Below are 44,059 nucleotides of genomic sequence, written 5' to 3' on the forward strand. Positions count from 1 at the left end.
TGCCCGTTTCAGTTTGATGAATGGAAAACTGGATGATGCACTTGCTGCTGCCAATGCGGTTAGCCCAACGGTGCTTTCAGTGTTCAAATACGATGCAGTGAATCAAAATCCGGTGTACCGCTCCGGTTTTGTGAGCAACAACGTCGTAGCGGGGGTAGCCAACTTTGGCCTCACGGGCGCTCTGGCGCCAGAAGCAGCCGATGCGCGGATTCCATTTTACCTGGGTGGTGCCACTTTGAGCAAAGCGACTGGGTTTTTCAAAAGTGATTTGGATGTAATTCCAGTGTACCTGCCTAGTGAAATGACTTTGATCAAAGCAGAGATTTTGGCGCGCCAAAACAAAATCGCTGAAGCCATTGTCGAGTTGAATAAAATCCGTACCAAGGCCACCGATCCGCTCAGCGTAACTGCGAAACTAGCAGCCTACAGTGGATCGGAAACACAGGCCGCAGTATTGGAGGAAATTTACAAGCAGCGCAGTATCGAGCTGTATTTGTCGGGTTTAAAGCTGGAGGATTCCCGTCGTTTCGGTCGCCCCGGCCCCACTGACCCTAACTTTGAGCGCAACCGCAATTTTTTCCCCTACCCCAACGTGGAACGGGACAACAATCAGGCGAATACGCCTGCGGATCCGGCGGTGTAAGAGTGAAAAGTGAAGAGTGAAGAGTGAAAAGCAGGCTACCGCAGCGACTTTGACTTGGGCTCTTGAACAAGTCGCTGCGGTAGCTCACTTTTCACTTTTCACTTTTCACTTTTTAAGTTTCACCCCCATCACCGGCTTTCCCGAAGCGCCATTCGGCGCATTGATGCTCAGCCAATCGGCTACTGTGGGCGCAATATCATGGACATAAGTAGGTTGATTCGTTGTGCCGGGCTCAATTTTCCAGCCGTAGAAAAGCAATGGAACGTGGGTATCGTATTCGTAGGCTACGCCGTGGGTTACACCTTTGGGGTAGTCTGAATTGAGAAAGCCCGGCTCCAGACTGAACATGACATCCCCCGAACGTTTGGAATGATAGTTGTTTTGCAGTAAGTCTCTTCTGAAACCACTACAAGTGCTGATGTTGGCATTGAGTGGCACAAAGGCGCAGGCAATCTCTGGCCGAGTCAGCAGAAATTCAACCGTAGCCCGCTCTACATCCGGCTTGTATAATTTATACTCTTGAATGAGTTTATGGTCAAAAAACAACTCCTGTTCATTGTAGATCGGCACCAGTTTTTTTGCACCAAAAAGTTTGGCCAAGTGCTGGTTTAGTGAGTCCTGAATGGCTGGGCCCATTACGGCCCATTTTTGGTAGCGGCGGTCACTCATGTAACTGCGGTTGAAAGGGGCACCGTGATCGGCACTCAAAAAAACCAGGTATTGGTCTTTCCCTACTTCTTGATCCAAGAAGTTCAGCAAGCCAGCTAATTCCAAATCCAAACGCAAATAAGTATCCTCCGCTTCGATGGAGCTGGTCCCAAAAAGGTGGCCCACATAGTCGGTAGAGGAATAACTAATCGCCAAAAGATCGGTGATGGCGTCTTTGCCCAGTTGCTCATTCAACAAAGCAGCCTTAGCCATTTCGGTGGTGAGTGTACTGCCCCAGGGCGAGTACGGCAAGTTGCGGATTTCCTCGGGTTTGTGGGGAAAGACCGGCTTATCTTCATTGCTGTATTTGCCTTCGTAAGGGCTATCGTCGACATCACTTTCGGTATATTGAGCCAGAGGTAGCAGGGGAGTCCAGGTTTTTTTGGCTAATTCCTGTGCCATTTTACGCTCGTTGAACTGCTGCACCCAGTTGGGTAACGTGTTGGTGTAAAAATTGCTGGTCACAAAGTTTCCGGTTTTAACATCCATCCAATACGTGCCATTGGAGAAAAATCCGGCAGGAAAAATTGAAGACCGATCCTTGAGAGCTACCCCAATTACTTTCGCCCGATGATTGGTGGCCAGTTTCAGCTCATCGCCCAGCGTAGTGACCAGCAGATTGCGGGGCGACATTTGCAGGGCAGCGTTGTCGGGTGCACCTACTGCCGCTACCGTTTTGTCTTCAGCGCAATACACCATTCGCTCCTGGTATTTGTCGTACCACATATTCCCCACAATGCCATGCACGGAGGGGGTGGTTCCGCTGTAAATGGTGGCATGCCCAGGGCCTGTTTCGGTAAAGGCGTAGGCATAATGATTGTTCCGACAGTTAAAACCCTGGGTAATCAGACGTTTGAAGCCTCCGCTGGAATATTTGTCCCAATAGCGGTAGAGGTAATCGTAACGCATTTGGTCAACTACAAGGCCAACCACCAATTTTGGACGCTCGGCAGGCGTTTGCGCAACTACAAAATTGGCAAGGAAGAGTAGAGCAAAAAGAGCAAGGTAGCTTCTCATTTGACAGGTTTTTGAACAAAAAAAAGGGCTTCGAGTGTTTTCGCGGGAAAATTAGGGGATTTTTTGGGGAAAGCGCTGCTAGTCACAATCATTTTGCTATTTGTTAACCTTCACCTCACTTTCAAAAGGCTTGGATGAAAAATATTACGACAAATGTCGTAGAAAAATTTGCATCTAATTGAAAAGGCATTTATATTTACGACAAATGTCGTAGACCATGTCCAATGAAACCAATAACCAGCCCTCGGAAGGCGAACTGGAGATACTGCAAATCCTCTGGAAAATTGAGCCAGCTACGGTGCGGCAGGTGCATGAGTTGTTGAGTGCAAACAAAGGGGTTGGGTACACTACCACCCTGACCCAAATACAACGCATGTTGAAAAAAGGCCTTCTCAGCCGAATAGACCAGGAGGGCGGCCATTTCTACCGCTGTACCCTTCCGCAGCAACAAGCCCGGCAAAACCTGGTGGATAAACTGGCCCTACAACTGTTTGAAGGTTCGGGTACCCAATTGGCCATCCAGGCCCTGGGTTCCGGTAAAGTCAGCCAGGCTGAACTGGCGGAATTGGAAAAGCTCCTCAAAAACATTAAAGACCAGCAATCCCATGAATGATGCACTCATCCTCAGTTTGGGCTGGACCCTCTTACATTCCCTTTGGCAAATCGGGTTGCTCGGCCTTTGCACGCTTGGCCTGGAGCGACTCTTGCGTACCTATTCCGCACAATTGCGGCACCAGGTAATATTGTTTATGCTCGGTGGCATGGTGCTGGCCAGTGCTTACACCCTATTCCTGGAATGGCGGTATTTCGCAGAAGTGCAGCACCTTGCCCCGAACTTGACAACTGATTTTATCTCAAATGCTGCCAACCCTGTTTATACTCATTCGATTGATAGCGGCCAAACCCCAGTTCCTTTGCTTCAACGTTGCAAATGGTGGATCGAAAGCCACTTGTATTGGCTGGTGAGCATTTGGGTGCTGGGGACGGCCTTTTTCAGCCTGCGTTTTGCCTGGAATTACCTGGCTTTGACGGTGCTGCGGCGGAAGAGTAGTAGCATAGTTGATCCCCAGGTTTTGCATTTGGTTCAAAAAGTAAAAACGAGCCTGGGTTTGCGCCAAAAAATCCGGTTTTACAGCAGTCCCACCTTGAGTTCACCGCTTACTTTTGGGCATTTTTTCCCGGTGGTCATTCTGCCTGTTGCCCTGCTTTGCCAAACGCCTCCGGCATTGTTGGAAGCTTTGATCCGTCACGAGTTGATCCACATTCGCCGGGCCGATTTTTTGGTCAACCTGTTGCTGGCTCTTTTGCAAATCTTCTTTTTTTATCACCCCTTGATTTGGGCGCTCAGCCGCCGCATCCAGGAGTTGCGCGAGGAGGCTTGTGACGAAGCGGTCCTGCTTTCTGGTTGCCACAAACTCGTGTACGCAGAGGCGCTCCTGTACTTGCAACGATTACATCACCATCAAAATATCCCCTTGGTTATGCAAGCTCAAAATCATGCTTCTCATTTTGCAACGCGGGTACGCCAGATTTTGGCCGGCCCCACTGCCAACAAGCCTCAGATTTTTACACAACACTGGAGTAGCGCTGTGTTGTTGATGCCCTTGTTGCTCCTTGCCTTGGGGCTCTTCGCCCCGGTTGCGCAAGCGGAAAAGAAAATACCTGCACCCAAAGTTAAACCTACGTTTGTATTGCCAGAAAAACCCGAAACCGAAGCGACAAAGGCGACGACCAAACCATTGGTGAAAGATCCAGAAACAATTTCCCCCTCAATAGTTGTAGAAAATCCTCCTCCAAGCATAACAACCAGCACTATTGACAGTCTCCCCCAAAGCAACAATGATGCCGTGCTTAGTGTAGCCGCCGACCGAATGAATGTGTTGTACATGGGTGTGGATAACCCCATTAGTGTGGCCATTTCGGGTGTTTCTGCTGATCAGGTAAAAGTTAGTAGCCGGGATGTTCAGTTGATAGAAACAGGAAAAGGGAAATTCATCGCCAAAGCGGCTAGACCAGGAAAGGCATCAATTCTGGTGGAAGCGCCGAATTATCGGCAAGAGGTAGAGTTTCGGGTGAAGCCGATTCCGGATCCCGTGGCTGTTTTGGAAAAAATTGGGATGATGGGTGGAGAAATCAGTATTTCAAATATGAAATCATTAACAGCATTGGATACCAAGCTGAGTGGTGTTGACTTCGATGTGAACTGTGGTATTTTAGGCTTTAATTTTATCTTTATCCGTAAAAGAAGTAACCCTATCCAAGTTTCAAATCCTGGCACACTATTTAATGCCCAGATGCTTGAGTTACTAAATTCTATTGAAGTTGGCGATATGATGATCTTTGACAACATCCGCGCCAAATGCCCTGGAGATGCAGAAGGCCGCAAAATCAATAACATCTCGCTCAAAATCATTGCCGATCCTGAGAAAAAAGAATAGCCGCTATAAGCAGATGGTTACAGCAGCTCGAACTAAGCTCAGCTGCTGTAACCAATCTCCACTTTCCGCATTATCCTGGAAAAAATCATGCTAATGCTCCACCCATTCCAACTTCTCCGCAACTCCATGCTTTGCCTGGGCTTCATTTTTCTGCTTTTACCAACCATGAATTCCAGCAAACTACGATTACCTGTCGCTACGGTAGAAGCAGACATCACTTTTTCCGCCCTTCAAAACTTAAAAGCACTGGACCAATCTGCACCGGGGTTCAAATACCAGGCAGGCTGCCAAGTCAGAGGTTTTAATTTGTTTCTGCTGCGCAAAAAACAGGATACGCTGGGCTCCAACAATCCTGGTGCACCAATAAACACGAGTACTCAACAGCTGATCAGTATGGCCAAAATAGGCGACCGCCTGATTTTTGACAACATCCGCCTGGATTGTGAAGGAGGTGGTGCTCAAGGAGTCAAATGGGGGTCTTTGGGCTTGACGGTGGTACCGGATTAGCCTTAGCCTTTCAGCACCTTCAACACCCACCTTTCCTGCTCCCAGCGGCATTCCAGCATATAAATCCCGGCGGGCAGGTTTGGCAAATCGCTGTACTCATTTTCCGTGCTCAAATCTCCCTGTTTTTGCCATACGCTGATGCCTTGCAGGTTGCGCAAGGTCAAGGTAACTTCCGATAGCGGTTGTGTCAAACGCAAGTGCAAGGATTCAGCAACTGGATTGGGGTAGATATGAATAGCGGGCGATCCACTTGTGATAGAAAAGGTCGGCGTGGGAGTAGCTTTCAAAAACCAACTCTGCGCTGTTGCATCTTTTTGAAAATAGTCAAACATCAACTTCCCAATTTTGTCTTCGCCCAGGCTGCTCAGGTGCAGGCCGTCCTCGCCCACATCGGTTCGGCAATCCAGTTTAAAGCCATCGCTGCGGGGCAAACTGGCATTGCTCCAGTGGTACGAACCCCAGGTGACGTGGGGGATGTTCGCTGCAGTCCCAGTGGTAATGTAGCCTGGCTTTTGTTGATCGGCATTCTCAATCAACCATTTGATCGCCCAACCGGAGTAGTAATCCCTTGGAAAAAGTAGCCCCTTCCCTACTCCACCCGGCACCGGAGTCGCGTAGCCCGAAAAAGTCCGCGCTGAAAAATAGACGAGTTTCAAGTTCGGGAATTTGTCGTGCAACACTTCCAGTAGCAGGCGGTAATCTTCCATCAGTTGCAAGGGAGCGCGAGGAAAGAGGGTGTCGCCCGTTTGGGTGTTGTCGGTTTCCACCCAGGCGAGTTGCACCTGCTTGTCGCTCAGGCCGCTGCTTTTAAGGGTATTTGTGGCGCTTTGCCAATAATTGTCAGTAGCATCGTTCATTTTTTGTACCCCTTGTCCACCAATGCAGGTATTGACGAGCACCAAATTGGGATTGATACCCGCAAAAGCCGTTGCTTTTTGTTTGAAGCGTTCAAATTCGGTACGGGGGTTGGAGGCACCTACTCCAATCATGACGATTTTTCCCTTGGCATCACTTTGCCCTTGGACATTCAAGGGTTTTACTTGGGCAATTTGCTGCTGGATCGTGCGGAGCTGGGCAGCAGGGCGTTCGTTGCGGCCATTGGCGTACAAGCCACCAAGGTAACCTCGGTAGTTTTGGCCTTGTAAATCGATGAGAGGCGTGTGGCTGGAAGGCTGGATGGAGCAGTCTTTTTGAGCCTGGAGGCTGAGGGAGAATAGGGCGATCAAGAGTGTAAGGATTTGGCGCATAGGTTTTTGTTTTGAGGGTTAATGGTATGGGTATAAGCCAGTTTTTGGGATTTTGTACCCATGATTCGATCTCCTCATTTCTGAGGATTTTTCCCCCCTCCCGTTTTGCGGTGATGTTTGGCGCAATGGATTGATCGAACTTTGATGCATCAAACAATCGAGTTCGTTCATCCATCAATACCATCACCATGAAAAAGCAAATTGCTGCGCGCTACCTCTGGATATGTACCCTCCTTCTTGGATTGGGGGCTTTAAGTTGTGAAATTATGCCCGATCCTGACCAGGACATCAGCGATTTGCTGGAACAAACACTAGCGGAAGACAATGCCGATCCTTCCATCATTCATAGTTGTGTGGAAAAAAACCTGGAAGGTGAAGACCACCTGCGTACTGCGGCGCTCCGCAATAAACTGTGGAACGTAGGGCAAGTGATCCGGGTAAAATTTATGGATAGCCTGAGCAGTCCCCTCCGCTTGCGCATCGAAAAAGCAGCGCGGGAGTGGGAATTGTACGCCAATGTACGCCTGCAATTTGTACGTAGGGGCAAAGCGGAAATCCGCATCGGGCTAAGTCCACGCGAAGGTTCCTGGTCGTACATGGGACGGGATGCCTTGTACCTGGATTCTTTGTCCAAAACGATGAATTTTGGCTGGTTTACCGATCGGACGCCTGATTATGAAATCCGGCGCACCACCCTCCACGAATTTGGACATGCCCTGGGTTTGATCCATGAGCACCAAAACCCGCTACAAAACATCCAGTGGGACCTGGAAAAGGTGTATACTTATTATGCCCAATCCCAGGGTTGGAATCGGCAGGATGTGGATCAAAACCTCTTCCGCAAATACAGCAGCACCCAGACCCAGTTCTGTCGTTACGATCCACTTTCGATCATGCATTATTCCGTACCCAAACAATTGACCTTGAATGGATTTGAGGTGCGCTGGAATTACCTGCTTTCAGTGGAAGACAAAAATTTCATCGGGCGAATGTATCCTTTTAAAGGGCCTCGACTGACTAGCTGTCCTTGATAAATGACGAGTTATTCGAATGACGAATGACGATAAGGGCCACTTCGGCTTCGCTCAGTGACCAGTGATCGTCATTCGTCATTCGAAAAATTCGACATTCGTTAAGGTTTTCTGAAGGAAACATTAAAATTATGTTTAAGTGGCATTCGGAAGTGCTAAAATGAATTCCCTCAAACGTTGTAGGGTCATATTCAATTTCAAAACCAAAAAACACTAAATAACAATGAGAACTTTGCAAGCAATAGTAGCTGTCCTGACGCTGGTGACTTTTTCAACTTACAACGCCCAAGCCCAAAAAAACAAAACCGTGATCAACCCTAAAGTAGGTGTAAACCTCTCCGCAGTGGATGGCAAATTAAATGATCTACAGGCAGCTGCCAAAGTAGGCTGGAACGCCGGGGTAGATTTTCGGGTTGGCGGCAAAAAATTATTCCTCAGTCCTGGTTTACATTTCAACAACTACACTGCTCGATTGGTCAACGACATCGATACCGATACCCAAGTTAAATTTAAGGAGGAAACGACCATCCAGGCCCTGAAAGCGCCCGTAAACATCGGCTTTGACATCACGGGCAAACAACAATTGCTCAACCTTTACTTGAAAGGTGGGGTAACGCCAACGATGATCCTAGCGGTGAGTGAAAAAGCAGGTATCCCCTTCAGCAAAGATGACCTCAAAACCTTTACCTGGGGTGCCAACGTGGGTTTGGGCATGGACGTCAGCATCCTGACTGTGGATTTGAACTACGAAATTGGCATGTCAGATTATTTTGCAAATACGACTGGTCGGAATAATGTGCTCACTTTGAGTGCGGGGATCCGGTTTTAAGAGTTGAAAGGTTGAAAAGTTGAAGTGTTGAAGAGAGGCTACCGCAGCGACTCAGACACGACCTTGTCAAAAACGCTGCGGTAGCCTTCTCTTCAACACTTCAACCTTTCAACTTCTACGATATATTTATCATGGCAATAATCAGTGTGCGAAAATGGGACCACCTGGCGGAGTGCGCCAGGTGGCTTTTTTGTTTTTAGTAAAACCGGTCTTCGTGCCAGTTCTGGGGGTTGTTGATGATGTAACGGGCGATGTTGTTGTAGGCCGTTTCGTGGCGGATGATGTGTTCCCAGTAATTGCGTTGCCAGAGTTTGCGATTGAATCGTTCCCATCCAAATTGTTTAACCCCACAAATATATTCATTGGTAGTCATCGTTTTGAACCAATCCATGGTGTCACCAATTGTGGCATTGAATTTTTGGTTTTGCATGCCGTATTCGGGGTGGGGATGTTCGTGTTCGTCCGGGACGGGGCGCCCACGTTCGTCCGGGACGGGGCGCCCACGTTCGTCCGGGGTGGGGCGCCCACGTTCGTCCGGGGTGGGGCGCCCACGTAGGGGCGCCCCTACGTGGGTGCCCTCGCGGGAATGCGCAACATCCAAATTTTCAATGATGCAATGAAAATGATTTGGCATCACCACCATTTCATGGCATTTTTTATCCGGGTATTTAATTGCCAATTCAGAATACCATTTTTCAATCATTATACCAGCATCATTCAAGAACATTTGCCCTTCATGAATTTCCCCAAATAGATGTTTTTTGTCTTGTACACAAATGGTAATAAAATACGCACCCGGCTGTGCGTAATCATACCCCTTTAGTCGAATCGATCGACGATCATGTTTTTTTGGATTAAAATGATATGCCATACCGCGAATGGTGAAAGGTGAAAAAATCGCGGTTGTGTAAAAACAATAGGTAAGGCATCCGGTAGGGGCGACCCTCCGTGGTCGCCCAAAATCAGGAACAAAAATAAAAAAAAATAGGATGCAGGCACAAAGCACCTGCATCCATTTTTTCAAAGCCGAAGGCTTTATATCAAAACCCAATTAATAGCAAGGGTTCTGCTTCAAGTTTTTGTTGGCGTCGATCTGCTGACGTGGGATTGGCCACAACTGCTTACAAGGTTGAGACGCTGGTTTCCACTGACGTGCTGCATCGTACTTGCCAAAACGGATCAAGTCCGAACGGCGCCATGCTTCGAAGAACATTTCGCGGCCACGCTCAGCCAAAAGGTTGTCGGCAGTCAATGAAGCAAATGCTGGTTGGCCTGCACGAGCACGAATTTGGTTAACCAAAGCCAATGCAGTTGCATCACCTGCGCTTTTGCGCCATAGGGCTTCAGCTTTCACCAGCAGGATATCCGCATAGCGGAAAATCTGAAAGTCAGTGCTCAAGCTCGTAGTAGAACCCTGTGGGAACTCAAACTTACCTACCCGTACACCCGCTTGACGCTGGCAGTTGGGGAAGTGAGCGTTGATCTCAGGGGTAAAAAATACGTTTGGTCCATCTGCGTCATCAGCAGAACCATCAGTACCAGGTGTTACACCATCCGCTTTGAACTGTTGGCCAGCCAAGAAGTTACCACGGATTTTTTGGTTGCCGGATACCCCTTTACGCTTATCGGCATCATCGTAAGAGTTATAGAACTCCGCCAATGAGCAGTAACCATTCCAAGGCTGCTCACGCAAGCTGAAGGTTTCCTGGCTCACGTAGTGCAAAGTCATTTGTGGCAGGTTGAATCCCTGTGCATTTACTTGATCGTAAGGAATCACAAAGATGCTTTCTTTGGAACCAGCGTTGTTGCTGTTGAAGTTGCTGAAATAATCGGCTTCTAGAGAGTAAGATCCAGAGTTGATGATTTCGTCAGCAGCAGCAAGTGCTTTGTCCCACTCGGGGCTACCTTTGTACACCTGAGCATTCAGGTACAACTTCGCCTGAATGGCTTTACCAGTGTAGTAGTTGATGCGAGCATATGTAGAAGTATTTACCGCTTTGCTCAAACTAGGTACACTTTCGTTTAATTCCTTTTCGATGAAGGCATACACCTCTGCACGAGTAGCATTGGTAGGTGCAAAACCTGCCTCCACGTCAAATCTGTCTACGATTGGAACGTTACCATAACTATCAACCAACCACAGGTACCACAGGGCACGCAAGGTTCTCAACTCAGATAGAAATGGAGTAGCCAAAGCTGGATCCACTGCACCTTTATTGATCAGGTCATTGAATTGGAAGATCAAACGGTTACAAGTGTTTACCCCACCAAACAAGAAGTTCCAAGCATTTCTGATTGGCTCATCCTGGGCATTGAACTCCGCCCGGTGTGCATTCAACCAAATACCTCCATCAAACCAGTCACCACCACGCTGAGGAATCATGATTTCGTCGGAAGATACTTCCTGCAAAGACATGTAGCTACCGTGGTTTTGAAACCCGTAAAGGTTGGTATAAGCTGCGCCCAACGCTGCGATAAATTCTTCATCGTTTTTGAAGAACTCGTCCGCTTTCACCTGATCATACAGCTTCTCTTCAAGATCTGAGCAGGATTGGTTGAACGCTATCACGAAAAGGCCCGCTAATAAAGCCTTAAACCAATATTTTTTCATGATTGCAATTGATTTTAATTGAATTGATGTGAGCGATTGTTGATCGCTCTTTAACACTGAATTAGAAACCTACTTTAACACCAAACGTCATAGTTCTCACCATGTAGTAGGTATTACGACGGTCGATACCAGGAGACAGGATGGCGTTGGCACCACCTTGCTCGCTGTCGGCCAAGCGCAATTCTGGATCAGAACCGCTATACTTGGTCAACACAAAGAGGTTTTGACCAGCCACGTATGCACGAATCTTATTGATGCTGCTGCCAGGCTTGAGGTTGAAATTATAACCCACTTCAGCATTGTCCAACTTCAAAAAAGATCCACTCTCTACTTGATAGCTAGAGAACTTTGCACCATCGGTCAAAGCGGTATTGTAAAAATCATCCGTCTTAACGCGATTCCAAGTCAAGGTGTTCAAGGTTTCGTAAAAAATCCGGTAGGAGTTGATCAAGTCATGGCCAAATACCCCGCGGAAGAACACATTCAGGTCAAATCTGCCCATGGTCAAACTGTTGCTCCAGCCCAATTCCATGTTTGGCATACCGTTACCGATTTTGGTTTCATCGTCACGCGTAATGGTGCCATCCCCGTTCAAATCTTTGAATCTCCAGGTACCATCGTCATTTACACCATCGTAAATTGGGCCCCAGAAGTCACCGATGTTCCCACCTTCCGCAGCACGAATCATTGGTGTGCCGTTCAAACCCGGAGAACCTACGTTGGCCAAGAACAATTCTTTACCAAAGGAGAAATCACCTTTAGACAAAGAGACCAGTTTATTGGACAAGTAGAAAGTTGGCGTCAAACCTAAGTTGTACGTGAAATTTTGCTTTTTGATCACATTGTAGTTCAGTGCAATTTCCAAACCAGTGTTCTGCATTTCACCCAGGTTTACCCAGGTAGTTGGGAAAAGGTTGGGTGGAACTGGAACTGCAACTTCAGCCAAAAGGTCACTAGTGACGCGGTTGAAGAAGTCGATCGAACCATTCAAACGGTAGTTCATGAACGAGAAGTCCATACCGATGTTGAGCTCAGCTTGACGCTCCCACTTTAAATCTGGGTTGGCATTCGATACCGGACCATAACTGGGTACAAACGAACCGTTGTAGAAGAAACGACCCGCAGGGCCAAAACGCTGCAAAGACAAGAAGCTGGAACCTGGCAAGTTACCCGCAATACCCCAGCTCACACGCAATTTCAAGGCATCCGCGAAGTCAAGCCCCATCGCTTTTACGAGGTCAGCACTCAAACCAAAAGAAGGGAAAATCGCAAATTTGTTGCCTTCTCCAAAACGAGAGCTACCTTCGCGACGTACGGTCGCAGTGAAGTTGTAGGTATCATTGTAACCCAGGCTCAAACGTGAAAATGTTGCTACGTTTTCGTAACCGCTGCGGTAAGAACCTGCAGAACTTTCACCAAGTGAGTAGGACAAAGCGTTGCCCAGGTTGTTGTAGGTGAATACGTCCGTCAAATAGTTGAACGCACTAGACCCAGAACCTTGGAAATCGTTACTGGTGTAGTCATAACCAGCCAAAATACGGAAATCAAGTTTGCCAAATTCTTTGGCATAGGTAGCTGTAAAAGTAGCTTGCTGAGTAGATTGTTGGCCATAATTGCGAGAAGCCACCCCTTTGCGGTCAGCACCCTGACCAAACAAAGATTGACGGCTGATGTACTGACCGGTAAACTGGTTGTCGCGTTGGCGAGAATAAAAACCAGAGATGGTCAAATTTTTAGTCAAGTCATAATCAGCCTGGAAACTGCCCAGAAAATTGTTCAGTTCACCTTCATTGGTGTTCTGCTCAAGGATCGCTACCGGGTTGAAGTAGTCAAACAACAATTCCTGGTAATAGCCACCATAACGGGCATTAGACGCATCGTCAGATCTGATGGGTGCGGTTGGGTTAAACAACAAAGCATAGCGTGCAGCGTCGTTGAAGCCAAAGTTAGCCTTGGTATTGGTGATCGATAGCGTGCCATTCAGGCGCAGACGGTCGTTCAGCGCTCTTTGCGTGAAAGAGAAACGACCATTCAATGATTCCCGACCCGTGGTAATGAGCACACCATCGTTGTCGCGATAGTTGAAAGATACGCGGTAGTTGCCATCCCGTGTACCGCCGCCCATGGACAAGTTGTGGGTTTGACCTATTGCATTTTGAGAAATCGCATCCACCCAGTCAGTGCTGGCACCACGGTCAGCGTAAGTACTTTTTACACTGGCAGGAATGTTTAAAGATGGAATTTCGCGCCATTCATCGGCAGTCATAACGGGCAGTGAACGCATTCTGCTTCCAGAACTCACAAAACCGCTGTAGTCTACCGAGAATTTACCAGCTTGACCTTTTTTGGTCGTCACCAGCAGTACACCTGCTGCACCACGTGCACCATAGATCGCTGCTGCAGAGGCATCTTTCAACACAGTAATGTTTTCGATGTCGTTGGGGTCAACGTTGTCCAAAGACCCACCGATGATCCCATCGATTACGATCAATGGAGAGCTGTTGGCACCCAGGGTAGACAAACCCCGTAAACGAATGGTAAAGCCTTCGTTGGGGTTACCACCCGGACGTGCAATCGACAGACCCGCAACCTTACCTTGCAGCAATTGTGCCGCGCTGGTTACGTTACCGCCGTTGAAATCTTTAGCTTTTACACTCACGATTGCACTGGTTACTTCACGAGCTTTCGCTGTACCATAACCGGTTACCACCACTTCGTCCAGCAATTGGCCAGCAGCAAGGGTAATGTCCAAGGTACTTGCACTACCAAGGGCAACTCTTTGGGTAGTATAACCTGTGTAAGAGATTTCCAGTTCGGTTGCACCTGCTGGAACCTCCAAGGTATAAGACCCATCGAAATCGGTAACTGTACCTGTGCTGGTACCTACTACGAGGATGTTGGCACCGATGAGCGCTTCGCCGTTGCTTTTGTCGGTAATTTTACCGGAAAGCGAACGCTGGGCGAAAGCGAAGTTGCACAAAAGAACTGCAACTGCCGCGAGAAGCCACCTCGAGCAATAGCCGACTTTAAGTTTCATACATTATTAGTGTTTTGTTAAAAAAATTGTGCTTACATCAAAAATTGCTTTCCTTTCAAAAAGCGTGTGTATAGGAAACCCACTTCACAGTAGGGATTCTTTCACTGCAAATGATTTTGAACCATTATCTCTTTTCGTATTTTAACTGCGCTTATTTGCTGGGATAGGTTTTCCCCAAACTTGGTGTGTGCATTACACTAATTGAACGGGCGTAAAAGTCTAAAATAAGTATGAAATAACCAAGAATAGGTAAAAAGATTTTCGGGATATTTTGTTTTACCAAATTATATTGTGAATCGAAAAGAGCGTTCCAAGGTTCCAAAGTTCCAGGGTTCCAAGGTTGGTTCCAAAGTGCTAAGGTTGGGAGCCAGCCGTGGAACTTGGAAATCTGGAACTTTGGAACCTCGGAACATGGAACCTCTTTTAAAACCTGACTGTATGAAACCTATTGCCATTGTTGTTTTTGCTCTGCTGTACTTTGGATGTTTCGTCAATGTTAAAGCCCAAGGAAACGACTTGACTTTTCTCAATGGTGAAACCCATGTAGACATTCCTTTTGACTATGAAAACAATTTCATCATCATCAAACTGATGTTTAACGACATCTTCCCGCTTAAATTTATTTTTGATACGGGTGCGGAAAATACAATTTTAACCAAGCGCGAGATCACGGATTTGTTTCAAATCGATTATCAAAAACGTTTTACCATTTACGGCTCCGATTTGAGCCAAACCCTCTACGCCTACCTAGTCAGGGGCATCTCTTTTCGCATTGGCGACATGCGGGCCAGCCAACGCTCTATCTTAGTGCTGGAAGAGGACTATTTCCGGTTCGACGAATTTTCGGGGATTGACATTCACGGCATTTTAGGCGCTGATTTTTTTCGACGCTTTATTGTCAAAATCAATTATTACAAACAAATCATCACCCTTTACGACCCGGCTGTTTTTCAGTTGCCCAAAGGGCATTTCACAGAATTCCCACTGGAAATGCACCGTAGCAAACCTTATTTACTCGCTCCAGTCAGGTTGGGCAATGACACCACAGTCCAAACCAAATTATTGATGGACACGGGGGCCAGCATTGCCTTGTTGCTCTATACGGATACCCACGACGGGCTTAAAATACCCGAAAAAGTGATCCGCAGCGTTTTAGGGCGAGGCCTGGGTGGCGTCATCTACGGTTACTTGGGTCGGGTCAAAAGTTTGAAATTTTCTGAGCATATGTTCAATGAGGTACTCACCAATTTTCAGGAAATCCCTGTGGTTGAAGACAGTACTTACATGAACAAGCGCAATGGCATCATTGGAAACCAATTGCTGGATCGTTTCACGCTCATTATCGATTACATCCACAATCGTGTGTTTGTACAGCCTAACCCCTACTTCAAGAAAAAATTTGAATTTGACCGCAGTGGGCTGTTTATTACTGCCTCCGGTGCGGCGCTTTCCAAATTTATTGTTTTCGACATCGTGCCTCTTAGTCCGGCAGACAAGGCTGGTATCGTTTCCGGTGATGAAATCAAATCCGTCAATGGTGTGCCTACCTCTTTTTTCAAACTCCAGGATTTGATGTATAAATTCAGGGGAAAAGTGGGAAAAAAGATCAACATGATCATCCTGCGCAACGGAGAGCGGATTAAAAAGGAGATGAAATTGGAAGACCTTATTTAGTTTAGCTTTTTATTTTGCAATGTCATACAAAGCTTTATCTTTGCACCCAATTTCTTAAAAAGCAATAAAATTCATTCATCATGTTTGCAATCGTAACGATAGCTGGTCAACAATTCAAAGTTGAGGAAGGGCAGGAGCTCTTCGTCCACCAGCTCGACGCAAATGCAGGCGACGGAGTTTCTTTCGATCAGGTTCAATTGATTGAAAACAACGGCGCTGTGCAAATTGGCAAGCCTTTCGTTGGCAGTGCCTCGGTCAGTGCAACGGTAATCGGCCACCAGAAAGGTGATAAAGTGGTCGTGTTCAAAAAGAAAAGACGCAAAGGCTACCGTGTTAAAAACGGTCACCGCCAGTCTTTCACCAAAATCAAAATTGACAGCATCGCTGGTTAAACCAAACTAAAAGAAATTAGTCATGGCACATAAAAAAGGCGTCGGTAGTTCCGACAACGGCCGGGACAGTAAGAGTAAGCGCCTCGGCGTAAAATTGTTCGGCGGCCAGTATGCTAAGGCAGGAAACATCCTCGTTCGTCAGCGTGGCACCAAATTCCACCCCGGCGAAAATGTATACATGGGCAAAGATTTTACCCTGCATGCACAAATTACGGGCACAGTGGCATTTTCCAGGTCTAAGCAAGACCGTACCTACGTTAGCATCCTTCCTCTGGAAACAGCAATCGCAGCTCCTGCTAAAGTAGTAGCTGCTCCTGTAACTGTAGTGGAGGTCCCTGTTGAACCAGTTGTTGAAGAAACAGTTGCAGAAGTAGCTGAAAAGCCAGCAAAATCTGCAAAATCTGCTTCCATTACCCTGCCTAGCGGCAAAAAGGTGAAGCAGGATGATCTGAAACTGGTTGAAGGCATCGGTCCAAAAATCGAAGAGTTGATGCACGCTGCAGGAATTACTACCTGGGCGGAATTGGCAGCTGCTCCCATCGAAAAACTGGAAGAAATTCTGGATGAGGCTGGTCCTCGTTTCCGCATTCATGATCCAGCTACCTGGGGCAAACAAGCCGCAATGGCTGATGCTGGCCAGTGGGCGGAACTGGAAACCTATCAGGACGAACTGAAAGGTGGCCGGGAAGAGTAGTCTTAATCTTCCCCAGAAGCTGGTTGAGTGGATGCTGCGAAAGCGAAAAGGAGGCAATTTCAAGCCAAATGAGGCATGAAAAGCGGAGTTTAGCAGCGCTAAATGAGTATTTTCAGAACGATATTTGACTTGAAATTGCCCCTTTGTAGCTCACAGCATCCACTCAATCAGCTTCTAATACAAGTTTAGTTTTCATAGCTTTATATTTTGGGCCCTGCTTCTTCTTTCTAGGAGCAGGGCTTTTTCTGCGTCGGAGACACAGAATCCCACGGCTAAAGCCATGGGTTGAGTATCTGGGTGGCCTCCCATGGATAAATCCATGGGTTGGCGGAATATCAATGAAAGGCACGTATGGGCAGCCCTATGTGGCTGCCCGTACACACTCACACCCTTTTGTCCATTTCGAGTTGAAGGGATTGAACGAAGCGCAGGCCAGCGGCGGGATTGGTGGCCAGCGGAACATTGTGCACATCACACAAGCGCATCAGCATACTTACATCCACTTCGTGGGGATGTTTGCCCAGGGGATCGCGAAAGAAGATGATCATGTCAACTTTTCCTTCTACCATGCGGCTGGCAATTTGGGCGTCGCCACCGAGAGGGCCGCTGAGCATCCGTTCAATTTCCAAGCCAGCTTTTTCTAAATAGGATCCGGTGGTACCCGTAGCGATGAGGTGAATATCGTGTTCCTTAAAAAAATCGATGTGGTCGCGAACAAAACCTACCATATCTACTTTTTTGCTATCGTGTGCGATCAGTGCAATGGTCATTTTTTACTATTTTTGGGGCTAAAATAGATTAAGTAATCCGCGGCATAAACTTTTTGCCCTCTTAAATTGTAAGAAATACCAGAAAACTTGTCTGGTATGTTTGGTTTGCACAAACAATGACACTTATACGCCACGATGGCATAATATACACTACAAAGGGTGTATAACTACATTATTTAGAAATAAACGGATGAATATAACGTTTGCAAACCACAACTTTGTTTTACCATCTTTATTACATAAATCAAACGTAACTATGAAAAAGTTCTGCTCGATTGTTGCAGCCCTTTCCATGGCCCTAGCATTTGCTATGCCACTGAGTGCCCAAATTCAAACACCCGCAGCCAGTCCAACTGCTGAGGTAAAAACCAAAGTTGGTCTTACCGATGTAACTTTGTTGTACTCTCGTCCAAGTATCAAAGGCCGGATTATTTTTGGTACCGACAAAAATGCCGTTGTCCCATTTGGAACCATGTGGAGAACTGGTGCAAACTCTGCCACCAAGATCTCTTTTGGCGATGATGTAACCATTGGCGGAACCGCCGTAAAAAAAGGCGATTATGCCATCTTCTCTACTCCTGGTGCCAGCGAGTGGAAGGTCATGCTTTTTACCTATGACACCCCCAATTCGGGTGGTTATGGCGACAAAACTGCCGTTGCAACCTGGACCTTGAAGCCACAAAAAGTAGCTGAAAAAGTAGAAACCTTCACCATCGACATCAATGACCAAACGATGGACAAGGCAAGCATCAACATCATCTGGGAAAACACCAAGGTAAGCATGCCCCTGAGTGTAGACGTAGATGGTAAGGTAAAAGCCAGTATCGATCGCACACTGGCTGGTGCTTCTGCCAACGATTATTACACCGCTGGTGCCTACTACCACGATACCAAAAAAGACCTGAACAAGGCTTTGGAGTGGGTTCAAAAAGCCAATGCACTGTCTCCACAGTTCTGGACCTTGCGCAAAGAGTCTTTGATCCTGGCTGATCTGGGGCGCAAAAAAGAAGCCATCGATGTGGCCATGAAATCTCTGGCTGAAGCCAAAAAAGCCGACAACCAGGATTATGTACGCATGAATGAAACTTCGATTGCGGAGTGGAAGAAGTAAGAGAGTGAAAAGTGAAAAGTGAAAAGTGAAAAGCATGTACACCATTTGCGTTTCATTCCTTTACACTTTCTCTTTACATAAAAATTGGAATAAAGGACAGTGAAAGACATACTGTGTATACACTTTTCACTTTTCACTTTTCACTTTTCGCTTAAAAACGTACCCCAGCTCCCCTCTCACCTTCCCATTGCTCACCACCTTGTACCGAGGCGTATCGTCTGGCAAAAAAGTGGGTGGGTCGAAACCTTCGGCAATCGCCTGGGTGATATAATAATCCGCTTTGCGCGGGTGGTCGTCAGCGCATACGTTGTACAACTTGCCCCAGGCCGCCTGCTGAATCAGCGCTTCAATTACTCCAATACAATCATCGAGGTGTACTAAATTGACCGGGGCATTGCCTTCGGGCACATCGCGTTTGCTCGCAAAAAAGCGACCCGCTTTGCGGTCTCCACCCACCAGACCGGACATGCGCAGGATCGTAGAGCTTTCGTGGGGGTAATTGTTTTTTACAATTTTTTCAGCCTGAATCAAGGCTCGGGCAGAGGCTGTATCGGGTTTCAACTTCGATTCTTCATTCACCTCCGCATTCACATCTCCATAAACGCTGGTGGAACCAACGAACAAAATTTTTGCAACTCCACGCTGCTGGGCCAATTCCACAATCGCCTGAATTTGGGCAGGATACCAAAGTTCTACATCGGGCCGCCGCCGCGAAGGAGGAATATTGAGAATTATCAAATCTGTGTCAAAAAATGCCAGGTCGCTCACTTCTACCTGACCTCGATCTACTTGCAACAAATAAGGATTTAGCCCTTCGGCTTGCAACAAATGGAGCTTTTCTGGGGTGGTGGTGGAGGTTTTTACCGCATAACCTAAGTTTTGCAAGTGTTTGGCCAATGGCCAGCCCAACCAACCTGCCCCCAAAACTGATATCTTTTCTACTGGATTTGAAGCCATGACAAATATTTGATTTGACAATTCAATTCAAAATTCTTAACTTAGAAATCTCAAACTACCCCGATTCAAATCGTGGGCATCAGTCAACAACACAAAATGAAACGCTTATGCATCCAAAGCAACCCTACAAGCCCATAAGTTGCGACTTTTACGATGAACTGGAGGCATACGCCACGCAACAAAAAATTGTAGTGGTAGAATTTGAAACGCCCGAGGGCAACATGCGCCAGTGCGAGGTACGCATCGTCAACCTCGAAACCCGCAACAAAGAGGAATTTGTCACCCTGGACAATGGCCTGGAAATCCGCCTGGACTACATACATGACGTCAATGGTCGGCTCATGCCCGATCACTGCTGACGTTCAAAACAACCTGGATCAGGCTTTTGCGCATTGCGCGTCGCATTTTCAATGTCGGTGGTAATGGCGCGTGGAGTCGTGATGGGCTTGCCGTAGTCGAGTGCAATTGACAAACTATCCAGTCGATAATCATCTTTGTTCGGATCTTTAAAGACCTTATCTCCAGACTTGCCATTGATACATGGATCACATATTTCGCCCAAAAAGTTGACAAATTGACCACGGGTGATTAAGTCTTGAACCTTTACGACACAATTTTCAAATTTCACGTTGAATATCCCTGCCGTCTGGCCCTGGGAGGCGTCGCTTAATTCCATCTCGTCACGGTCGGAGCCGTAAATGACGCAGTTGCGGAAATTGGCGTTGAGGCGGTACACATTGGCCACACTACAATCGTCTTTGTAGCAGCGGAAATTGTTCATGCCTAAAGCAGATGCTCGAATGCCATAGCTCACCATCGTGCAATAGGTAAAGTTGTAATCGCCGCCGTGGCGCAAGGTCACGGAAGTCACCTGGTTGTTGTAGAAGAGGCAGTTTTCGGCGGTCACGGTGCTGTGAATGGCCAACAGTCCACTTCCCGCTGTATTGTAAAAACGGGAATTGCGGATGGTCAACTGTGCCGAAGAGTCCACGTATACCCCGATATTGGAGTTTTTGATGGTGGCGTATTCAATCACATTGCCCCGGCTGCCACGCCCGATGAAGATGCCATTCCACTGCCCGGCATCATCCTGAAAGGATTCTTCGAGGCGGTCGCCCTGGATGATCACGGGTTTTTCTTTGCTGCCTTTGACATTCAAGCGGCCATTGCGCAGTACGTAAATGAGGCCGTCGTTGTAAATGTCGAACAAGTCGTTTTTCGCCACCCCCCCATGCACGTAAATGCGCGTACCCTCGGGAATGTTCAGCGTACAACTGTCGATAAAAATGGCCCCGTAAAATACGTAGGGTTTGGGATCGTTAAACGTAATTTCGGAATTGCGGCAAGACAAAACCACCGGCTGCCCACCATTAAAACGGCTGGGGAAATAATTGGCATTTTGCCCCCAGGCTTCCAGGGTTACTTCTTGCATATTGCCGTTGGTTTCAAAAACCACTTTTTCATCCACGATAAAGGGGCTCACCGACAGGGGGTCGTTGGGATCAATGGTCACCGTGGCAAAGAGGTAAATGCTGTCGTTGGCATAAATTTCCACGTCCTGAAACTCGCGCCCGGGAATGCCATCCACGTTCAAAGTAAACTTCGATTTGTCGCGGTTGAGCAAAAATATTTTGGAGACCCGGATGGGCTGATCGTTGTTGTTGATGATTTTAATGTAGCGCACCGCCGATCCACGCCGGGTAAAAACCGTATCAAAACGCAGGGTATCCGTGGAAAAAGCCAGCTTAGCGTTGGCATCGGTGGTAAAGCTTTCGTCGTCGTTGCAGGAACCAAGGGCTATGGCAAGGCTGAAGAGGATAAAAACGTAGAAGTATAAACGCGTCATGCGGACTTTTTTTGGGTATTGAACGGCAAAGGTAAGGAAAAAGTGTGGTTGGGGCAGCGCTATGTGGGGGCGCTTTGCATGGAGAAATGAGATCGGATTATGGCTGATGCCATATTAAATTTGAATCAGGGGGAAGATTGAGACAATCAAAGATTCGGTGGATGTTTCCCTGCCGTCCTCAAAATTTGCCTTAGATTGATCAAGCCTGTTCGGGTTAAGTTTTAATCGATTAATGGTTGCTCTACCTATTGCACTCAGGCCAATGAGTTGGGTATAATCTTCATTCCACTTGAAATGCCCTGCCCAAACGTCTTTGCGAGGGTGAAATAAATTGACAATTTCTTCTGAGACCAGATCGATAGCAGTAGTTGCGGTAAATTTATGGTAATTGCATCCTAGACAAGACCATGCTAAATTATCAAATTCATCTTTACCTCCCTTGGAACTGGGGATAATGTGTTCTGCCGAAAAAGGGTCGTGAGAAATCATTTCTTGGGCAAAGCAATATTCACAACAATGCATTGCTCTTTTACGAACTTCATTTCTCAATGAATCCGTCATGCCACTTTTCGCTTAATCCCCAATTCAATCACTACATCTTCAAGCGCTTGATCACGTAGCTTGGCCAATTCTATAACGTACTTAATTCTTTCTGCATGAGCTATTTCAATGAGTTCGTTCAATTGCAACAATTTTTCATGCTCTCCAGATGTAATTTCTCCAGATTGAAATAGATCTCCAAGTCGATAATATTCTTCCAAATCATGGGGATCAACATTTAACTGAACTCGACTTAAGAGCTCTACTTCTGTCCATTTTTTGGGCTGCGAATTAGGATTTTCAATGTTGATTTCAGTTAGCAACTGTGAAATATAATTTTCAAGCGAGACCCCCTGCCCCTCAGCACGTTTACGAAGGGATTGTTCAACCATTACTGGTAATTCGATTGTTAAATACATTTTCAAGATTTTATCCTTAGCATAAAGCTCCTTCATTTTCGTTGAAAAAGCAAACATTTGATCAACAAAGACTACAACCCATACACCGCCAAAATTGTCAAATCAGGAAATAGGGAAACCAGTCCTTATCCACCCAACAACCCCGCCCCTTTTTCCAACACTCTCCGTTCCTGCTCTTGCCGGATGCTTTCCAGCGACGCTTCCTCGGTCTCTTCCAACATTCGTATGGCCACATTCCAGACCTCCTGTCTCCAACTGGTGATGAGTTGTGAAAGCAGCCATTCATCCATCCGTCCCAATAGCTGATCAATGATGGCCATAAATGGGGAAGCCGGTTCCACCACAGTATCCTGCACCGCGTCTATGGTACTACTGATGATGGCATTGACGGTTTCATGGTCGTTTTGGCGGGAGCGGCGCTGGGCATCGTCCAGGGTGCCCCAGTCCTTGCACAAACAATCGTATAAGGATAGTGGCAAGTCGTAATTGATGTGGGCATTGACTCCCAGCAGTAGGTTTTGCAACACGTGTAGCTCGTGATGTTGGGCCGCCTCATGTGCTTGCTTCCAGACCCTTGAGGTATGCTCAGCCCGTTGTTCGTAGGCCTCCAGAGCCACAAAATAATACTCCGCAAAACGTTGCATGAGGGTGCTTACCCAAACCGGGTCTTCAAATTGTCCTTCCCGAATGGCCACAACCATATTGGTACTCATCATGCTGTAACAACGCAGAAAGATGTAACGCCGATCAGCGGATTTTTCCCAGGTATCGGCTTGCTGGATCATTTTTTGAAGGAGAGTGTCTAGGTGTTGCATGGGTCAGAATATGTGTATGAAGCGAGGGCAATACAATATTACAAATTTAATGCCATTTCTACCGATGCCTCAACCCCATCAACAACGAAAACGCCTTATCCAAATCCCGATTCGACAACACAATCGTATACTCATTCGAAGTAGAAATCATCTCCACCAGATTGATCCCATTGAGCGCCAATTCTTTGAGGATATAGTAGTACACTCCGTAAATCGCCTGGTTGCCTTCGGGGAGCATCAAACTAATCGAGCAGAGGTCTTTTTCTTTGACCAGCATTTTTTCGCTGTGAAAAATCTCCTCCAGTTTTTCGCCCATACTTTCCGAAATGACGATGGTGGTTTCCGATACCCCCTGGGAAAAAGAGTAAAAAACTTTGGCTGCTTCGCTGATGGCATTGAGCAGTTCCACTTGTTTGGTCAACAGGGTCTCGGAGTTGAGGAAGGTGTAATCCAAGAGGCCGGAGCGCACGCTGATGTCGGTCATTTTCCGAAAAAAAAGGCGCAGATTTTTGTCCAAATGCAACAAATCGCCCAAGGGCATGCGGTTGATGGCCATAACTATGGCACTGCTATTGACTTCTTTACCCGCCGCTTTTTCCACGTCCGGCTGAATTTTTCGAGCCAAGGACGATACATTGACCAACCCATCCGCCAATGCCTCCAGCATAAAAGGGGAGCTGCTGATGATTTGGTTGACGTGTTCAGAAATTTTTATCACTTTGTTTAAATTTTAACGAAAATATATTTTTCTGTACAATTGTAGGCTAAAAATTCCAGTTTTTATTTTCGCCACCTACATTTGTTTCATCAATCAAAGATGGCTCGTTAACAACCATCCATTGATTATTCACAGTATCAAGTAAACAATCATGCAAGTTCTAAAATTTGGTGGCACATCGGTAGGGAATCCAGAAAGGATGCGTCGGGTAGGAGAATTGATCGACGATGGGTTGCCAAAAATTGTCGTACTGTCGGCGGTGTCTGGCACGACCAATAAGTTGGTGGAATTGAGTGAACTCATTCGCAAACAGCAGATTGAGGTCGCTTCTATCAAATTGGCCGCCTTGCGTGAAGAATACCGGGTATTTGTGAATGAGCTCCTGCCTGTTGAACCCTTTCAGGAGAGAGGTCATGCTGTAGTGAGGGGTATTTTTGATGGAATGGAGCAATTGTTGTGGGTCAATCGTTTTGAAGCCAGCCATGAAAAATGGATTTTGGCTCAAGGCGAAGTGATTTCCACCAACCTGTTTCAAATATACATGGAGCTGATTGAACGGCCTTCTGTGCTCTTGTCCGCACTGGATTTTATGCGCATCGACGAGCATGAAGAACCGGATATGGAATGGATCCAAAAGCGTTTGGAGCTCCTGTTATCGCAACAGCACCCGCTGGCCACCTATTTCATCACTCAAGGCTACATTTGCCGCAATGCTGCCGATGAAGTAGACAACCTGCAACGCGGCGGTAGTGATTACAGTGCAACGTTGATCGGTGCAGCAATCCGGGCAGAAGAAATTCAAATCTGGACCGACATTGATGGCATCCACAACAACGATCCACGCATCGTAGAAAACACTTGGCCGATCCGGCAGGTATCGTATCGGGAGGCTGCTGAGCTGGCCTACTTTGGGGCCAAAATTTTGCACCCCACCTGTGTCATTCCAGCAGAAGACCGTCAAGTGCCGATTGTGCTCAAAAACACTTTTGAGCCAAAGTCGCCGGGAACTTTAATTTCAAATGCATCCTCGAATCGAACCATCACCGCCATTGCAGCAAAAGATGACATCACCGCCATCAAAATTCAAAGTGGGCGGATGCTGCATGCTTACGGCTTTTTGCGCCGGGTTTTCGAAGTATTCGAGCAATACCGGACGCCGATTGACATGATTACTACCTCCGAAGTATCGGTTTCTTTGACCATCGATTCTGACAAACACTTGCCTGAGATCATTCGCTCGCTGGAGCTCTTTGGAGACGTGAGTGTGGACAAGAATCAGTCAATCATCTGTATCGTGGGGGATGCATTGAGTGCACATACCGAAGTAACCAAACATATTTTTTCGGCACTGGAAAGTATTCCGCTGCGTATGGTTTCTTATGGTGGGAGTAGCAACAACATCTCGATTCTCGTGAGTCGGGATGCCAAAAACGCTGCCCTGCGCAGCTTGCACAAAGACTTATTTCAAAACACAAATACTACGCTGTCAGTAAATTTTTAGGCTAAGAAACGCATTCAGTGATTTTTTTCTGGTTAGGGCATACTGAATGCATAATCAAACCCGCTCGAAAGGTTAATGAACCTTTCAGCGGGTTTTTTTTAAATATTGTAAATCAATTCAATATGGAAGCTTGAAAAAAAATTCCAAAAAAAATTTAACAAACCTGTGACCTAATTCCTATCTCTCGTCTTAAGATAAAATTTGCAAAACGAACTAAACCCTTTACCTTTGTGCTTTGAACCTTAATATTCCATCCCAATCATTTAATGTGTACACCAACCGGTGAATCACAAAATTGCGTAACGTTTATAAGACCTTTTTTCCGATGCTTACACCGGACTTTGTCCGTACGTATAAAAATTGTTTATAGGGGGAACTTATTACATTTTGGGGGCAGGGCGTTCATCGCCTTGCCTCTTTTTATTTCAACACTTTTGTAATCGCCACATGTAACTTCCCACAATCGCAAAAACTATTTACCTTTGCGCATCTTTTTTCAAAATGTATCTACCAAACCAAACAATGGCACATAAGAAAATTCAGTCGGCCCTTATTTCTGTGTACTATAAGGATGGACTAGAACCAATTATTCGTGAATTGCACCAGCATGGCGTAACGCTCTATTCAACTGGCGGAACTCAACAATTCATTGAGGAGTTGGGAATTCCCGTTATTCCAGTTGAAGAGCTAACCTCCTATCCTTCTATTTTGGATGGGCGGGTAAAAACCCTGCACCCCAAAATTTTTGGCGGCATTCTGGCCCGGCGGGAGGAAAAACACCAGGCCCAGTTGGCGCAATACGAGATCCCTGAAATTGACCTGGTGATTGTCGACCTCTATCCTTTTGAGGAAACCGTAGCCAGCACCAACGATGAAAAAACCATCATCGAAAAGATTGACATCGGGGGCATTTCCTTGATTCGGGCTGCGGCCAAAAACTACCAGGATGTAGCCATTGTAGCTTCACGCAATGATTATCCCTTTTTCCTGGAGCTGATTCAAACCAAACAAGGCACCACTGAGCTGGAAGACCGCAAGGAGCTGGCTCGTCGCGGCTTTTTGGTGTCCAGCCACTACGATACCGCCATTTTTAATTACTTCAACCGGGGTGTACAAGAACCCTTGTTCAAACATAGCCTGATTCAACACGAAACCCTTCGCTATGGGGAGAACCCACACCAAAAAGCGGTATTCCATGGTGATCTGGAGCAGCTATTTGAAAAACTGGGTGGCAAGGCCATTTCTTTCAACAACATGGTCGACATTGACGCCGCCGTTGGTTTGATGCGGGAGTTTTTGGACGATGAACCCACTTTTGCTATCCTCAAACACACCAACGCTTGTGGTGTGGCCACCCGTCCTACGGTACTGGAAGCCTGGCAGGCTGCACTCCAGGCGGATAATGTATCCGCTTTTGGGGGAATTTTGATTTCCAATACAAAAATTGACTTGGCTACGGCTCAAGCAGTAGACGAAATATTTTACGAGGTCTTGTTGGCACCCGATTTTGATGCCGCAGCAGCGGAGCTTTTGATAAAAAAGAAAAACCGCATTTTACTCAAAATCAAACACTTTGATGTACAAGTGCGCAATTTCCGTAGCTTGCTCAATGGAGTGATCGAGCAAGACACCGACCTGGCCATCGAAACGGAGAGCGATTTTAAGGTGGTGTCCAAAAAAGCACCAACTACGCCAGAGATCAAAGACATGATTTTTGCCAATAAGTGCGTCAAACACCTCAAGTCAAATGCGATTGCCCTGGCCAAAAATGCCCAATTGATTGGCATGGGTTGTGGGCAAACCTCGCGGGTGGATTCCATGCGCCACGCCATTGAAAAAGCCAATCGTTTTGGTTTGGACATCAATGGTGCGGTGATGGCTTCGGATGCATTTTTCCCTTTCTCCGATAGTGTACAGTTGGCCCACGAAGCCGGAGTAACGGCGGTGGTACAACCAGGAGGATCTATCCGTGATCAGGACAGCGTGGAGTATGCGGATGCGCACGGGCTGGCGATGGTGATGACGGGGGTACGGCATTTCAAACATTAATTCGTACGGGCAACCCTACGTGGTTGCCCTAATCATATGACCCTACGTGGTTGCCCTAATCATAGGCGACCACGAAGGGTCGCCCCTACGGGAAAATGAATTTAACGATCGACATTGGCAATTCCCGCACCAAACTCGCTCTCTTTGAGGGGGACGCATTGGTATTGCGCCAACTCTGGGTGGAATGGACGATCGAGGATTTATTACAGCTGGTAACCAACCATAAGGTGCAGAATGTGATCTTATGTTCGGTAGGTCGGCGATTGGAATTAGTTGAATTAACGCGCTTGGAAAGCCAATGCCGCCTCGTGCAACTGGAAGCCGACACTCCACTACCCATCCGCAATGCGTACAAAACCCCACAAACGTTGGGTAAAGATCGCCTTGCCGCAGTAGTAGGTGCTTCTGCCCTTTTTCCAGGCGAGAATTGCCTGGTGGTGGATGCAGGAAGTTGTATTACTTACGAGTTTCTGAGTGCAGCCGGGGTTTACCTGGGAGGGAATATTGCTCCTGGTATAAAAATGCGGCTGCGGGCCATGCATGAATTTACTGCACGGCTTCCAGAAGTGGAGTTGAATAAAATGGAAGAATGGATTGGAGATTCCACCCCAAATGCCATGAACAATGGCGCACTATTGGGTACGGCACTGGAAATTGAAGGTTATAGTCAAAAATGGGCGACGGCAGAAGGCAGCAGCAAAACCATACTCACTGGAGGAGATGCCGCCCTACTGCAACAAACCCTGAGCATCAGCGCGATACACGAACCCGATTTAGTATTCATTGGACTGAACAAAATATTGAAACATAATGTCGAGTAGTTGGACGATAAAAACGGCGCTAAGTGTTGCCGTACTGGTACTGTGGATGCCCTGGGTGGCCTCGGCACAAACGACCACCGCACAAATTTTACCCAAGCAAAATTCGCCCTATTCTCGCTTTGGCTTGGGTGATTTGTTTTCGCCAGCATTAGTCTCACAAACTGGGATGGCTGGCATGGGGATTGCCATACGCGATGGATCGCATACCAATTGGTTGAATCCAGCTGCATTGAGCTCACTGGAAGTTGCCGCTTTTGAATTGGGAGTCTCAGCCAAATACTCCGCCCTGTCGGATGGAGATCAAAAAGATGCGGCATATAGTGGGAACTTGCGCCAGCTTTCTCTGGCATTCCCGCTGAACAACTCTATCAACCGGGCGCAAGAACGCAAAAAGCGCAATTTCAACTGGGGCATGGGTTTTCACCTGGCGCCCTACTCCGAAGTTGGGTACAATATCCAAAACATAGAAATTCAGGGCGAAACCCTTGATCGGATTACTACGGACCTGAAGGGCTCGGGCGGAACCTATAAATTGGGATTTGGCAATGGTGTACGCATTGGTAATTTATCACTTGGTGCCGAATTACAGGCTCTTTTTGGCAAAGTAGCCAATAGTCGAAGTGTTACCCTGGACAGTGTAGCACTGGCCTACTCCACCGACTTACAGGACGACATCAGCTACCGCAGTACAATTTTTAAATTGGGTGCTCAATACGTCATCAACTTGGATAAACCCAATGAACAGGGAACTCAGGAAATTGGGGATCGTTCATTGATCCTTGGTTTCACCTACACCCCAAATAGCAACCTTAAGTCGGTGAGCAGCCGTTTGTACCGTCGTTTGTCACCTTCCACTATAACGGCGGATACCATTACCTACGAAGCGGATATTGAACGCGGCGGGACTTTACCCGGTGAAATGGGCTTCGGATTGACCTATGAATCTTTGGGTAAATTGCGGATCAGCGCCGAGTATCTACAAACCCGCTGGAGTGAGTACCAAAATGAGGCCAAATCAGAACCACTTTCCAACGCTCGGCGTGTGGCTTTTGGCCTTGAATTCATTCCAGATGTACAGTCGTACAACAACAACTGGGGTCGCTCCAGATACCGTTTGGGAGTTTTTCATGCCCAGGACGCTCGCAGCAACAATGGCCAACAATTGACCAATTTAGGTGTAACACTGGGCGTAGGTATTCCCATCATTTTGCCTCGCCAGACCCTTTCTTTTGTCAATTTGGCACTTGAAGCAGGCCGTTTTGGGGCAGCCGATGGGCTGAAAGAAAATTACGTGCAGTTCCACTTTGGCTTTACGCTGAATGACAGCAGCTGGTTCTTTAAGCGGAAGTTCAATTAACGAAGAAGCGATGGGTTTCCCTGGACCGGTCACCGAGCGGAGTCGAAGTGCCGATCCAGGGAAACCCATCGCTTCTTCGTTAATTACAAAGTTTTAAACAGCCCCCTTACCTCATCCACCAATTCGTGGAAATCCCGTCGCCCCATCACGTTTTCTTGCCAGGCCAAACCACGTTCGATCAGGTTATAGGTATACTTGATGCGCGAACCCGGGATAAGTTCACCCTTCTCGTCGCGATCCCGGCCCATTACCCACAATGTATCTGCAATAGACGCGGTAGATTCAATGTCGTGCGACACCACTATGATGGTATTGTGTTCGTGTAAAGCGGCGATGCTGCGCAGCAATTCGCATACTTTTTCAATCATGATGACGTCCAAACCACTAAATGGCTCATCGAGCAAGAGGAAGTGATCGGAGCAAAGCAATTGCTGCGCGATGGCTACCCTTTGACGTTGCCCGCCAGAAAGTTCAGCGGGAAATTTATTGGCGTGGCCCTGCAAGCCAAAATGGGCCAACATTTCTTCACATTTGGTTTTTTGTTCATTGGCAGGCATACCTTTCCGGGCAGCAGCCACCATCAAGTTGCCCATCACCGTGCGGTGACTGAAGAGCGGATAACTTTGTTGGACTACCCCTACCCTGCCCACTTTTACCGGAGTGAGTGGTTCGCCCAATAATACCTGACCAGTATCCGGTTTCAACAGGCCGGCCAGGATTTCAAAAAATTTGGTTTTGCCAATCCCCGAAGGGCCCAAAAATCCTACGATTTGTCCCTGGCTCAGCCCTGGCCGTACCACATCGCGGATGTCGACGTTGACATCGCGCAGAATCTGGTTTCCGCCTAGGTTAAGCGAAACATTTTCAACCTTAAGAATGGTATTTTTAAACTCGTGTGTCAGTGTCATATTAAAGCGGGCTTATCTTCTTTCCAAACTTAAAGAAGCATAGGGACAAATGATGTTTTTGATTACGCCAATGAGGTAATCCATGCCGATGCCCACCAGGAGAATCAGAATTTGGATGGCAAAAACTGCATCTAGATGCAAGTGTTTATTCTGGTTCAGCAACATGGCACCAACTCCCCCTTCAGCGCGGGAAATCCCTTCCACCATGGTCAGCATCATCCAACTGATGGCAAAGTTTTGGCGAATGATTTCAAATACTTCGTGCAATCGCCCGAGGATGATGACTTCCCACACGGTTTGCCACTCACTCATACCCAAGGTACGTGCGTGGTTGAACTCTGTTTTGGGAATGGCCTGTATCATGGCGATCGCCGAAGTGACGAAAAATACCGTGATGCCAAACACCATCAGGGACACTTTGAGGCTGTGACCACCCGAGGTGAGCAGGGTAAAAACAAAGCTCAAACCTACCAGGGTCAAAAAGCGCCCTTTAGAAACAAGAAAGGCAGTGGGCCGGAAGAAGGGCAGAACCGTCAAATAGGACAAGGCCAGAGAAATCAAAATGGCCAGCCCCATGGCCTGCAAACAGAGCCCCATACTGGTGAACAATTCCCGGATCAAATCCCCCCCCTTCAACAGTCGGCTGAAAGCCCCAAGGATTTCGGGCGGTCGGGGCAAAATTTCGGAAGAAGAATACCAGGCAATCATGGCGATGATGACTTGCACCACGATGATCAGGGCCATGGTGGCTTTGCTGACGCTGGTATTGGGTTTGAAGGCACGAATGAGGTCTTGGAGGTAGTTGGACATATTGTACATTTGTAGGGGCGACCCTGCGTGGTCGCCCCTAATATTGGGCAGTCAATGGCAACCACATAGGGTTGCCCCAACGGTCGCCCCTACGGATGTTTATTTACCCATAATAATTTCCACCCGGCGGTTTTTCGCCCGCCCAACCGGTGTATCATTGGATACAATTGGGTTGCTGGCACCGTGTGAAAACACAGTTACCCGTCCTTCCGGGAAGTTATTGGCTGATTTGTTTTCCAACCAGGTTTTGATCGCAAAAGCACGACGCTCCGACAGCTTCAGGTTGGCAGCAGGATCGCCAACATTGTCGGTATGGCCATGCACTTCTACTTTCAGGTTGCTCGCAATCACTAAGTCATTGAACAATTGCTCCATCACTCCCTTCGCTGCTGGGGTAAACTCAGCGCTACCCGAAGCGAATTCGATGGCCCAGGATTTTTTACTCACTGTTTCGCGGATGTTGTCATCGGCATTGAACTCGGCCTCGTCGGCACTGGCAATGTCGCTACCTGCACGAGACAGTACACTCTTGAGGAAGCGGGTATTGATTACCTGTTCAGCAGTGGGGTAAGAAGGCACCAGATCGGGGTACAATTTCTGCACGATGTCCCCAAAAGTGGTGTATACAATTTTGATGATGTTGGTACTACCGGGGTTGACACCAAAAATTTCGGCGTTGTCGGCCAGGTTGTTGACCCGTGAGCCACCCAGTTCAACTGGCAAACCTTTGCGGTCGGTTTCGGTTACCCCTTTGTAGTATTTTTCCCAATAATCAGCAGTTTCTTCGTTGTAGATTTCGGCGCTGATTGCCGCAGCTTTTTTAAGGGCTGGGGAGAAGGATTTCACCTGGTCGCCACCAGCAGCAATACCTTCGATCAGGTTTTCTACCAAGCGAGGATTGTCTTCCATCCACTTTTTGATGCCAATCAATACACAAGGCATCTGGCTGCGGTATTCCTTGGTGGAAACGATGGAAATCAAACCACCTTTCTTCTTAGCCACCATTACGTCTCCAGGCGTCCAGGTGGTGACCCCGGTTACCCCAACGGTTACTTTTTTACCAGTACGTTGGCCTTTTTTGACTTCGTCGCGCTCTTCCGTATAGCCATTGATGTACTTTTCAGAGGCATCGATGTAGGTGTCGGCTGCGATAAAGTTCATGGCTTCAGGGTCGTAGGTGGTTTCATCCGCATTGACGGGGATACCGTTGTCGGAGCACCATTTGATCACGATGTTCCAGTCACCATCCCGCAATACAGCAGTGGTTACGCCGCCCCGGGCAGCCTGGGGATTCTCTTTCCAGGCCGGTGGGCCCATAAATTTGTCTTCGCCCAAAGAACGACCGCAGGTAAAGATGATCTGAGCACGGTATTCCTCGCCCAGTTTTTCGAGTTGGGGGTTTAGCCCAGCTAGAAACGCAGCAGCGCCGTCACCCATGATGGTGACAAAATGAGCACCTTGTCTGGTCTCAGGATCACTCTTGTAACTTTCTGCAAATTTGACCAAAGCGGCCTGCATTTGAGGTACATCATCCTGACGAGTGATTTTCAGATTGACTTTTTTAGAAGCCATGATGCTTCCTTTGGTGGTTTCAGCGCCACCATTGGCCAGAATAGCGCCCATTTGCGCGTTCCAGGCCCAGAGTAGCCAGCGGATTTCCGGGCTGTTGACGTTGGCGGGTGTTGAACTAGGTAGCGCCAGTACTTGTACACTTGTAGCTGCGTTTTTGGGTGCATCTGGCAAGTCTACTTTTTCAATCACGGTTGACTCCTGAGTCGTTCGCTGACCCAAGTAGCCCATGTTACCCAAAATTTTTACACCAGCAAAGATTACGCCCCCGATGACCAGGAGCACGGCGAGTTTGCCTAAAGTGGTTAATCGTGCCATAATGAGATAAGGGTTTTCCGGATTTGCTGCGGGTGGAAACACTCCACCTGCTTTTCATACGGTTTTTTGTGCTTTAGGGTTACTGTGTTGTTCCATTTAGTTTTGTTCCAGCTCCCCTGTTGATTTTTTTGATGTGAACAAATATAATTGAAATTTGGAAGGGAAAGCAAAGATTGTCGCTGAGAATACACGGAAAAACGATTGGTCGAAGCAAAAAATCGTTGGAACTGCATTTTTCAACTTTGTCTTCTCAGCCAAAAAAGCCAATTCAATACACAATTAAACAAAATCCTTCCTGAAACATTTAAATAGTATAACTTAGCATTAAAGTAGTTTGGTACTCAGTCGCCTAATTCTTCATCAGAACGCTTACACTCATGCAAAAACCAATACCTTCTCTGCATATCCTTTTTTTGTGTTTGTTGTGCTCAGGTTTGCTCCATGCACAAAATTGGAAAGGGCGTGTGATTGTAAAGCATTTAGGTGACTCGATATACAGTCCTATTCAATTAAAAAATCAATCAAGGAAAATAACTATCAACACTGATTATCAAGGTTTTTTTGAGCTAAATGCTAAAGTGGGGGACAGCATTTTTATTCATTTGGGTTCACCTGACATGGTGTTTTCCCCTAGTGACACTTCCTTGATTTGGGATGGGACACAAAGTATTATTGATATTCTGGCCAAAGAAATCATGTTTGTTTGTTGGGTTCCTGTTCGCAAACACTTGCAAGCAAATAAAATTACAGATCAGTCCTTCTCACCTGGCAACCGCTACAACCTCTACCAACTCATCCAGGGTAAAATCCCCGGCGTAGTCATTTCCCGCCCAGGGGGCGATCCCAATTACGACTACCAGGTGCAAATTCGGGGTTTACACTCCGCCATTTATACTGGCTTCGCCTACTTCCCTACCGCCAATGGCTACAACCAGCAATTCAATCATACCCAGCCCCTAGTTGAGGTAGACGGCATACCCGGACTGGCCTTACAGAGCATCGACCCTCAGGATATCGCCAGCATCGAAGTCATCAAAGACGCTGCATCCCTGGCCATGTATGGCATGCGTGGTGCCAATGGTGTGATCAAAATCCAAACCAAAACCGGGGCCTTGAACAGCCGTGGCCTCGTATACTCCACTTACTTGGCCATGGATCGCGCCAGCAATCCCGACCGAGGCGTTGATGCCAGCACTTACCGCCGCCTCATTGGCAACAATGGAACCTTCCAGGGGGTAAACCGGGACTTGGGCGCGAACAATGATTGGTACCAGCTCATCTCCCGTACTGGTTTTAGTCAGGCACATAATCTGGCTTTAAACGGAATGGCCTTGGGCTCCAGCTACCGCTTGGCGGTCAATTTCCGCAATGTCAATGGCATTGCCCAAAAATCCAATTTCGATCAGGTCAACGCTTTATTCAATTTTAACAAAGCCATTCAAAAAGGAAAAGGTAAGATCGAAGGCCTGTTCTCCGTCAACAAACGCAACAATACTGAGGTCAATCCAGATATTTTCCGCAACGCGGCTTTAATGAATCCGACGGCACCGATTTTTTCCGATACCCCGGCGTTGAGTGGTACTTATTACCAGCCGAATGTTTTTGGTTTAAACAACCCATTGGCCATTTTGAACTGGCAAACTTTTGAAAACAGCTATCAAACCTCAACGGCGGGTTTAAAAGCCGAATTTGAGATACTGGCTGGTTTCAAAGCAAAAATACACACGGCCTTTCAACACAACCGGGATACTTATGGATGGGCCGCGTCAGAACGGACTTTCGGAGGCTACGGTGGCTTTAGCTCCTGGGAAGAGCGCAAACTCAGCCATTGGTATGTGGATGCCCAATTGGCGAAAACCTGGAAAAGACAAAATCATCAAATCGAGACTCAACTGGGCTACACCTACCAGCGCTGGGATGGCCGCGGGATCCGCCGCGACGGTATTTCTACTTCTGAAAGCCTGATTTCCTATCGCCCTTTGATCAATGTGCAAGGAAAACCTGATTTTTTGGATCGGGAAGACCCTTATCGGGAAAGTGACGAAATGCCCGCAGCCTATTTGCAAACCTTGTATACTTTCAAAGAGCGCTGGTTTGCTCAAGGCAGCTTGCGTCGCGAAGGTTTTACTCGTTTGGGGACTGAAAAATGGGTGGTTTATCCCGCTTTGACGCTGGGAGGAATAATCATTCCCCAAGGCAAGGTCATCAACCATTTGCGCTTGCGGGCAGGTTATGGGGTCACTGGCAATATTCCGCCAAAAACTTATGCTACAGAACTGGTGGTATTGCCCGGCGGCGTTCCAGCCTACATCAATGGCGAGTTTAAACCCGGCATTTATTATCCTTTTGTACCCAACCCGAATTTACAAGCCGAGCAGCGTAAGGAGTTGAATGTCGGCCTGGAGGCAGAATTATTGAACCAGCGCCTACAAATACAAGTGGATCTTTACCGAAGTCGCTCTTCCAATTTGTTGTGGCAATATTCAAGTTCTGTCGAGAATGCTTTTGCCAATACCTATTTTGAAAACCGAATGGAACTAGTCAACCAAGGAGTGGAAATCCAACTCCACCTGACTGCCATCGACAATGGTGACCTCAAGTGGCAGAGTGACCTCAATGTTGCGCACAACCGCACAATATTAGCGAGCCCCTTCCCCTCGACTATTCCTGGTGCCACGGTCAATACTTTGCCAGCAGGTTCGCCGGGTAGCCCCGGATTTTGTTGTGCCGCTTTGCAATTGCTGGAAAACCAAAAGCCAATCGGACAGTTTTATACCTACCGCAGCAATGGCATTGATGCCAATGGGCAATGGCAAACTGCAGATTTGAACGGCAATGGACAAATTGAAGAAGTTGGCGATCGCCAAGTCACGGGCAATGCTCAACCTGACCTGACTTTGGGTTGGGACAATACCTTGCAATGGAAACAGTTTACGGTCAATGTATTTTGGCGTGGTGCAATTGGGCACGACCTACTCAATGTTTTTAACCTGTTTTACGCCAATCCACAACTTTTAAAGGACAACCAGGGCTACAACATTCCCGAGGTAGCTTTGAGCCCAGGCTTCGCCAAATTGAGAAGCCAATACAGTTATATTTCAGATTATTTTGTAGAAAATGCCTCCTTTTTGCGCCTCGACAATCTGAGTATTGCTTATGATTTCCCCCAAAGCCCTCAAAAAAAATACAACCTGAAATTATACTTAAGCGCCCAAAATTTATTGACCATCAGTTCCTTCACAGGCAATGACCCCGAAGTACGGCTGTCGAATGTGGGCACACCTTTGTTGCCCGGCATTGTCAACCCCAATTATTACGGATCACATCGGGATTTGAGCGGCTTTGATCGTGGTCGTTACCCCATTGCCCAAACTTTAGTACTCGGCGCGGTGCTAAAATTATAGCCAAAGGACTAAGTAGTGGGGCAAAAATAAGTGCTCATTTTTCCTAAGCCAGAGGATTAGATAAGACACTTGGAATGAAACGTTTACTTATCTAATCCTCTGGCAAAATGAGCACTTATTTTTTTATCGCCCCTAAACAAAGATCAGGTTTATATCTTTGTAGTTCAAAAGGATTGACCATTATGCTGTTTGTGCAACCAAAAGGCCATTTATTGCTGTACTTGTGCCTCTGCTGTGTAGTTTTTTCGTGTCAAAAATCGACTAATCATACACTTTTTAAAACTGTTCCCGCCGCTCAGTCCAGCATTGACTTTGCCAATACCCTGCATGAAACCGAAGATTTCAACATCATCGAATACCTTTATTATTACAACGGTGGCGGGGTAGCCACAGGTGACCTCAATGGTGATCAGCTGCCCGATTTGTTTTTTACCGCCAATCAAGGCGAAAATAAATTGTACCTCAATCGTGGTGGACTGAAATTTAAAGACATTACCAAGGAAGCTGGCATCCAGCAAAATGGTGGCTGGTCAACTGGTGTCACCATGGCCGACGTCAATGGTGATGGTGCGCTGGACATTTACGTTTGCCAGGTGGGGCAGTACAAAACCCTGCGTGGTCGCAACCAATTGTACATCAACGACGGCAAAGGGAAATTCAGCGAACAAGCTGCTCGATACGGGCTCGACTTTGTCGGCTTCTCCACCCAGGCCGCTTTTTTTGATTACGACCGCGATGGCGATTTAGACTGCTACCTGCTCAACCATTCCATCCACGACGCCGAAAACTACAACCGCGCAACCATTCGCAGCAACCGCGACGAGCTATCCGGCGATCGTTTGTACCGCAACAACGGCGATCGTTTTGAAGACGTCAGCGCCAGTGCAGGCATTTATGGCAGTAAAATTGGCTTTGGCCTGGGCATCGCCATTGGCGACCTCAACAACGACGGTTGGCCCGACATTTACGTGTCCAACGATTTTCATGAAAACGACTACCTGTACTTCAATCAGGGCAATGGCACTTTTCAAGAAACGATGGCACAATCCATGGGCCATACCAGCACCTTTTCGATGGGCAATGACCTGGCCGACCTCAACAACGATGGCTGGATGGATCTCGTCACGATGGACATGAAAGCCAACGACGAAAGCATCAACAAAAGCTCCGTAGGCGCCGATCCGTACAACATCTTCCAAGCCAAACTCAACTACGGCTATCATTTCCAATACCCGCGCAACATGTTGCAACTCAATCGGGGGGTAGTTGCTGGCCAAAAACATCCAGGTTTTTCAGAAATCGGGCAACTGGCGGGCATCAATGCCAGCGATTGGAGTTGGGCTCCCTTACTGGCCGATTTTGACAACGATGGCTGGAAAGACCTCTTCATTGGCAACGGCATCTGGCGGCGGCCCAATGATTTGGATTACCTCAAATTTAGCTCCAATAGCAGGGTTCAACAGTCTGCGCCAGACCTAGCCCTGGTGGAAAAAATGCCCTTTGGTAAAGTTGCCAATTTTGCCTACCGCAATCTGGGCGACCTGCAATTTGAAGATGTTTCTGCTGCCTGGGGTCTCAATTTTGCAGGTTGTTCCAATGGTGCTGCTTATGCCGATCTCGATCAGGACGGTGACCTGGATTTGGTACTCAACAATTTGAATGAAACCGCCAGTTTGTACGAAAACACCGCCCAGAGCAAACCCGACCAGCACTGGTTGAGCATCCGTTTACAAATGCCGGGGAAAAACCCCCTTGGATTTGGTACCCGCGTCCGCATTGTCGCCGATGGCAAAGAACAAGTCCAGGAATTGTACAGCACGCGGGGCTTTCAATCCGCTGTGGCGCCCGTCCTACATTTTGGGCTGGGTAAAGCCACCAAAATAGAGATCGTGGAACTGCACTGGCCAGATGGCAAGGTGCAACAACTACGCAATGTCAAAGCTGATCAACATTTAAGCATACCCTATCAGCAAGTAAAAGATGCCGCAATCCCTTCTAATCAGCCTATCTTTTTACAAGAAATTGCGGCCCAATTGGGATTAGATTATCAACACACCGAAAACGACCACATCGATTTCGATCATGAACAACTCATGCCCCACATGCTCTCTACCCAAGGCCCAGCGATGGCTGTAGGTGATGTGGATGGCAATGGACTGGAAGATGTATTGCTGGGCGGTCGTGGGGTGTATTTGTATAAACAGCTCAGTGCAGGAAAATTTGCCAGACAAAATTTAGCCATTGATTCTACCCAAGAAATGGTGGACGCCGCGTTTTTTGATGCCGATCAGGATGGTGATTTAGATGTATACCTGGTAACTGGTGGGCACCAATATTCGGGCAAAAGTCCTGCCCTTCTGGATGTCTTGTTGTTCAATGATGGCAAGGGTCAATTTTCTCAGGACATTTTTGCCCTGCCCCTGGATTATGCCGATGGTTCTTGTGTCGTCCCCTTTGATTTTAATGGCGATGGTGCGCTGGATTTATTTGTCGGCAGCCGCTCCATTTTTCCTTCTTATGGGATAGTGCCAGATAGCCATTTGTACCAAAACGATGGCAAGGGCCATTTCAAAGATGTGACCGCCCAAGTGGCACCGGAGTTGCAAAAAATCGGCATGGTCAGCGACGCTTGCATAGTCGAGCAAAAGGATGGCCTTCAGTTGGTGGTGGTCGGTGAATGGATGCCCGTTTGTATTTTTGGCATTCAAAAAGGTCAATTCAGTCTGAGTAAAATTCCCAACTCCGAAGGTTGGTGGAATACGGTGACGGCAGTGGATTATGATAAGGATGGGAAAAAAGACTTGCTGCTGGGCAATTTGGGCTTGAACGCCGAATTAAAAGCTTCACTTGAATTACCGGTGGAATTGTACGTCAAAGATTTTGATCAAAACTACCAAACCGACCCCATCCTCACCTATTTCAAACAAGGTCGCCGATACACTTACGTCAGCAAAGATGAACTGACCAGCCAATTGAACATCCTCAAAAAGCAGTTCCTGGAATACCGCCCTTTTGCCGAATGTGGTTTTGAACAGGTGTTTACCGATGAAATGTTAAAAGGCGCAACCCATCACCGGGCGGTCAATTTTGCTTCCTCCTGGGGCAAATACCAGGGCAAGGGGCAGTATACCTTGGCCGCATTACCCATCGAAGCCCAATTGGCACCCATTTTTAACTTCACCGAAACGGACCTCAATGGCGATGGCCAAAATGAAATTTTGAGCGTAGGCAATTGGTACGGCATCCGACCAGGTTTGGGGCGTTACGATGCGGATTATGGCTGTGTGCTCACCCGAAAAGGAAAATCCTGGGCCGCCATGAGTCCGGCGCAAAGTGGTTTTTGGGTGAATGGGCAAGGACGGAAATTGGCTATGCTCAAAGATGGGACAGTTTTAATTGCGCGGAACAATCGGAGCCTAATGGCCTGGAAAAAGGTGAATAAGTAAAAATTACTACATAGCTTAGCATCGTAGATGTACACCTAAGGTGATTCTAAAGTGTCTTTGGTTTCTTAGGTGGTGAAAAACAACCTCACTTCACTCTGCCACATATTTCCTTTTTACCCCTAAAAGGGTGAATTTTATCCAAAAATATTGTCCTAATATTGCTGCCGATCACCACCGATTCGAGCGGCATTCAATTGCGTTAACCATGTATGTCAAAACGAAACATTATCTGCTGCTGCTCGGCTGTATCCTGTCCATTTTTAGCACTGCCCAAAGCGTGCAAGTACTCAGTGCTGGCACCAAAAGTTCTTTTCGAGGATTAAGTGTAGTCGACGACCAAACCCTCTGGGTCAGTGGTAGCTCAGGCACCGTGGGGCGATCCACCGACGGCGGCCAAAACTGGCAATGGCTGACAGTCAAAGGCTACGAAAAAACCGACTTCCGCGACATCGAAGCTTTTGACGCCCAAACCGCCGTCATCATGGGCATTGCGGCACCGGCCTATATCCTCAAAACCACCGATGGGGGCCAAAGCTGGAGCAAAGTCTACGAAAACCGCGATACTTCCATGTTCCTCGACGCCATGGATTTTGTAGATGCTCAGCACGGCATCGTCATCGGCGACCCCCTCCAAGGCCGGGTATTTATGGCCAAAACTGCCGATGGGGGCAACAGTTGGCAGGAAGCACCCAATGCTGAACGGCCAGCTGTAGCCACGGGAGAAGCCTTTTTTGCCAGTAGTGGCACCAATATACGCTTGTACAGTCCTACTCAATACGCCCTGGCCAGCGGGGGAAAACAGGCCAACCTGTTTTTGTCGGGTAAAAAGATCAAGCTCCCTTTGATCCAGGGAAAAGAAACTACTGGTTCCAACTCCATCGCTCTTAAGGGCAAAAAGACCTTGATCGTAGTCGGTGGTGATTTTATGACCAAAGATTCAACAACGCTCAATTGCTTTGTTTCCAAGAATGGGGGCAAAACGTTTTCCGCTCCCCAAACCAGCCCACACGGCTACCGCAGTTGTGTGGAGTATTTGGGGCAAAAAAACTGGATCGCCTGTGGCTTAAATGGGGTGGATTTCACGACCGATGAGGGCAAAAGCTGGTCTTGGATCAGCAAGGAAAGTTTCCACGTTTGCCGCAAGGCCAAAAATGGAAGCACGGTTTATTTTGCAGGTGGCGGTGGCCGGATCGGTAAATTGATCAGCAATTAACTTTTACACTCACGAAAATCTAATCATATGCGCGGGTACGGAATTGCCGTTTTGCTGAGCTTAGTAGCAGCCATTGGTTGGGCACAAATGACCACAGATCTTCCTTTTGAACTGAAGATTCTGGATGAAAAACAAGCTCCCCTGATCGGAGCTACCGTAGAATTGCTCGGCAGCGCCTCCCCTACCCCACTGCAAATGGCGGTGAGTGACGAAGGTGGCCTGATCAATTTTGTGCTCAAAGCCAATACCACTTACACCCTCAAAATCCGCTACGTTGGGTACGCTGAACTCAGCACCGAGCTCAAGTCCGAAACCGTAACGACCCAAAAACTCAGCCTCAGCCTGCAACCCGACAGCAAAACCCTGGAGGGCGTCACCGTATCCGGGCGCAAATCCTTCATCCAACGGGTGCAAGGCAAAACCATCGTCAACGTCGACGCCTCAGTAACCAATGCCGGAACCACCGTGCTCGAAGTATTGGAAAAATCACCCGGCGTGATGGTCGACCGCAACGGCGGCCTCAGCCTGATGGGCAAAACTGGCGTGCTGGTGCTGATCGACGATAAACCCACCTACCTGAGCGGGGCAGAATTGACCAATCTCCTGAGTGGCATGAGTTCCACCCAAGTTGATCAAATCGAACTGATCACCAATCCCTCCGCCAAATACGACGCTAGCGGCAACGCGGGCATCATCAACATCAAGACCAAAAAGAACAAACAAAAGGGTTTCAACGGCAACCTGACCACGGCTTACGGCCAAGGTTTTTATCCCAAAAGCAACAACAGCCTGGCCTTCAACTACCGCAACGGACGCTTCAACAGCTACCTGACTTACAGCAGCAACTTCAATACCAACTACACCCGCCTATACGCCTTGCGGGAATACTACAACCAAAACGACCAACTGGAATCCCGCCTGGATCAGCCAACCCTGCTGGTCAATCAGAGTTTCAACAATACCCTCAAAACTGGCTTCGACTATTCTCTTTCGGACAAAACAACCCTGGGTTTGGGACTGACCGGCATTACCAATCGCCGCAAAGGCAGCGGCAATGCCCGGGTGGCCTGGGAGACACCCCTGGGACAAATCGATTCCAGCATCGCTACCCAAAGCAGCAGTTCAGGTCGGTTCAGATCGGGTGGATTCAACGTCTACGGCAAACACAACTTCAGCAAAACCCAACAGTTGTCCGTCGATTTTGACTGGCTCAAGTACGATATCGACAACAGCCAGTTGTTCCTCAATTCCCTGCTGGCCGCTGGTGGCTACAACGAAGGTGCCCGGGGGTATTTACCATCCCTCCTGGAAATTGCCTCCTTAAAAGTAGATTACAGCTGGCAAATCAACGACAATGGCAAGTGGGAAGCGGGTTATAAAAACTCCAACATCGACACCGACAATACCGCCGACTACGAAATTGGGAATGGCACGGCCTGGTACCAGGATTACGGCAAAACCAATCGCTTCCTGTACCAAGAAAACATCCACGCCTTGTACAGCAGTTACGAGCAAAAGCTGGATCGTTTGTCCTTTCAGGTCGGTTTACGCTACGAACGCACCAATTACGACGCCCACCAGTTGGGCAACGTGGAGCGCCCGGATTCGGCTTTTTCCCGCAAATACGCCGGATTTTTTCCCTCAGGTTACCTGTCTTATCAGCTGGATTCTTCCAATGTGTTGACCCTTACGGCAGGCCGACGCCTGGATCGCCCAGCCTTCCAACACCTCAACCCCTTTGTCAATATCCTCAACAAGTACACCTATGAACGGGGCAATCCTTTTTTCCAACCCCAATACACCTGGAATCTGGAGTTGAGCCACCAGTACAAGGATTTCCTCACCACTGCGGTATCTTATGGCATCATCAGGAATTATTTTTCACAGCTCTTCTTGTCGGAAGGAGAAGACATCCTGATTTATACGCGGGGCAATGTGGGTAAAATGTACAACCTGGGCCTATCCGTCGCCGCCAATTTTTCCCCAGCCAAATGGTGGTCTTTTAATGGCCAGGTGATTTTTAACAAAAAAGACTTTCAAGGTTTTCAGGACAGCAACTATAGTTCGTCCGTCGCCCAGATTAATTTTAGTGTCAACAACCAGTTTCAATTGGGCAAGGTGTACAGTGGTGAAATTTCGGGAAGCTACACCACGCGTTCGCGCAACGACATCCAGGAACTCCTCTACGATTCCGGGCAATTGTCTTTTGGTGTATCCCGACCTGTACTGAAAAAACAGGGTACACTCAAACTCAGCGTCAGGGATCTTTTGCATACCCGGATCATGGAAGGTTTGACCGATTTCCCGGATGCAGAGGAGTATTTCATCATCCACTGGGATTCGCGGGTAGTCAATCTGGCTTTTTCGTATCGTTTTGGGAAGCCACTAAAGTCGGCGCGGCGGAATGGTGGTGCGGCGAGTGATGAGATGGAGCGGGTGGGGAATTGAGTTTGTATGGAGATGAAGTGCTCAAATTTTTCAAAATCCCACCAAAGCGGCATATTTTTTCACAAAGAAAACAGTAGAGTAGAGAGAAGCGGCGCCGCCGCTTCTCCCCCTCGTCAAACCGTACGTGCGGTTTTCCCGCATACGGCTTTCCTATGATCTTCGTCATCAGCTTTCACAGGCGAACACCTCTGCCAGTGTATTTTGTCGGGTC

The 44,059-nt window shown here is 47.6% G+C and carries 33 protein-coding genes and 1 pseudogene (1 of these 34 running past the window's edge); 19 read left to right on the forward strand and 15 right to left on the reverse strand.

Features of this window, described 5'->3' with window-relative positions:
* Window positions 1–643 carry the 3' portion of a RagB/SusD family nutrient uptake outer membrane protein gene (locus tag ACEW9O_RS09375; protein WP_373549893.1) on the forward strand. 674 nt of this gene lie to the left of the window's left edge, so the window shows 643 of its 1,317 coding nt (coding positions 675–1,317); its start codon lies beyond the left edge, outside the window; its stop codon occupies window positions 641–643.
* Window positions 644–748: 105 nt separating this feature from the next.
* Here ACEW9O_RS09375 and pafA read toward each other — a convergent pair whose 3' ends face one another.
* A complete protein-coding gene (gene pafA, locus ACEW9O_RS09380; protein ID WP_373549894.1) occupies window positions 749–2,368 on the reverse strand; it encodes an alkaline phosphatase PafA in 1,620 nt (539 codons plus the stop codon).
* Between the two features lie 217 nt (window positions 2,369–2,585).
* Between pafA and ACEW9O_RS09385 the strand changes: the two genes are divergently transcribed.
* From ACEW9O_RS09385 to ACEW9O_RS09395, 3 genes are all read left to right on the forward strand, one after another.
* Window positions 2,586–2,981 (forward strand): BlaI/MecI/CopY family transcriptional regulator, encoded by a 396-nt coding sequence (locus tag ACEW9O_RS09385; protein WP_373549895.1) that lies wholly within the window; start codon window positions 2,586–2,588, stop codon window positions 2,979–2,981.
* The gene (locus tag ACEW9O_RS09390; protein ID WP_373549896.1) at window positions 2,974–4,806 is read left to right on the forward strand and encodes a M56 family metallopeptidase; all 1,833 of its coding nucleotides are present in this window, start codon (window positions 2,974–2,976) and stop codon (window positions 4,804–4,806) included. The genes ACEW9O_RS09385 and ACEW9O_RS09390 overlap by 8 nt, the downstream gene beginning before the upstream one ends.
* Window positions 4,807–4,899: 93 nt before the next feature.
* The gene (locus ACEW9O_RS09395) at window positions 4,900–5,313 is read left to right on the forward strand and encodes a hypothetical protein (protein ID WP_373549897.1); all 414 of its coding nucleotides are present in this window, start codon (window positions 4,900–4,902) and stop codon (window positions 5,311–5,313) included.
* 2 nt (window positions 5,314–5,315) lie between these two features.
* On the opposite strand, the gene ACEW9O_RS09400 is transcribed toward ACEW9O_RS09395, so the two are convergent.
* Window positions 5,316–6,560, reverse strand: a complete 1,245-nt coding sequence (locus ACEW9O_RS09400; RefSeq protein ID WP_373549898.1) for a T9SS type A sorting domain-containing protein — start codon at window positions 6,558–6,560, stop codon at window positions 5,316–5,318.
* A gap of 188 nt (window positions 6,561–6,748) precedes the next feature.
* On the opposite strand from ACEW9O_RS09400, the gene ACEW9O_RS09405 reads away from it, so the two are divergent.
* Window positions 6,749–7,591 carry a M12 family metallopeptidase gene (locus tag ACEW9O_RS09405; RefSeq protein ID WP_373549899.1) on the forward strand — a complete coding sequence of 281 codons (843 nt, stop codon included), beginning with the start codon at window positions 6,749–6,751 and terminating at the stop codon, window positions 7,589–7,591.
* A gap of 223 nt (window positions 7,592–7,814) precedes the next feature.
* Window positions 7,815–8,420 (forward strand): outer membrane beta-barrel protein, encoded by a 606-nt coding sequence (locus tag ACEW9O_RS09410; RefSeq protein WP_373549900.1) that lies wholly within the window; start codon window positions 7,815–7,817, stop codon window positions 8,418–8,420.
* A 196-nt stretch (window positions 8,421–8,616) separates the two neighbouring features.
* Here the strand turns inward: ACEW9O_RS09410 and ACEW9O_RS09415 are convergent, their stop codons facing one another.
* The 3 genes from ACEW9O_RS09415 to ACEW9O_RS09425 form a co-directional block, all read right to left on the reverse strand.
* The gene (locus ACEW9O_RS09415; protein WP_373549901.1) at window positions 8,617–9,291 is read right to left on the reverse strand and encodes a transposase; all 675 of its coding nucleotides are present in this window, start codon (window positions 9,289–9,291) and stop codon (window positions 8,617–8,619) included.
* Between the two features lie 180 nt (window positions 9,292–9,471).
* A complete protein-coding gene (locus ACEW9O_RS09420; RefSeq protein WP_373549902.1) occupies window positions 9,472–11,031 on the reverse strand; it encodes a RagB/SusD family nutrient uptake outer membrane protein in 1,560 nt (519 codons plus the stop codon).
* A gap of 61 nt (window positions 11,032–11,092) precedes the next feature.
* Entirely contained in the window at window positions 11,093–14,068 is a 2,976-nt protein-coding gene (locus tag ACEW9O_RS09425) for a SusC/RagA family TonB-linked outer membrane protein (RefSeq protein WP_373549903.1), read from the reverse strand.
* A gap of 438 nt (window positions 14,069–14,506) precedes the next feature.
* Here ACEW9O_RS09425 and ACEW9O_RS09430 point away from each other — a divergent pair, with 438 nt between their 5' ends.
* The 3 genes and pseudogenes from ACEW9O_RS09430 to rpmA all read left to right on the forward strand — a co-directional run.
* Window positions 14,507–15,742 carry an aspartyl protease family protein gene (locus ACEW9O_RS09430; RefSeq protein ID WP_373549904.1) on the forward strand — a complete coding sequence of 412 codons (1,236 nt, stop codon included), beginning with the start codon at window positions 14,507–14,509 and terminating at the stop codon, window positions 15,740–15,742.
* 80 nt (window positions 15,743–15,822) lie between these two features.
* Window positions 15,823–16,134, forward strand: coding sequence for a 50S ribosomal protein L21 (gene rplU / locus ACEW9O_RS09435; protein WP_373549905.1), 312 nt, complete (start codon window positions 15,823–15,825; stop codon window positions 16,132–16,134).
* A 22-nt stretch (window positions 16,135–16,156) separates the two neighbouring features.
* Window positions 16,157–16,423 (forward strand): annotated as a pseudogene (rpmA, locus tag ACEW9O_RS09440) (50S ribosomal protein L27); the annotation flags it as partial.
* 788 nt (window positions 16,424–17,211) lie between these two features.
* On the opposite strand, the gene ACEW9O_RS09445 reads toward rpmA, so the two are convergent.
* Window positions 17,212–17,598, reverse strand: a complete 387-nt coding sequence (locus ACEW9O_RS09445; RefSeq protein ID WP_373549906.1) for a methylglyoxal synthase — start codon at window positions 17,596–17,598, stop codon at window positions 17,212–17,214.
* Between the two features lie 256 nt (window positions 17,599–17,854).
* Here ACEW9O_RS09445 and ACEW9O_RS09450 point away from each other — a divergent pair, with 256 nt between their 5' ends.
* Window positions 17,855–18,709 (forward strand): DUF2911 domain-containing protein, encoded by an 855-nt coding sequence (locus ACEW9O_RS09450; protein WP_373549907.1) that lies wholly within the window; start codon window positions 17,855–17,857, stop codon window positions 18,707–18,709.
* 126 nt (window positions 18,710–18,835) lie between these two features.
* On the opposite strand, the gene ACEW9O_RS09455 is transcribed toward ACEW9O_RS09450, so the two are convergent.
* A complete protein-coding gene (locus ACEW9O_RS09455; RefSeq protein WP_373549908.1) occupies window positions 18,836–19,666 on the reverse strand; it encodes an SDR family oxidoreductase in 831 nt (276 codons plus the stop codon).
* 107 nt (window positions 19,667–19,773) lie between these two features.
* Between ACEW9O_RS09455 and ACEW9O_RS09460 the strand changes: the two genes are divergently transcribed.
* On the forward strand, window positions 19,774–20,025 hold the full coding sequence (locus ACEW9O_RS09460; RefSeq protein ID WP_373549909.1) for a hypothetical protein: 252 nt from the start codon (window positions 19,774–19,776) through the stop codon (window positions 20,023–20,025).
* Here the strand turns inward: ACEW9O_RS09460 and ACEW9O_RS09465 are convergent.
* The 5 genes from ACEW9O_RS09465 to ACEW9O_RS09485 form a co-directional block, all read right to left on the reverse strand.
* Window positions 20,016–21,512, reverse strand: coding sequence for a right-handed parallel beta-helix repeat-containing protein (locus tag ACEW9O_RS09465; protein WP_373549910.1), 1,497 nt, complete (start codon window positions 21,510–21,512; stop codon window positions 20,016–20,018). The genes ACEW9O_RS09460 and ACEW9O_RS09465 overlap by 10 nt on opposite strands.
* Window positions 21,513–21,626: 114 nt before the next feature.
* Window positions 21,627–22,073 carry an HNH endonuclease gene (locus ACEW9O_RS09470; protein ID WP_373549911.1) on the reverse strand — a complete coding sequence of 149 codons (447 nt, stop codon included), beginning with the start codon at window positions 22,071–22,073 and terminating at the stop codon, window positions 21,627–21,629.
* Complete coding sequence (locus ACEW9O_RS09475; protein ID WP_373549912.1) at window positions 22,070–22,507, reverse strand: hypothetical protein; 438 nt, start codon at window positions 22,505–22,507, stop codon at window positions 22,070–22,072. Before ACEW9O_RS09475 ends, ACEW9O_RS09470 begins: the two co-directional genes overlap by 4 nt.
* 89 nt (window positions 22,508–22,596) lie before the next feature.
* Entirely contained in the window at window positions 22,597–23,286 is a 690-nt protein-coding gene (locus ACEW9O_RS09480) for a DUF5995 family protein (RefSeq protein ID WP_373549913.1), read from the reverse strand.
* Between the two features lie 58 nt (window positions 23,287–23,344).
* Window positions 23,345–24,004: an aspartate kinase gene (locus ACEW9O_RS09485; protein WP_373549914.1), complete on the reverse strand. Its 660-nt coding sequence runs from the start codon at window positions 24,002–24,004 to the stop codon at window positions 23,345–23,347.
* A gap of 151 nt (window positions 24,005–24,155) precedes the next feature.
* Here ACEW9O_RS09485 and ACEW9O_RS09490 point away from each other — a divergent pair, with 151 nt between their 5' ends.
* The 4 genes from ACEW9O_RS09490 (at window position 24,156) to ACEW9O_RS09505 (ending at window position 29,732) form a co-directional block, all read left to right on the forward strand.
* The gene (locus ACEW9O_RS09490; protein ID WP_373549915.1) at window positions 24,156–25,505 is read left to right on the forward strand and encodes an aspartate kinase; all 1,350 of its coding nucleotides are present in this window, start codon (window positions 24,156–24,158) and stop codon (window positions 25,503–25,505) included.
* 522 nt (window positions 25,506–26,027) lie between these two features.
* Window positions 26,028–27,554, forward strand: coding sequence for a bifunctional phosphoribosylaminoimidazolecarboxamide formyltransferase/IMP cyclohydrolase (purH, locus tag ACEW9O_RS09495; RefSeq protein WP_373549916.1), 1,527 nt, complete (start codon window positions 26,028–26,030; stop codon window positions 27,552–27,554).
* A gap of 95 nt (window positions 27,555–27,649) precedes the next feature.
* Window positions 27,650–28,375, forward strand: a complete 726-nt coding sequence (locus ACEW9O_RS09500) for a type III pantothenate kinase (RefSeq protein WP_373549917.1) — start codon at window positions 27,650–27,652, stop codon at window positions 28,373–28,375.
* Complete coding sequence (locus tag ACEW9O_RS09505; RefSeq protein WP_373549918.1) at window positions 28,365–29,732, forward strand: hypothetical protein; 1,368 nt, start codon at window positions 28,365–28,367, stop codon at window positions 29,730–29,732. Before ACEW9O_RS09500 ends, ACEW9O_RS09505 begins: the two co-directional genes overlap by 11 nt.
* Window positions 29,733–29,815: 83 nt before the next feature.
* Here the strand turns inward: ACEW9O_RS09505 and ACEW9O_RS09510 are convergent, their stop codons facing one another.
* The 3 genes from ACEW9O_RS09510 to ACEW9O_RS09520 all read right to left on the reverse strand — a co-directional run bounded on the left by ACEW9O_RS09510 (window position 29,816) and on the right by ACEW9O_RS09520 (window position 33,337).
* Entirely contained in the window at window positions 29,816–30,640 is an 825-nt protein-coding gene (locus ACEW9O_RS09510; protein WP_373549919.1) for an ABC transporter ATP-binding protein, read from the reverse strand.
* A 12-nt stretch (window positions 30,641–30,652) separates the two neighbouring features.
* Window positions 30,653–31,450 carry an ABC transporter permease gene (locus ACEW9O_RS09515; protein WP_373549920.1) on the reverse strand — a complete coding sequence of 266 codons (798 nt, stop codon included), beginning with the start codon at window positions 31,448–31,450 and terminating at the stop codon, window positions 30,653–30,655.
* Window positions 31,451–31,549: 99 nt separating this feature from the next.
* Window positions 31,550–33,337 carry an OmpA family protein gene (locus ACEW9O_RS09520; protein ID WP_373549921.1) on the reverse strand — a complete coding sequence of 596 codons (1,788 nt, stop codon included), beginning with the start codon at window positions 33,335–33,337 and terminating at the stop codon, window positions 31,550–31,552.
* A 728-nt stretch (window positions 33,338–34,065) separates the two neighbouring features.
* On the opposite strand from ACEW9O_RS09520, the gene ACEW9O_RS09525 reads away from it, so the two are divergent.
* From ACEW9O_RS09525 to ACEW9O_RS09540, 4 genes are all read left to right on the forward strand, one after another.
* Entirely contained in the window at window positions 34,066–36,741 is a 2,676-nt protein-coding gene (locus ACEW9O_RS09525; RefSeq protein ID WP_373549922.1) for a SusC/RagA family TonB-linked outer membrane protein, read from the forward strand.
* Window positions 36,742–36,923: 182 nt separating this feature from the next.
* Window positions 36,924–40,187: a VCBS repeat-containing protein gene (locus ACEW9O_RS09530; protein ID WP_373549923.1), complete on the forward strand. Its 3,264-nt coding sequence runs from the start codon at window positions 36,924–36,926 to the stop codon at window positions 40,185–40,187.
* A 205-nt stretch (window positions 40,188–40,392) separates the two neighbouring features.
* Window positions 40,393–41,400 carry a WD40/YVTN/BNR-like repeat-containing protein gene (locus ACEW9O_RS09535; protein ID WP_373549924.1) on the forward strand — a complete coding sequence of 336 codons (1,008 nt, stop codon included), beginning with the start codon at window positions 40,393–40,395 and terminating at the stop codon, window positions 41,398–41,400.
* A 27-nt stretch (window positions 41,401–41,427) separates the two neighbouring features.
* On the forward strand, window positions 41,428–43,848 hold the full coding sequence (locus ACEW9O_RS09540) for a TonB-dependent receptor domain-containing protein (RefSeq protein ID WP_373549925.1): 2,421 nt from the start codon (window positions 41,428–41,430) through the stop codon (window positions 43,846–43,848).
* Window positions 43,849–44,059: the final 211 nt, after the last annotated feature.

It is taken from the genome of Haliscomenobacter sp., assembly GCF_041740695.1.
Lineage (GTDB): Bacteria > Bacteroidota > Bacteroidia > Chitinophagales > Saprospiraceae > Haliscomenobacter.

Excerpts from the sequence above, each read along its gene's own strand:
- ACEW9O_RS09520 (WP_373549921.1), bottom strand. The coding sequence starts at position 33,337 with ATGGCACGATTAACCACTTTAGGCAAACTCGCCGTGCTCCTGGTCATC.
- ACEW9O_RS09480 (WP_373549913.1), bottom strand. The coding sequence starts at position 23,286 with ATGCAACACCTAGACACTCTCCTTCAAAAAATGATCCAGCAAGCCGAT.
- ACEW9O_RS09400 (WP_373549898.1), bottom strand. The coding sequence starts at position 6,560 with ATGCGCCAAATCCTTACACTCTTGATCGCCCTATTCTCCCTCAGCCTC.
- ACEW9O_RS09415 (WP_373549901.1), bottom strand. The coding sequence starts at position 9,291 with ATGGCATATCATTTTAATCCAAAAAAACATGATCGTCGATCGATTCGA.
- ACEW9O_RS09510 (WP_373549919.1), bottom strand. The coding sequence starts at position 30,640 with ATGACACTGACACACGAGTTTAAAAATACCATTCTTAAGGTTGAAAAT.
- ACEW9O_RS09540 (WP_373549925.1), top strand. The coding sequence starts at position 41,428 with ATGCGCGGGTACGGAATTGCCGTTTTGCTGAGCTTAGTAGCAGCCATT.
- ACEW9O_RS09405 (WP_373549899.1), top strand. The coding sequence starts at position 6,749 with ATGAAAAAGCAAATTGCTGCGCGCTACCTCTGGATATGTACCCTCCTT.
- rplU (WP_373549905.1), top strand. The coding sequence starts at position 15,823 with ATGTTTGCAATCGTAACGATAGCTGGTCAACAATTCAAAGTTGAGGAA.
- ACEW9O_RS09430 (WP_373549904.1), top strand. The coding sequence starts at position 14,507 with ATGAAACCTATTGCCATTGTTGTTTTTGCTCTGCTGTACTTTGGATGT.
- ACEW9O_RS09460 (WP_373549909.1), top strand. The coding sequence starts at position 19,774 with ATGCATCCAAAGCAACCCTACAAGCCCATAAGTTGCGACTTTTACGAT.
- ACEW9O_RS09445 (WP_373549906.1), bottom strand. The coding sequence starts at position 17,598 with ATGACCATTGCACTGATCGCACACGATAGCAAAAAAGTAGATATGGTA.
- ACEW9O_RS09385 (WP_373549895.1), top strand. The coding sequence starts at position 2,586 with ATGTCCAATGAAACCAATAACCAGCCCTCGGAAGGCGAACTGGAGATA.
- ACEW9O_RS09420 (WP_373549902.1), bottom strand. The coding sequence starts at position 11,031 with ATGAAAAAATATTGGTTTAAGGCTTTATTAGCGGGCCTTTTCGTGATA.
- ACEW9O_RS09410 (WP_373549900.1), top strand. The coding sequence starts at position 7,815 with ATGAGAACTTTGCAAGCAATAGTAGCTGTCCTGACGCTGGTGACTTTT.
- purH (WP_373549916.1), top strand. The coding sequence starts at position 26,028 with ATGGCACATAAGAAAATTCAGTCGGCCCTTATTTCTGTGTACTATAAG.
- ACEW9O_RS09490 (WP_373549915.1), top strand. The coding sequence starts at position 24,156 with ATGCAAGTTCTAAAATTTGGTGGCACATCGGTAGGGAATCCAGAAAGG.
- ACEW9O_RS09515 (WP_373549920.1), bottom strand. The coding sequence starts at position 31,450 with ATGTCCAACTACCTCCAAGACCTCATTCGTGCCTTCAAACCCAATACC.
- ACEW9O_RS09530 (WP_373549923.1), top strand. The coding sequence starts at position 36,924 with ATGCTGTTTGTGCAACCAAAAGGCCATTTATTGCTGTACTTGTGCCTC.
- ACEW9O_RS09475 (WP_373549912.1), bottom strand. The coding sequence starts at position 22,507 with ATGAAGGAGCTTTATGCTAAGGATAAAATCTTGAAAATGTATTTAACA.
- ACEW9O_RS09465 (WP_373549910.1), bottom strand. The coding sequence starts at position 21,512 with ATGACGCGTTTATACTTCTACGTTTTTATCCTCTTCAGCCTTGCCATA.
- ACEW9O_RS09395 (WP_373549897.1), top strand. The coding sequence starts at position 4,900 with ATGCTCCACCCATTCCAACTTCTCCGCAACTCCATGCTTTGCCTGGGC.
- pafA (WP_373549894.1), bottom strand. The coding sequence starts at position 2,368 with ATGAGAAGCTACCTTGCTCTTTTTGCTCTACTCTTCCTTGCCAATTTT.
- ACEW9O_RS09390 (WP_373549896.1), top strand. The coding sequence starts at position 2,974 with ATGAATGATGCACTCATCCTCAGTTTGGGCTGGACCCTCTTACATTCC.
- ACEW9O_RS09450 (WP_373549907.1), top strand. The coding sequence starts at position 17,855 with ATGAAAAAGTTCTGCTCGATTGTTGCAGCCCTTTCCATGGCCCTAGCA.
- ACEW9O_RS09455 (WP_373549908.1), bottom strand. The coding sequence starts at position 19,666 with ATGGCTTCAAATCCAGTAGAAAAGATATCAGTTTTGGGGGCAGGTTGG.
- ACEW9O_RS09470 (WP_373549911.1), bottom strand. The coding sequence starts at position 22,073 with ATGACGGATTCATTGAGAAATGAAGTTCGTAAAAGAGCAATGCATTGT.
- ACEW9O_RS09505 (WP_373549918.1), top strand. The coding sequence starts at position 28,365 with ATGTCGAGTAGTTGGACGATAAAAACGGCGCTAAGTGTTGCCGTACTG.
- ACEW9O_RS09425 (WP_373549903.1), bottom strand. The coding sequence starts at position 14,068 with ATGAAACTTAAAGTCGGCTATTGCTCGAGGTGGCTTCTCGCGGCAGTT.
- ACEW9O_RS09500 (WP_373549917.1), top strand. The coding sequence starts at position 27,650 with ATGAATTTAACGATCGACATTGGCAATTCCCGCACCAAACTCGCTCTC.
- ACEW9O_RS09535 (WP_373549924.1), top strand. The coding sequence starts at position 40,393 with ATGTATGTCAAAACGAAACATTATCTGCTGCTGCTCGGCTGTATCCTG.